Source organism: Bradyrhizobium sp., from assembly GCF_036009065.1.
Taxonomy (GTDB): domain Bacteria; phylum Pseudomonadota; class Alphaproteobacteria; order Rhizobiales; family Xanthobacteraceae; genus Bradyrhizobium.
The window spans coordinates 1-55,686 of the sequence record NZ_DASYMN010000047.1; the positions used below are offsets into that span (position 1 = coordinate 1).

Below are 55,686 nucleotides of genomic sequence, written 5' to 3' on the forward strand. Positions count from 1 at the left end.
TTGCGCCGATACAGCCGGAAGAGATTTGCGAGACCTGGCTGAAGAACGGCGCCAAGGCGGCGATCATCCAGGTCAATGGCAAGGATGCAAGCATCAACCGCTGGCAATAACGCGCGGGCTGCATCCGCAGGCCGAGCCGGGTGAGCGACGCGATACCTCGGCGGGTCCTACCGAAATTCACACATCGCGACATTCGACTCAGCATCGATGGCTTGGAAGCCGTCGTCGTATCAGGACTTGACCGCCTGCGGGGCCCGCGGTCTGTCGGCCGATCCGGGCTACCGGCGCCGTGCGGGAATAACTATCTGTGTCCGGCGCTGGCGCGGCTTCGGCGCGCTAAAATCCGCTGCAAAGATGGCCGGCGCTTCTCTTGCGGCAGCGGGGTTCCTGCGCTACGCCAGCACTCAAAATCGACCCGTTTCGGAGCCCTGGATGACTTACGTCGTCACTGAAGCCTGTATCAAGTGCAAATACACCGATTGCGTCGAAGTCTGCCCCGTGGACTGCTTCTATGAGGGCGACAACATGCTGGTGATCCATCCGGACGAATGCATCGACTGCGGCGTGTGCGAGCCGGAGTGTCCGGCGGACGCGATCAAGCCCGATACCGAGCCCGGGCTTGAGAAGTGGCTGGAGGTGAACACCGAATACGCCAAGAAATGGCCGAATATCACCCAGAAAAAGGAATTCCCGCCCGATGCCAAGGATTTCGAGGGCATGGAAGGCAAGTTCGAGAAATATTTTTCCCCGGCTCCCGGTACCGGTGACTGATCAACGACACTATCTGCTCCTCAGCGGCGTTCCCGGTCGCCCGACTTAACCCTAAACCGGTGTTTTGCCCGTCAGCGGCCGCAAACAGGGCCGAATCGGGCATAAACCATTGATTTTTGCGGGAAATGTGCTATTATGGGCACATTCAATAGATCGGATCCTGTTGCGCCGGCTTGATGGCTCCCTAGGGTTCCCGTGAAACTCGAACAGGGGCGCGGCGGTTCCGCGCGCAGGCTGTGTCACAGAAAACGCGTAAAAACAGTGTTTCCAAGAGTGCGAAGAAGGCATCGGCGGCGAGCCGCGGTGCAACCAAGAGCCGCGCCCGGACTTCTCTCAAGAACACCCGGACAGCCACCAAGGCCTCGGCAGCCAAATCCTCAAAAAACAAAAGAAGCGCAATGCCCAGCAAGACTACAAAAACTTCCGCGAAAGCGGCCGGTTCGAAGACCACTGCTTCGAAGGCTGCTCCCAGGACCGCTCCCAAGGCTTCCATTGGCAAGACCGCAGCAAAGGCCACCAGGCCGGCGGCGAAGCCGGTTGCGGGCAAAGTCCTCGCCAAGCCGGCCGTAAAGCCGGTAGCGATCCAGCCGCGGGTCGAGGAGCCGAAGAAGGTTTTGACGCAGCGCCAGGGTTTCAAGACCAACGAATTCGTTGTCTATCCCGCCCATGGCGTCGGCCAGATACTGGCGATCGAGGACCAGGAGATCGCGGGCGCCAAGCTTGAGCTGTTCGTGATCAATTTCATGAAGGACAAGATGACGCTGCGGGTGCCGACCGCAAAAGTCGCCAATGTCGGCATGCGCAAGCTGTCGGACCCGGCGCTGGTCAAGCGCGCGCTGGAGACCCTGAAGGGCCGCGCCCGCATCAAGCGCACCATGTGGTCGCGCCGCGCCCAGGAATACGAAGCCAAGATCAATTCCGGCGACATCGTCGCCATCGCCGAAGTCGTGCGCGATCTGTATCGCAGCGAATCGCAGCCGGAGCAGTCCTACAGCGAGCGCCAGCTCTATGAAGCCGCGCTCGACCGGCTGTCGCGCGAGATCGCGGTGGTGCAGCACGTCACCGAGACAGAGGCGGTGAAGGAGATCGAGGGCCAGCTCGCCAAGAGCCCGCGGCGTGGGGCGAAGACCGAGGCGGAGGCTGGGGAAGGCGGCGAGGTTGACGCCGACGCCGATGCTGAGGCCGAGGGGGATGATGCGGCGGTGGCGGACGAGGCGGCGTAGGCAAGTCTCGGAGCTTCAAACAAGTCAAAAGCCCGGTCCGAATGGCCGGGCTTTTTGTTTTGATTGACGTCCTTGTGAGAAATGAAGCTTGCGAAGCAATCCATCCTTGCTTTGCAGCTACAGCAAAAGCTATTCGATCGTTTTTGATGAGAGCCGGGTCGCTTGCCCGCAAGATTGATGCTTCAAACGATTTCCAGGCCGTGCTGCACTTCACATCTCATTCTCTTTGAGAAAGCCTGGACGGACATCCCGTCAAGGCGTCGATTTGATTCAACGTTAGATTGGCTGTTGTCAGCCCGACTTCGCCGGCATTGTCTTTCGTCAGGGATAGAATTTCTATGCGCATCGGCTTTTCGGAGGGCTTTTGAAACCGCCGTATTTCCTTTATTCCGACACCCGCGCCGATCAGCGCTTTGGCCAGTCGCTTTAGCGACTCAACAGGAATATCGGGACCGCAGGCCAAAGCGTTGGCAGTGAATCGTTCGGGGAGTTCCGCGCGAGTACTGACAAACGGAATACCGTTACCACTCAAGGCCAGCCGAACTCGCCCCTCATCGGCGACCTTCTCATAGTATAGGACCTCGACACCTTCGAATAGGACGCCGCCGGGTTTGGTTGGTTTTCCGATGCTGCGAAGTGCGCTCTGGCGGGGACCTTCGAGCGCTGGGGGATTTACGGCCGGGCGTTTGTCTGAGGTCAGGGCGACCGGGGAGATGAACAGTTGATCGCCGCCTCGAAAATCGATTTGGGTGTCGGAACCGAATTGAGGAGTTTGCCTACCTTGTGGGATGATCGTGCTTCTAAGGAAATAGCCGAGCTCACTCGCAGAGATTACGCCATCTTTGTTGTAGTCAGCTTGGCCCTCCAGTCCGGCCGCGAATGCTTCGGCAAAGTCGAAACGATCAGGCACTTGCTCGTTTGCATTGCCTGACGTGATGTATTGACGGCCGGGCCGGTCAATATCCTTGAGAAAAAGTTCGTCGACAGGCGCAAGATTGCTTCGGGTCAGGAATATCGACCCAGAAAAGCAGCTATCGAACACAAAGAGGACGTGTTTGGCCTTCGACAAGTAAGACCACGCCTTGATTTCCTCCATGCTGAGAATTTTGGAAAGGAATTCCGGGCTCCTCTCCCCCGGCGCATCTACCGGCACGATAAAGCCGGTCCTCCGTTGGTCCGTCCATCCGTGGCCGGCAAAATAGATCAGCAACCGCGTATCGCGGGTTGCCGGCTGGCTGAGGAAACCCTTGATGGCCTTGGCAAGGTTCTCGCTATTCGGATCCGGCACCACCGTGGTCTTGAACCGGTGCCGCTCCAACACTTCTTTTACGCGTGTAACTTCTTGGGGAACAACTTCCAGCGTAGTCCAATCGATGCGGTTTTCGTATTTCGATGCGCCGACGATCAACGCCCGGCTGTCGCCGTACATCTTGTAGGGAGCGGGTTTCGCCGTGATGTAGATGTCGCTCGTTTGTTCAGGCGCCGCTCGGGCGTTCGAGGGCAAAAGGGCTAATGCCAATGACGCAGCGGTCAACAGTCGTGTAGAGCATTTCTTCATCCGAGCTTCTTTTCAATCTTCGTCATGGCGACATCAGGGTTTTATAGGACGCGACCAGGCTGGTGTAGGGAGGAAGATAGGTAACGACAGACTTCCCGTTTACCTGCACCGTTCCTTTGATGTCGAAGTGCAGGTGGATCGTTGTCGACGTATCTCCAAACCAGTTCGAGACTTTGCCAATACGTGCGCCTTTCTTGACGTGGTCCAACTCATCGACGGCGAGATCGCCGATGTTGAGATGAAGATAGCGGTACAGAACGCCGTTTGCTGTCTGCAGGGTTACGCTGTACGTCCCGATGTTTGCGATGACGCCATCGTCAGCTGCAACGGCCCAATGCGTATCTTTCTTGCAGGTGGCTGGCCTGATGTCCTGACCCTGATGGCCCTTGCCGGCAGGGCAAAGCGCCATCGTCCAAGAACGCTTTTCGCAATAGACATCGCGCCACGGGTAGGAATAGTTGGCTGAAGCGCATTGGTCCCCCGCCGGACCATGCATGCCGCCAGCGCGGTAAACTTGGGAATTAGCGAAGGCGGGCCCGGTTTCCAGCGGGAATCTCATTTGAGGAAAATAAATCGTTGCATCAGCCCGCCCGTTGCCACTGCCCGTCTCCAAATCACCCGGCGGTGAAGCAAAATTGGGCGGCAAGCTTTGGGCCCGCGCGTTACCATTGATCAGCATGGACGCAGAGGCGATGACCAGCGACGCGGCCAGTGTTAGCAATCTCATGGCTTGCTACCTCCAACAGGAACCAGACTGTCAGCGACCGAATTGAGGAAGCTATCCTTTATACAGCGCTCATCATCGAGCTTCGCACAGCTCAATCGAAGGATGTAAGAGGCACCGTATTTGATGAAGCTGAGATCTGCGCCGTCCTCCCCTTGCTCGAAGACACGGCCGTCACTAGAGGCTGCCGCGCTCGCGAACCTTTCCGGCGAAGGCGGAACAAGTGCGCGGGCAGTCCCGAGAACACTGAGCTTCGCGGCGTTAAGCATATACACCGCCGCATAAGAAGCGCCTTGTCCCCGCAACCGAGGGCCGGCTCGCACGGGGCCAATGCCTGGAACAAGCACGGGCACATTGATGGCATCGACGCCGACTGCGTTCGCAGCGCGAAAGCTGTTTAGGGATTCCTTCTGTGCAGGCGCTATATTTTCTGCATCGGCTTTGGCCGCATCCCAATCAATGGTCGAGGTGACTTCAGCGGGCGATTGGCCGTTGGCAGAGACGCCAGCCGATATATAAATTAGCGCCGCAGCCGCAGGTCCACCGAATTTCCTAAGCATTGGTCTCTCTCCTCGCATGCGTGGTCCTCATGGTTCAGCCAGGCATTCGGTCTATTTTGGTCAAGGAAGCTGCTCTGCAACGTCCCCGCTTTATTTCACCACGCCCCGCATATTGGTAGGCGGCATCAACGATCGCGCTGCCTTCAGCCACCGAGACGAGGCTGACCATTTTTCTGGCCCGCAACTGTTCAATTGGTTGGCCGGTGTTTACGTCGAGCAACGGCTCGTCTCTGTTGAGAAATCGGTAGAGCGCAGCTTCGGGCCCGTTTCTTATCGGACCTCCAGGCCCTGCTCGGGTAAAGCTGCCGATTGTCGAGGCGCTTGCATTGACTACGTTAAAATCTGCTTGAATAGAGCCGACCGGTATCTCCAGGGCGTTTTGGAAAAGGTTCCAGCGACCCGAATTATAGAAGCGAGCAGCTCCGGACCAGCCCGTCGAAAATCCGGCAATCCAGTAGTTCTGGACTAAGCGCCGACGGCCGAGTTCGGAGCAAATTGAACCGGGGCCGTACACACCAACGCGATAGAAATTTCCAGCCTGTTGAAAGCTGTCATTGATCTGTTCGAAATATCCCACGATACGTGCGATATCCTGCGGATCTGTGAAGTCATTATCCACGCCAAAGTAAATAGTGCTGCCACGGGGCTGCCCTATCACGTTGCGTCCCTGGTCAAGACATACCTCACAGTCTTGCCTGGCGCGTTCGGGTGAAAAGGTCTCGATGTTTCCGTTCTGGTATTGATACGCGATTAGGAGCTGGAAACCGTTTTCCAAGATCGCGTCTGCTTCAGACTTCGTAATTCGCTTCGTCGGAAGAAAAGGTTGGAGCCGGAGCGCATAATAGCGCACGATAACCTTCACGCCTCTTTCCTTGAGAGGCTGTAAAGCTCCGGAACAGTCCATGGAAGCATCAGCCACGGTGGTCCGTTCGGCTGGGCTAAGGGGCGTTGCGGCCATCGCGGGCGTTGTTAGCGTCAACAATGCTGCTTGGGTAAACTGCCGGCGTGTGAAATTCATTTCAATAACCACCGCACTTGGAACCAAAAAGCCCGGCATACTGCGCGCGAAATCGAAAAATCACTTAAGCGAAATGTTCAGTCGAACTAAGGATAGGCTATGCAAAGTTATCACACATATCAATGCGGTTGTGAATATTTTTTCGACTACTTGGTAGAATTTGCCGCGGTTCCTTACGGCGCTCGATTTTAAGGCGTCGCCCCGCCCCATCGACGTAGTCATCGCGAGCCCTCGATGAAGCGCTTGGATTGCTGGGATGTTCCAGCAACGGTCGCTAGCTACCACAATCTTCATCCGGCTCCGAACTTGCGCATGTCTTCAGCCCGTTTAGCAAGCGAACCGCTCCGCCGGGCCACGCGATGCGACACGATGTCGCCGGAAAACCTTTGATGCAGCGCGTCGGCGACCATTGCTATCCTTGGCAGTGGCGGACTCTATTTCATCGTCCAAGCCTACCTCAATCTCCCCACCTGCAGCGCATGCGCCACACACCCGTTGATATGCTCCGTCAATATCCCCTTCGCCGCATCCGCATCGCGCTTCAGCGCGCAGTCCAGCAGCGCCCGATGCTGCTCCACCGTCGCGCTGCCGCGGTATTGCAATGCGTAGCGGAAATATTTGTCGAACACGACCGCATGCGTCTGCATCAGTTCGTGCGAGCCGCAGCTTGAGATCAAGGCCTGGTGGAATTCGCCGTCGTAGCGTTTGCGGAGTTCAGGGTCGTCGCCGTCGTTGAGGATGGCGCGCTGGGTGGCGCGAACTTGTGGTGGGCGGAGACCACGCGGCCTTCCCATTCCATGTCGCCGGCAGTTCATGCGCCGGTTCTGCGATCTGTGGAGGGTCCCCCAACGCCCTTGGCCGGTTTCACCAGATCATCGACCGACGAACGCTTCCATGATGCGCGCCGCCCGGGCCAACTGTTCGTCGTTCATGCCCGATAGGGTCGCGTTGATGCGTCCTAACAAGCGACCACGTTCGCCCCTCGGCACGGCCTCTTTGCCGATCCCGAAGAGTGCGAGTGGCGGAAGGTTCAGCGCCTCCGCAATTCGTTCCGCCGTTTCGAACGATGGAGCGGCTACCCCGCGTTCGATCTTACCGATTGTCTCCATCGAGAGATCAAGACGTTCCGCGAGAACCTCTTGCGTCATGCCCTTTGCGCGCCGGTGGTGACGGACGCTTGCTCCGAATGCCTGTTTGAGTTCCACCCTTGCCTCCGTTGGCTCATGTTCGGAGGCCGGAGGTCGGATTTTGAGGAATCAGAACCTCTACTTTTGAAAATAGAGATGTTATATATCTCATTTAATGAAATCCGCTGTACAGATACGGATTTGACAGGTGTTCGACGCTGACTTCCTCGTGACCTTTGTCAAAGGGGCTCTCATCGCGCTGGCCGCTTCGCCGATCATCATCGGGGTCGGGTGGGGACTAGTAGAAGATGTGATCCTGCCACGGTTCATTCCCCGAATAGAAATCGATCAGCTTGCCGACAGCATCATGCGACAATATCCCACCAACCCAGAGGAAGCGGCCCGCACCAAAGAACATGCCGCTTGGTACCGCGGTGAGGGGTTTGAGCAGGGCAAATGGCGCCGGGTGCGGAAAGCGATCCGAGCGCGGCTTGATTCCGGCGGCTAATCCCATTAGACCGGCCTCGAAGAGAAGTTGGCGCGTAGAGCGGAATCGCGAGCGTATTCCACCGCAGCGGATCGAGGCCACCGCTTCGCGAGTTTTGCGTTCGCTCTCGGCGTTCGGCTTGACGCTACTTCCTTGATTTCCGAATAGGTCCAAGCGCGGTGACTTTTCCGCGTACGATCTCGGCAATCTTCAGAACTTCGGCCAGCAGTTGCTCATCGACTTCCGAATTGCCCTCATACTCCGCCAGGTTCCTGCTGTTGTGGGCCTTGTCGAGAACGCGCCATTGTCCGGGCGTCAGGTTCAATGTGTGTTGCAGGGCTTGAAATACGATGAATCGCTGACGATCGGGCCGATAGCCGTGCCAACGCATCGCTGCGAGTGATAGGGCATGCGCGGCATTGTAGGCGAGGTCGAATCTGCTCTCTGGGGAATTGTCCTGGTTATGAGCATCCTTCAGCCGATTGGTGCCCAACTTCAGCAGTCCATCGAACTCGGCTTGATCCGGTGGTTCGGCCTTGAGCACTTTGGCTTTGACTAGATTATCCAAGGCTTCTGAGTTCATCTTCGTTTCCAAACACGAACAGCTTGGACTGATTCAGGATTTTTGTGACGAAAGAACTCCTGGCTTTGACCTTCCGCCCCCAGTCGTTGGTCGTCATCAGGTTAGGATTGACAGGACGGGCAAGATGTTTCTCAGCCTTCTGAAGCGCTGAGAAGACTTCGCTATAGGCCAGTCCTTCTCCGATAATCATCAGGTCGATGTCGCTGTTTGCGGTGTCCTTGCCCTTGGCGATCGAGCCATAGACGAACGCGGATGCGATCGACTCGCGGTACGGCGTGAGTGCTTCCCGAAGCGGATCGACCATGCCGATGGTTTTCAGGACCAGTTGATGCAGTTCATTAAAGACCGGTGACTCCCGGTTTGCATGGTAGAGCTTTCGGTTGCCATAGGCGGCGGTGGCCACGATCCCCACTTGGGTAAGCTTTTCAAGCTCGCGCTGAACGGCGCCGCGCCCGGAGCCGGCTTTTGAGATGATTTCAGTGAGTTGAAATTCCTGGTCGGGTTGACCGAAGATAATGCCGAGCACACGCGATTGAACGCGTGAAAACAGCGCACCGGCTAAATTTGAAGAAATCGGATTCGTACCCATTCTGGGGCTATTTGTACCCAAATTGGGTATATCAGACAAGCGCGATCGGTATTTAGTCAGCTCCGAGCGTTCCTGCTTTTCGTACATCCCATCCGCAATTGACAAAGTAGCCACCGGTGGCTACCTTCGCCTCATGCGTAAGGTCGGCATCAAGGCGCTGAAGAACGATCTCAGCAAATATATCCGTGCCGCGGCCGCCGGAGAAACAGTGCTGGTGACGGACCGCGGCCAGGTGGTTGCGGAAATCGCGCCGCCGCAGCTTTCATCGGACGGTGCGTTGACGTCCAATCCCCTGCTGGCGGAAGACATGCGGCGGGGCCGGATCACGCCGGCGCTCAATCCGTCATATACGCCCGGGCCGAAGGTCCACGTCGCGCCGTTCGATGACGTCATGCGGGAACTCCGGACCGATCGGGACAAGCATTGATCTATCTCGACACGTCGGTCGTGCTGGCGCAGGTCTTTGACGAGAGGGTGGCCCCGCCCTCCGCGCTTTGGCGTGAAACTTTGATATCCAGCCGGCTGCTGGCCTACGAATTCTGGAACCGGGTTCACGCGCGCCGCCTGCCGCCCTCGCAAATGGATGAAGCGCGTGCATTGCTCGGCGCTATCAATTTCGTCGAACTCACGCCGGCCGTTCTGGCGCGCGCACTGGAGCCGTTCCCCGTTGCCGTCGCCACACTCGATGGCATGCACCTTGCCACGATTGAATACCTGCGCGGACGCGGCGGAAGTGTCGAACTCGCGAGCTATGACGAGCGCCTGCTTGCCGCAGCACGCGCGCTTCGAATAAAGCCCATCATGATCTGATGGTCAGTCTGTCAACCGACACCCACCGCCCCCTCGGCCATCGAATACACCACGCCCTCGTCCGGCTCCTTCAAGGCGCGCGCGGATCGCCCCTCCAGCCTTCCCCTGCTGCCCCGGTTCGGCCCCCCGCCACCCGCCTCGCAATTGCCACCAGATTCCGCACCGGCGCGGAGCGGTCGTCGCGGCGGTGGGCGAGGCTGATGCGGGAGCGCGGCACCTTTCCCTCGATTTCGAGGTAGACGACACCGTCGAGCCGGATCTGACGCGTCGATTCAGGGACGATGGATACGCCGAGACCGGCCGCGACCATCGGTATCACCGGAAGGATTTGCGGCGCCTGCGGGCCGAGGCGGGGTTCGAAGCCGGCGTCGCGGCAGGCGGCAATCACCCGGTCGTGGTAATCGGGATTGAGCTCTCTCGCATATAGGATGAAGGGCTCGTTGGTGAAGCTTCGCAGCGGCGCCGAGGATTTTGTCCCGAGCGGATGATGCTTCGGCACTACCATCACCATTGGCTCGTCGACAAGCAAATGAAGGGCGAGCCCTTCGCTGTCGTCGACCGAGGGCCGGACAAACGCCGCGTCGATCTGTCCGGCGTGCAGCCGGGCCATCAGCAGCGCCGTGCTGCTTGCCTGCGGGTGGAGAACGACATCGGGATATCGTACGCTGAATTCACGGATGATCGCGGGGATCAGCGGATGAAAATAGGTCGCGCCGCCGGAGCCGAGGATGACGCGGCCGGTCTCGCCCCGCGCCCGGCGCCGCACGCCGGTCTCGGCCTGCTCGACCTGTCGCAGGATGATGCGCGCCTCTTCCAGCAACAGCTTGCCGGCGGGGGTCAGCTCGACGCCTCTCGCCTTGCGGCGGAATAGCTGGGTGCCGAGTTCCTCCTCGAGCTGACGTATCTGCAGGCTGAGCGGAGGCTGGCCAATGCCAAGCCGTTCGGCGGCGCGGGTGAAGTTCAACTCCTCGGCCACTGCAACGAAATAGCGAAGATGCCGTAGTTCCATCGACCAGTCCCTCCCGGCGGTGTCGCAGCGGGGCTCTGGTTCCTGGCCCTCAACGGAACCCGAAGTGGGAGCCAACCATACGCGTCGAATATCGAAGATGCCACAACGCGGTATTGGACACTAGCGATCGGAGCGGCCATCTGTTGCGAACGAGCGTCCGCCGGGGGCGCCTTACAACGCATGTCCAAATCGCTGACCGACAAATCAATGCAATCCGAACGGCTCGCGTGCAAATCGCTCAATTCCGACGAATCGCATGCGGAGGCGCTCCGTATCCTCGAACGGGAAAACCACAGCCTTCGCGCGCTGGTGGTCTCGCTCAGCGAGGTGGTGCGTCGGCAGGTCGCTCAATCTTCCTTGGGTGCAAAAAGCCACCTTGGCGAGCAAAATTTGGACGGCACGTCCGATCACCTGTCTCGCCCGTTAACCGGCCACGAGCTGTTGACGGAACGGGAGCAGATGGTGCTTGCCCACATCGTTCGCGGCGCTTCCAGCCGGGAAGCGGCCCGCTTGATGTCGATCAGCGCACGCACGGTCGAATATCATCGCGCCAACATCATGCTGAAGGTGGGCGCCAGGAATACGGCCGAACTGGTGCGTATTGTCCTGGGCGACTGGCGCGATGCGTCGGGGGCCGAGGCGGAGGCGCTGGCTTGACCTCTCCCCCTGCGGGGAGAGGTGAAGGCGGGCGCCGGGCCGATTCAATGCACAGACGTCACGCTGTGATCGCGCTTTGCCGCCGGCCCTCGTAATGTGTTCGGATCATTTGACAATCTGTTTACCAGAGCTCGCAAAGTAAGCGCAGCACTAGGTAGATTTACTGGTTCGAAACCCCGCCAGCGGGTTCACAACATGCATCTCCTCCGATGTGGGTGAACGAATGCAGTTGGGCCGAGCCAAACGACGTTTGATCGAATTTACTCGCTGGTTGCTGGCAAAGGGCCATTTGACCGCGAGCTCGTCGATCCACCCGGTGCTTTGTCCGCTGTTCATTATCGGCGCAGGCATGGTCGGGGTCGGCCTTTCACTGGCGACCTTCTCGGCGGTCTCGGTTCGCGAGCACGACGCGCTCAGGCAGGATTTCTTTTTTCGGGCCAGCAACGTTTCCTCGATGCTGCAAGGCGGCCTGGATGCCTGGCTGGACAAGATAACGGCGCTGCACGCGCTGATGGAATCGTCCGAGGGACCGGTCACGCGCCAGCAGTTCAGGATCTTCGCCGACGAGCTGATGGAAAATCAAAGGGCGATGTTGAGCGCTTCATGGATACCGCGCGTTGCCCGGCAGCAGCGTGCCGCCCATGAAGAGGCCGCCAGGCGCGACGGCATCGCCGGCTATACCATCCAGTCCGTCACCCCTCAGGGCATGCTGACAGCCGCACCGGAAAGGGACGAGTATTTTCCGGTTTATTATTCAACCGAGCAACAGACGCCGCTGTCGGTCCATGGCCTGAACCTCGCGGACGGCGGCTTGCGCGAGGAGACCCTGGTTCGTGCCCGCGACGGCGACCGCATGGCGGCTTCGAACAGTTTGACGCTGCAATCCGGCACCGGAAACCGCCACGGATTTTTCGTGGTGCTTCCGGTTTACCGATACGGTGCCTCCAGGGACACGGTCGAGAGCCGCCGCCAGAACCTTGCCGGTTTCGTTCAAGGCGTGTTTCAGCTGAATACGATGATCGATGCCATTCTCTACGGTCTGAGCACGCCGGTCGAACTTTCCGTCTACGAGAACGACGCCGACGCATTTCCGGTCCACGTAGTCGCTGCCTCTGGATGGTGGTCGAAGCAGTCCGCCCGCGACGCGCAATCCGATCTTCTCTGGCAAGGCAAATTGATGGTCGCCGACCGCCAGTGGAAGCTTGTCGCAAGAACATCGCCCGGATGGCCGGCGCCGCGCCAGAGAACCGCGTGGACCCTGTTGATTGCCGGCATGCTTGTCACCTTCATCATCGTCGTATCCATGTGCATCTCGCGTTATCATGTGCTTCGTCTGATTGAAGCAAAGCGCGAGGCTTCCCGGCTCGCACAAACAGATCCGCTTACCATGCTTGCCAATCGCCGCGCTCTCTTCAACCGGCTTCACAAACTGTTCGCGGCCGGCCACCAGCCGTTTGCAATCGCTTGTATCGACCTCGACAATTTCAAGAGCGTCAACGACACGCTCGGGCATGGCGTCGGTGACGCCCTGTTGCAACAGGTGTCGCAACGCCTGCGGGCGAATGTCCGGCACAGCGACATCATCGCGCGCACCGGCGGCGATGAATTCACCGTGGTGTTGTCGGACGTCGACCTTGATGGCGCCAGCGCCGCCGCGGCTAAGATTATTGACGCGCTGGCCGAGCCTTATGCGATCGGCAATCATGAGCTGCATGTCACGGCCAGCGTCGGGGTTTCGCTGTGTTCCACGGAATGCCCTGACGCCGACGCGATCATTGTGCAGGCGGACATCGCGCTGTATCGCGCCAAGCAGGACGGCCATAATTGCTTTCGGCTGTACAGCGCCGGGCTCGGTAGCGAACTGCAGCAGCGCGCCGCGCTGGCGGATGAATTGCGCGGTGCGATCTGCCGCGATGAGCTGGAATTGCATTTTCAGCCTCAGGTCGAGATTTCCTCCGGTAGAATCATCGGTCTCGAAGCCCTTGTGCGGTGGAATCATCCGGCGCGCGGCATGATCTCGCCCGCGACGTTCATTCCGATCGCGGAAGAAACCGGAATTATCGTGCCGCTCGGCCGGTGGGTGTTTGACGAGGCATGCCGCTACGCGCGGCTTTGGCAGCAACAAGGAATCGCGCCTCAGGCGGTAGGCGTGAACGTGTCGACCATTCAATGCAACAAGTCGGATATTGCCCGTGACTTCGGGGAAAGTCTCAAAAAGTGGCGCGTGGAGCCCGGGTGCATGGAGATAGAATTGACCGAGTCCGTGCTGATGGAAGTCACTGAGCATCATTGCGGCATCGTCGAACGTCTTCGCGCGCTCGGCTTGAGAATCGCGATCGACGATTTCGGCACCGGATATTCATCGCTGAGCTACCTGACCAACTTCCCGGTCGACCGCTTGAAAATCGCGCAGGAACTGGTGCTGAGCGTGGATACCGACCACCGCCACGCGTCGGTCGTGCGAACCGCCATCCGCCTTGCGAAGGATTTGGGGATCGAGATTATTGCCGAAGGCGTCGAAACAGCGGCTCAGGCGCGCTTCCTGACTTCCGCAGACTGCGCTTACGCCCAGGGCTATCGCTATGGCCGGCCGGTGAACGCCGCGCGAGCAACCGAACTGCTGCGTCAGCGGCGGGTGATCGTTCTCGAAGAGACCAAACCGGACACCACGCTTGCACCACGCTCGCCTGCCCGGCTGAACGACCATGCCGCCTGACGGGATCCCGCGTAACGCGGAAGCGCTGACGCCGTAACCTTCCTCCATCGACTCCAGCTCTAACGCTCCGCCATCCCCACCGCCACGGAATACACCACCCCCTCATCCGGCTCCCTCAACCCCAGGCACTTGTTCAGCGTAGAGTCCTTGAAGCCGCCCATGCAGAGCGTGGCGAGGCCGCGTTCTTGGGCGCCGAGGCAGAGGTTTTGCGCGGAATGGCCGGCCTCCAGCAGGATGTAGCGGTAGCCGCGCGGGCCGTATTTCTTCTGGCAGCGCCCGAACACGGCGACGTGGCAGAAAACGGCATTGGCGCCGCCGAGGAAGGGGGCGGTGTAGAAAGCGCCGAGCGCCTGCTCGACCCGCGCGCGCGGGAACAGCCGGTCCAGCGCATGGCTCCTCGGGTCGAATCCGTAGATGCCGTCCTCGAGCCCTTCGACGTTTCGCAGCAGCAGGAAGATTTCCAACGGATAAAGCGCGCCGGCCGAGGGCACGCTGCGCCGCAGGTAAGCGCCGCCGGTCTCCATCGGCATGATGCCGACCACGCCATGGGCGGCGAACAATAGCTCGGAGAGCGTCGCCAGCGGCATGGTCCAGCTCGCGAAGGCGCGGGTGGATTGCCGGCCTGCGAACATGCTCGCCAGCGCGCCGCCGGCGGGCGCCGGCAGTTCGACGCGCGCGGAGGCGCCGGCGTGATCCATGTACTCGTGCAGGAACGGCGCTTCGCGGTAGGCCTGCTCATTGAGCCACGGCTCGGAGTTGAGATGAAACAGCCGCGACAGCGAAACGGGATCGTCGACCGGGATCATTGAAAAGGCCTTACGCTAGCGGATGGGGACAGTAATTCAGCGTCTCCGGCGTGGAAGGTGCGCCGGCAAAACCCCAGCGCATCGGCGCCTCGAACAGCCTGCGGCCGCCGAGCCGCGCCTGTCCCCAGCCGAAATGGATTGGCTGCAGGCCGGTCGCGATCGCCCGCACCACGCGGTAGCCGGCCTCAGCGACGTCCGGCATCGTGATGTCGGCATAGGCGGCACGTGCGCCGGTCTCTTTGAGCCGCGCCGCGACGGCCGCGAGGTCGGCGTCGCCATCGCCGGTTGCAAAGCCGGTGAGGTCGCCGAGTGAGACGGACTTTGCCCCGGATTTGAGGAAATCGAACTCGTAGAAATTCTCCGGCATCGCATGAAACCCGGGATGGTCGTCGAGGTCCTTGACATCCTCATAGGTTTTCAGCCGGCCCGCCGGCGGTTTTTCCCGGTAGCGGACCGCTTCGCTCGGCCGCGCCTGGCACATTTCGAACGCCGCCTTGTCGCACGCGACCACCGGATTGAGATCGCACCCCATGCCGATCAGCCGCGCGGGCCGCGCCGGATCGCTGTCTTCGGCCACCGCCATGATCACGTGCGGAAGCTGGTCGGTGGCAATCTTCAGCAGCCGGACGGCGACGCCGAAGCGGCGGTAATGGCGGACGATGGTCGCGGCATGGCAGCGGCACGCCATCGCATCGAGTTCGATTGCCGGCAGCCGGTTCATCCAGGTGATCATCAGCGCATCGCGCTCGATCGTCTCGTAGAGGCCGCCCAGGATCGCGCGCGCCAGCGTCGGGCCGGCGGCGAGCCCGTTCGAGGTCACCGCGGTGAAATGGTCCTCGGCCCTCGGCATCGGATAGACGAGATGCACCAGCGCGGCCGGCAGCGGCACGGCCTCGCCGGAATTGAGGTCGGTGCCGCCGATCCACGATATCTCCGCATCTTCAGTCCAGGGCCGGAACGCAAAACCTTCCTGCGCATACTGCGCTTGCGAATACAGCACGCAGTCGGCGGGCGTGATCGCGCCTGATGGCGCCGGGCCGGTCGACAGCCGCGCGGGGTCAAGGTGATAGGCGGCGTAGCGTTCGACCGCTTCGCCGAGCGCCGACAGTTTCGCCTCGTCCTCGGTGCGGCCCTTGCCGGCGTTGAGCCGCTCCTGCCGCGGCGCGGCGCGGAAATCGAAATGGGCGAGCATGGCGGTGCAGAGGTAGGGCGGCACGGGCTCTTCGGGCCCGCGATGCTGCGGCAACAGCTCGGTGACGAGACCGGTGCGCGAACTGACCAGGAGATCCCATGGCGCCGCGGTCATCCTGCGCAGACCGGGCAGCCGGGCTTGCGGAGCACGACATGCTTCTGCATCGCAAGGGTGGTGAGGTTGAAGACGAGCAGGCGCCCGCCGAGCGCGGGCGCGGCCTGGCCGGTCAGCAAATTGAGCGCTTCGGTCCCGATCAGGCTCGCAAGCAGGCCGGCGCCGAACACCAGCCTTTCGCGCTTGTCCCCCGCATCGGCCTTCATCTTGTCGCTGTGGCGTTCCTGCGCAAACCGCGACGGCGGATTGCCGGCGCAGGCGACCATGCGCATGCGATAGCACATGAAGCAGGGGCTGCCGTCGGTGCCGTAGAATGCGGGGCCGGCGATGACTTCGGTTCCGGCAAGCTCGCCCGAGATCCAGCGCACGCACGCCGCGCGGCAGGCCTGGTTCAGCTTGAAGGCAAGATTGATCATGCCGGCGTCGAGGCATGAAATGACCAGGTCGGCGCCATCGATAGCCGCGGCGACCTCCTGATCGGTTATGGGCTGCGCCGTCACCGCGTTGGCGGCGACTTCCGGCGCGGTGTCGGCAATCCGCGCGGCCAGCGCCTCCGCGCGCAGGCGGCCGACATCGGCGAGGCTGAAGGCCGGCGACAGATAGGTGTCGGCGGCCGACACCGTGCAATGGTCGACGCCCGCAACGCGGCCGACACCCGCGGCCGCAAGCGCATGCATGACCGAAGCGCCGGAGCCGCCCAGGCCGAACACGACGACGCGCGCGGCGGCAAGGCGGCGCTGCGCCTCATCGGCGTTTTCGGCGACCTCGTGAAAATAATTCAGTTGCGGCTGCAGCCGCGGCGGCCCGGCGGGGCGGTTGTCGCCCTCGACGACGATGTTCTGCGCCGCGAGCAGCGAAAGCGCGCTTTCCAGATCGGCGCGGTCGAACAGGTCGGCGGTTTGCGCGCACAGTTCCTCGAAACTGCGCCGTCCGTCCAGCAGCGGCATGACGTGGCGATGGAATTCGCGGAAGGACCGGCCCTTGAGGGTCAGCGACCGCTGCGCCGAGACGATCCGTAAGGTCTCCTCGCCCGATGCGTCCGGCGGCTCGCACCAGGCCTCGAAATGGCTAGGCATCAGCGGTTTCGAGAATGGCTGCATGCTGCCCCTGCTTGACTTCCTGCGCTGCCGGCCGCGCGCGGAACACGGCGAGACTGAGGACACTATCGCCCGAGCGCGCCAGAAGCTTGCGCCGTTCGAAATCACCAAGCGTCGCCTCGATCTCTTCGGCGGACCGCCCGTAAGCTAGCGCCAGCGTTGCAACCTTGGCAACCTGGTCGCAGCGCGCATAGAGTTCGGCCGCAAAGCCCTTGAAGGCGTGTTCGGGAGCGGTGGCGCAGGCGCGGCTGTCGGAAATTTCCAGCGTGCGGCCGTCATAGCGCGCATCGAGCCGGGGATAGGTCTCGGGCGGCCCGTAGCGTGACGCGGTCCACTTGCCCACCTGTTCCTGGACCGGACCGAGGTAGTCGTGCGGCGTGCGGCCGTCGCCGTAATCGAAATCGAAGAAATAAGCGAGGCGGCTCAGCTCGCGCCGCCCGAACGGGAAAACGTAGAAATAGGCGCGCGCCGGGCGCATGCGCTTGAAGCCGAATGCATCGGCGCGCGAATGGAACGGGCTGAAGCGGTCGAGCCGCACCATGCCGCACGAGCACGGCGGATCGAGATGGGCAAGTTTTGGGATCAGCCGCGCCGTCTCGGCATAGTCGCCGGGGTTTTCCCCCGGGAAGCCGCCGAGGATGTTCCAGGCCACCTCGATGCCGAGCTCCTTGCTCCAGCGCAGCAATTGAACGTTCTGCAAGCCGGTGCAGCCCTTTTCCATCAGCTTGAGCACGCCATCGGAAAAGCTTTCGATGCCGGGCTGGATCTGCGTGAGGCCGCCCGCGCGCATCTGCTTCAGCTGATCGTAGCGGAGGTTGGCCTTGACCTCGTAGAAAATGTCGAGCTTGAAATCCGCATCCGCCAGTTTGGGGAACAGCGTCGTCACGTATTTCATGTCGAGGATGTTGTCGACGAAGCCGACACGCCTGGTGTTGTGCCGGCGCGCGAGATAGTCGATCTCGTCGAAGGCACGCTGCGGCGTCTTGGAGCGAAACGCCATGGTGTCGCCGTTGAGCCCGCAAAATGTGCAGTGATGCTTGGCGCCCCACCAGCATCCGCGCGACGTCTCGAGCACGAGGTGGCCCTCGAACTGCCCCGCCAGCTTTGAGGCGGCAAGATCGCCGAAAAATCCGTCGAAATCCGGAAACGGCAGCGCGTTCATGTCCATGACCGGCGCGGACCTGACGGCCTTGTCGGCCCGGCCCTGCTCGAGCACGCCGGGGACCGGCAATTTGGGCGCGTTCCTTAGCAAACGGTCCAGCAGTTGCGGGAAGCTGGTGTCGGACTCGCCGGAGCAGAGATAGTCGATCCAGGGGAAACTCTGGATCATCTGAAGGCCCATCTCGCCCTCGCAGTTGGCGCCGCCGAACACGATGACCGGCGGATCCTGCAGCGCCTTGAGCCGGCGCGCGACCGCGAGGCACGCGCAGGTCTGATGGAAGGTCGTGGTGAAGCCGACGATGCGCGGCGCCTGCGCCATGATGGAAGCGACGCAGGACTCCAGATAGGCGGTGCGCGAACGCCGCGCCTCGGTCATGGCGTCGATCAGGTTCTGATCCTGGCCGGCCATCGGGATGAAGATGTCGGTGAGATACGCATCGGCGTCCGGTATTTCCGCGCCAAACAGATCGTCGGCGAAGAACCATTCGCCGATCAGAATATTGGGCGGAAACGTCGTCGCGATGCGCTGATAGGGCTCAAGGCCCATGTCACCGGCAAGCGCCAGGTTGAAGTACATCACCTTCGCGGAATAGCCGGCCGCCTCAGCTTCCGCGGCGAGAAGGCTGACGCCCATCGACGGGCGGCCGGCGTCTGCAAAGGGCATGACCGGGAATACGACATCCACGTTCAGCACTCCCTGGCGAGATGTCAAAGCTGCGGCTTGTGCCTACCCTCCGAGACCGCCGAAGCCGCCGCCGCCGAGACCGCCGCCGCCGAAGCCGCCGCCCCCGATGCATTCATTGATGCATTCCTGAATGCAGCATTGGCGGATCGTGCAGGCGCGGATGGTGCAGGGGCGGATCGTGCATGGTTGGACGATCGTGCACTGGTGGACGATGCATTGCTGGATGCATGGCTGGACGACAGTGCAGGCGCGGATGCATTGATTGATCACGCAGGCGTCCGGCGTCGGGGTGAGGCCCACTGCGCCCCCGGCCGCAGGCGATGGCGCCGCCGCCGACGTCGCGCCGCCCATCATCGAAGCGACCTTGTTGTAGGCCTTCATTTCCTCTTCGGTGACGTGCAGGTTCTTCAGCTTGTCCTCAAGCTCGGCCACCCTCATTTCGAGGGTTTTCTCGGTCTCATTATTGTCAGCCATGGGAGCGTTCCTCTTGTCGCTGGTTACTGCCGTGCAAACAAATGAACGCGCGATGCTCCCCCTGTTTCGAGGGCGAGTCAATCGATTTTGCAACCGAGGGGTTGTGGGGGAGGGTGAAGGGGTCCGAGCACATGCCATTGTGCCGGGCATCCACCTTCAGGTCGTCATGCCCAGGCTTGTCCCGGGCATCCACATCTTATTAAAGGCGCTAAAGCAAGAAAGACGTGGATGGCCGGGACGAAGCCCGGCCATGACGGAAAGTGAGCTAAACGTTCATAAGGAGATCGAGATGCGCGGCGCGGGTTTTCTGGCGATCTGGAGCGACGTCGAACAACAATCGCTCACCGACTACCGGCACTGGCTGACGCGCGAGCACACCACCGAGCGCGTGACCATGAAGGGCTTCCTCGCCGTCCGCGTGTTCCGCGCCGACCGCTCCGACCTCAATCGTTTCTTTATCCTCTACGAACTGCAAGCCCCCGAGGTGCTCGACGGCCCCGCCTATCTGGCGCGCCTCAACGCCCCGACGCCATGGTCGCAACGCATCATGCCGCAGCTCGGCAATTTTGTCCGCGGCGGCGGCGTCATGACAGCGCGAGCCGGCCGCGGCGAGGGCGCTACTATCGCAGCGCTGCGTATCGAGCATGTGCCGGAAGCGCCGCAAGCACTCGCCGACGCCCTGGTGGCGCTGGACGGGATTGCCGCGGTGCAGGTAGGGGTGACCGACCAGGCGCGGACGTCGGTGCCGACGGTGGAAAAGGGCATGCGGCAGCAGGAGGGGTTCTTTGCCGGGCTGCTGATCATCGAGGCGCTGGACGAGGCGGCGTTGCGCGGAGCGCTGCGCAAGGCGGCGGAGATCGCGCCGCAGTCCGTGCCCGGGGGCGAGGCGGAGGTTTATCGGGGGATGTTTGCGCTGGATGCGCGGATTGCGGATTCCGGATAGACTGGGCGCGTCATTCCGGGGCGCGCCTCTTCGGCGCGAACCCGGAATCCAGAGGTCGGGTGCGTGGCTGGATTCCGGGTTCGCTCGCCAACAGGCGAGCGCCCCGGAATGACGGCAGCGCCGCGACTCCTCTTTTTTCCACACCGCGGAGAACCCCGATCCTTGACCCGCACGCGCTTTCTCACCGGATTGATCGGAGCACCGATCGCGCATTCGGCCGCGCCCGCGATGCACGAGGAGGCGGCGCTCGACCTCGGCGTGCGCTGCCACTATCAGCTCATCGAGGTGACGGGCGCCGACAGCGAGGAATTGCGCGTCCTGCTGGAAGGCGTGCGCCGCCTCGGCTTTGCCGGCGTCAACGTCACCTTTCCCTACAAGGAAGCCGTGGTGGCCCTGCTCGACGAACTGTCGCCGGATGCCGCCGCAATGGGAGCGGTCAACACCGTCGTGGTCCGGGATAACAGGCTGATCGGTTACAACACCGACACATCAGGCTTTGCGCGGGCTGCCGCCGGTCTGGTTGCGGACGTAGGGCAGGGGTGCGTGGCGGTGATCGGCGCAGGCGGCGTCGGCAAGGCAATTGCCTTCGCGCTGGCGAAGCTCGGCGTTGTTGAGTTGCGCATATTCGATGCCGACCGTGCGAAGGCCGATCGTCTCGCGCTGCTGCTGCGGCCGCACGGCCGGGCCATCGTCGTCGATAGCGTCGAAGATGCGGTTCGGGGAGCAATCGGTCTCGTCAACGCAACGCCGGTGGGAATGCTTCCCAGCCGGGAGTCTCCGGTTCCGGAGGCGCTTTTGCACCGCGGACTGTGGGTTGCCGATGCCATCTATCATCCGCTGTGGACGCCGCTATTGATGGCTGCGAAGGCGAAAGGGGCGCAGGTGATGACGGGACGGGAGCTTGCGATCTACCAGGCGGCTGATGCGTTTGAGTTGTTCACCGGGCGTGCGGCGTCAACGGCGGTGATGGGGAAAGCGTTTGATGGGGTGATGAGCGAAGCGCGTGCGAAATGAGCGCAATCCCCGCACACGATCCTGACGATCTTGGAGAATGATTGCTAGACGCCTGTGAATCAAATAGAACATAATAAGAACAGGGCATTCAATGGCAACACAACCGGGATATGATGGGCGGGCGATAGCGAACTTCGTCCTCGACTATTGCGATCGAAAAGGCCGCAGCGTCACAAATCTAGCCCTGCAGAAGATCATCTATTTCTGCCACGTCTGGTCTTTGATTGAACTCGGACGCCCGCTGGTCCGGCATAAGTTCGAAGCTTGGGAATTTGGGCCGGTGCTTCCCTATCTCTACCGCGAATTTAAGGACCATGACCGGTCGCCTATCACGGAACGCGCAACGCAACTCGATCCGACGGATGGCAAACAGCGCGTGGTCGCGTATGATTTCGATGAACAGACAGATTCGCTGCTCCACAGGATCGCAGGTTTTTACAGTCAAATGCGTGCCGGCGACCTTGTAGCACTAAGTCACGTCCCGGGAGGGCCTTGGCATACCGTGTGGAATCACGGCGGCAGGATCAACCCAGGCATGAAAATCGAAGATGTAAAAATAGCAGAATTTTACTCGAAAGCGTCGCGGCCCTTCTCAATCCAATAATGGTCCAGACCATGCCAGAATTGCGAGTCCCGTCGATCCAACATCTAGCCCGCAACTGGCGTAGCGATCCAGCACGCATTGCCCGCATCCTTGTTCGTCTTGTGATGAACCCTCCTCGCTTCAACTACAATCCGCTGTATGGCGCTGTGCGGGACATGCTCGTGCTAGGCGTTCCGTACGATCAAGTTGTTGAAGGTATTCGTCGCATCCAACGGGAAAGCGTTCGGAAAAATCTCTTAGAGGTTCTGCCTCTGATCCGAGATCACTTTGCCGGCGTCGCTCCGGATTTCTATCAGACCATCGACAAGCGTTTTTATCCGGTCGGTCGCGGGCTGATGGTCCCGTTCGAGCCCCCCATGATATACGGCATGGGCGGTCAGTTATATTTTCCATGGTTCAGCTTTTGGCGTCAGAATCCGCTCGCAAACGATCGTCTTTCGCTGTTCGTGACGTTGGTGGATGAAGTTCTGATGCAGGACCCCGATCTCGAAGCTGCGCGTTTCGAGATTCTGGACTTCAGTTGCGCAGCGCCTAAGCAGCCTCGCACGCTTAGGATTATCGATGCGGGCGAGATCCCGCGTATTGATGCCGCTCGAAAGGCCGAGATGCTGGATGCTTTTGCAGAAGGATATTTGCGTGCGGTTGCGGCTCTGAAGCGAAATTCTGCTGCGACGGATAATGCGGACAAGGAGGCACCTGAGGCTGATCCGGACCAACCCGGGTTCTTTGATTAGAGCAATTGTCGGTCAGAGGCTTGTAGGCTGCGGATAACGGAACGCTCTGTCCTGGATTGCGCTTCGCCCATCCGAGTCACAGGCTGTTCCGGTTTCTGCCGGGGCTTAATCATCCGTCACCGCCAACCGTAGGGTTGCCGCGATGCCATCAAACCGATGCCCAGCAATAGCGGTGGCTAACGCGCATTGAACGAACTATGCCCATGTTGCTCAAAAGAACCAGTTTCAGGGGTGGGAAATGGCGCGTATTTACGGAAATTACGCCATCCTGATGGATGGTCGATGGACACTTGATGACCTTTACAAACTTCCTCGCACCTTTGAGCAAGCGTACTTCGCGCTGGACGCGCTTATTCCCTCGGATAACGATGCGGATGCCGATCGCGTAGCTCGTGCCTTCCGGGCCTATCCTTGGCAAGGGGGTTATAGTGCGGTGAATTTCTATAACCAGCTCAGGTAGGCCACGCCTATCAATGCGAGGCCGAAGGTTGCCTCCATCCGCTACGCGTCGCCCGGCTGGATCGAGCTATCCTTGATATTAGAACAAGCCCAGCTTCTCGCTGAGATCGTAGCCGTGGTCGCTGGCTCGATTGCCGGCTGCAACGCACTCTACAACAAGATTATGAACGACCTGCAACGAAGGAAGTTACTTCGCATCGAAGTCGAGAGAGAAAAGATCGCACTTACCCGAGAGGAGATGATACTTATCGGGGAGTATAACAAATTGATGGCAGACATGCTGCAATTGGGTACGCCCGCGTCAATTGACGCTCGCACAGAAAAGCCGCTTGTCTCTCTCAAAATTTTGCTTTCCGTCTACCGGCGAATCAGAATACTCGCTGACTATCGAATAAAGCGAAAGGCTCTGCTGCCTACTAAACGCGAGCAGACATCGCAACCGCCTCGGCTGCCCGATCTCAGGTGAGAATGCGCCGTCTACAGACAGACTCTGTTGGCCTTTTGCGACAGCCTCGGTTAAAATCAAAACGGGATATCGTCGTCAACATCAGGTTTCGGCCGGTCCTTCGATGGCGCGGGAATTCTTCGGGGGGTCGACTTGGGGAGTTTTGGTGTGCTGTCTTCGATTTCTTTGGTGCGTCCGAGAAGACGGGCGATGGAATCGATTAATTCTCGAACCGGTCTTAGTTCAGTAGCTGCCTGACCTCCAAGATGGGCGAGGCCAATAACTAAATCGGCAAAGCGATCCCAAGGCGCCCGGTCACGGTCGACCTCGGCGAGAAATGCATTAATGAGGTTGTAGAGCCGGTCTTTTTTCCAGCCATCGAGTGGCGCATTGTCTACTATTGTTTTTATTTCGTCGACGTAGCGGCGAAGCTTTTCTTTGTCATCATGGCTAAGTCCTACAGAGTAGCGGAGGACGCCCCGTGCATTTGCGACTTGAATCTGAACCTTGAAATTGTCGATAGCGACCAATAGGTCGCGGTAGTGGTCCCATAACTGTTGACGCTTGCCGGAGGGAAGTGTCCATGGGTCGAGAAAATCGAGGTCAAGTGCTTTTGCTGTGGCAAGGCAATGATTGATGTATTCGAGGGCGCAGGCATCAAAAAAGCCTGACTCGTCGTTATCTTTGAGATCATCGTTCATCTTTTGGCGAAACTTCGCCTCAAGTTTCACGAACGCCATCTCTGGCGTATTGCCCCGGATTGCTTCTATGTAATCGTCGTCGGAAAGCATCAACTCACGGTATCACGAGGGGAATCGGGCACGAATATATCACAAGTCTCGCTGTAACGCTCCCCTGAGGCATTTATGGATTGATGCTTCTGGAGATGCTTCCGCCACGCTCCCGCGGTGATGCGAGAGAGCGCTGCAGACCCTCAATCCACTACAATTTTCGCCCGGTCCGTTGCCTTCACGTGGGTGTGCGCGTCGAGCCCGGTGGCAGCAAAATACGCTTCGCAGAATCGCCCGAACATAGCGAAGATTTGGGGTCCCAGGGCCACCTCACACCGGCGTCGACGCTAGCCCGCGTACGATCGCAGCTCTCGATCGAAAGGCGCAACGAAGGCGCCTTCCAAGCTGCGAAGCGCGGCTGGACCGTCACGGGCATGAACCAGTACCGAAGGTTGATTCCCCCTCCACGTCGGCCAAAATCTTTCCGCCGCGTGGCAAATCTGCGGAAAATTTATGGCGGTCGCGTTTTTCACGGAACCGCGTGCCGCCACACCGCCGTCACCGCTTTGCCGCAACGAAAACCTCCGCAAGCTGTTTGCCTCATGCTTGCCGCAAGACTTGTCGGCGGAGTTAATGTTCGAATCGGGTGGTTTCGACTGAGGCGGCTTAAACCGTTCCCTTCGCTTGAAATTTTACATCGACCGGTGCGGCGCTCACGCGGCGCGTCGTCTCGGATGCCGCACAAGTGCCTGTCAGGTCGCAGGATTTCGCGCGGCTCAGGGGCCGGCTGCCCGTCACACGGCTCAAGCACTTCAAGTCGTACGCTTTTTCGCGTCGTCCGCGCGCAGCGTGCACGCGAACTGCCTTCGGTTCGCCGCAACGCGCCTGAAGTTTGCCGCATGACTCGTCGATTTCACGCTAAGTGCGCCGCCACATTTCGGACCACCCACGTCAAGCCCTTGCACTGACGCCCGGTTTCGCGCGCTCCACGACCCCACCCGAATCGGAAATTCTCCCCTCAGTCCACCACGATCTTCACCCGGTCCCGCACCTTCACCTGCGCATGCGCCTCCAGCCCATTGAGCACGCGAAACCGCTCCGCCGGGCGGTCGACGCCCATCATGCGGTGCGACAGCGATTCCACGGTGTCGCCGGGCTGCACGGTGATCACTTTGATGCGCAGCGGGCGGGCGGCCTGGATCTCTTCCAGCGTCAGGCGGCGGAAGGAGGCCACGGTTTCGCGGGCGTTGCGTTCGCTCTCAAGGGTCTTCTGCTTGGCGGCGAAGATGAAGCGATAGACGTCGCTGCCGAAGCGCAGCGTGGTGATGCGGAATTGCCACGCGTCGCCGTGGGCGATCGCGGTCGCCGCCGGAAAGCCGTTGACGGTGATGTCCTCGGTGGTGGCCTTGTCGACGTTCTCCATCCAGCCTGAATTGAGATACTCAGCCAACGTCTGCTCGGCCGGCACCCGCACCACGTCGAAGCGCATCGCCTGGCTGCCGCCGTCGCGCACGCCGATCACCGCCTGCGCGGTGTTATCAAGCGTAAAGGCCTCCGGCGCCTGGAAGGTGAAGCCGAGTTTTGGATGCAGGAAGCGGCGGCCGCGAACGAATCCTTCGCTGGGGTCCTCGCCGTAGACGATATTGTCGATGGTGGCGAGGTAGGTCTCGCGGTCGCGGTCGCCGCCTTGCGGCGAGGTGTACTGCCGCGCATTGGCCTGCGCGTTCTGCACCCGCTCGGGTGTCGCCGGATGCGAGGACAGGAAATCCTGCGAGCGCGGATCGAGCGAGGTCTTGCCGGCTTTCATCGCGGCATTGCGTTCCATCGCGGTCAAAAAGCGCGAGGCGCCGTAGGGGTCGAAATGGGCGCGGGCGGAAATGCCCACCCCGATGCCGTCGGCCTCGAATTCCTGCGCCCGCGAAAAGCTCGCCATGGTCAGCTTCGACTTTGCCAGCGCCAGCGCGGTGAGATCGGGATCGTTGCCCATATCCGTCACGACACGCGTGACGATGGCGGCCTGCCGCGCCTGGTCCTCACGGATCGAGGCGTGTTTTGCCAGCACATGCGCCATCTCGTGGCTCAGCACCGAGGATAATTCCGAGGTGTCGCTGGCCAGCGCGATCAGGCCGCGCGTGACGTAGAGCTGTCCGGTCGGAAGCGCGAACGCGTTCACCGCGCCGGAATTGAGGATGGTCACCCGGTAGGCAAGATCGGGACGGTCGGAGGCCGCGACCAGCCGGTCGACGGTTCCGGTGATCAGGGCCTCCAGTCTCGGGTCGTCATAGGCGCCGCCATAGGAGGACAGGATGCGCTCGTGCTCGCGCTCGGCGGCGGGCGTCTGCGCCACGGTCCGGGCCGGTTTTGAGGCAGGGGTCCCGGCAGGGGACGCGGTCTGGAAACGGTTGATATCGCCGCAGCCGCCAAGCGCAAGCGCCGCGCACAGCAGGACCGACGCCGCCACAACGCGGCGGCTTTCATAAGTCCCGCGCCCTCGCAAACGCCGTCTTAAGGTCGTCATCTGCCTCTGCCCAGCCGGCCTAATTCTCGCCGGCCATCTCAATCTGCCCCGCTTGGGCTGCCTCGATCCGCGGCCCGCCGCGCGCCTCGACCCAGCCGCGGACCCGAATTCGTTTGTTTTCGAGGGACTTAAGAGAGATTCCCGCAGCCTCGAAAGCGGGCATTGCGCGCCTTGAAATAGTCACCGCAAAGTCGCGTGTCCAGCGCCGGCCGAAATTGATGTAGGATGTTGCCCCGGCCTGCCGCACCGACAGAACCTTCCCCTCGACCACGGTGAACTGCCCGATCCTGGCCAGGATGTCGCCCCGACTTTCCGCGTTTTTTATGGCCGCCCGGTCGGTCCAAATCCCGCGGCGGGCCTGCCGGGCCGCCGCCTCGGCAGCTAGCAGTTCCGCGGCGCAGGCCTTGTCGGCGACGGTGCCTGAGGCCAGCGCGTCGCCCTGTGCGAGCAATTGGTTCTGCACCGGTGTGGCCGCCTGTTGGACAAACACGAAGGCCGGCTGCCGGCCGTAGCGGTCCGGCGCATCGGTCTGTCCGCGCAAGGTGACATTGCGGCCGGCAACAAGAGCACTGAGCGCCGAGGCGTGGGCGGCACTCGTTTCAATGCCCGCAAGCCGCACCTCGCGGCCATCCTCCATGCGAAAGCTGCGCGCGTCGATGATCGCAACGACGCGGCCCTCGCCTTGCAGCTCGAAGCTGCAACCCGCGGCGAGCGCGGGGGGGTTCGCGATGGCCGCGGCGATCACGATCGCACAACGCAATACTGCCACGAGAAACCAGTCATGAAGCGCTGTCGTCTTGGTCATCGTTTTCCCGGCACCGAGCCACACATTCATCCGTCATCCTGAGGAGCCGCGCGCTTGCGCGGCGTCTCGAAGGATGGCCGCGGGGCGCCTGTGGTCCATCCTTCGAGGCTCGCCGCCAACTGCGGCGAGCCTCAGGATGACGGCGGTATTGGTCTGACCGTCAGCAAAACTGGTGGCAGATGTATCAATCTAGTAGAGCATGACGCCCGCGTCCCCGCAGCAATCATTCCGTTTTGCGGAAATAACCGTCGGCTTGCCGCTGCGGGTGGGTTGCGGCATGATCGCCGCCAACAACGAAAACGCCGCACAACAACAATGCGGCATGGCCCTGGGAGGTTGCGATGAAGAGAGTTGCACTTGGATTGCTGGCGTCAACGATGGTGATTGCCGCGACCGCGGCGATGGCACAGTCAAAACCTCCGCTGAAACTCGGCGCCATCCTCGATATGTCAGGGCTTTACGCGGATATTACGGGGTCCGGCAGCGAGACCGCTGCAAAGATGGCGGCGGAGGATTTCGGCGGCGAAGTGCTGGGCCGCAAGATCGAGATCATCGCGGCCGATCATCTCAACAAGGCCGATCTTTCCGCGAATATCGCCCGCGACATGCTGGACAATCAGGGCGTCGAAGCCATCATCGATGTCGCGGCCTCCGCAACCGCGCTCGCGGCGCTCGAGATCGCCAAGGCCCGCAACAAGATCATCATCTTCAACGGCCCGGGATCGATCCGCCTCACCAACGAGGCCTGTACTCCCTATAGCGTGCATTATGTGTTCGACACTTTCGGGCAGGCCAACACCACCGGTTACGCCGCCGTCAAGCAGGGCCTCGACACCTGGTTCTTCCTCACCGCCGACTACGCGTTCGGACAGGATCTGGAAAAGGACACCACCAATGTGGTGCTGAAGTCCGGCGGCAAGGTGCTGGGCGGCGTCAAGCATCCGCTGAACACCTCCGACTTCTCGTCGTATCTGCTGCAGGCGCAAAGCTCCAAGGCAAAGGTGATCGGGCTTGCCAATGCCGGCGGTGACACTATCAACGCCATCAAGCAGGCGGCCGAATTCGGGTTGACCAAAAGCGGCCAGAAACTCTCGCCGCTATTGGCGTTCGTGACCGATATCGACAGCGTCGGCCTTGAAACCGCGCAGGGGCTGTTGCTGGCAGAGGCGTTTTACTGGGACCTCAATGACGACACCCGCGCCTTCTCCAAGCGCTTCATGGAGCGGGTCAAGCGGGTGCCGACATCGGCGCAGGCCGGCGTCTATTCGTCGGTCACGCATTATCTCAAAGCGGTGAAGGCCGCGGGCACCACCGAGCCGGCTGCCGTGATGAAGATCATGAAGGACACCCCGATCAACGACTTTTTCGCCAAGAATGGCCGCATCCGCGAGGACGGCCGCATGGTTCACGACATGTATCTGTTCGAGGTCAAGAAGCCGTCGGAATCCAAGGCGCGCTGGGACGACTACAAGCTGCTGGCGACGGTGCCCGGCAACGAAGCGTTCCAGTCGCTGGAACTGTCGCGCTGCCCGCTGGTGAAGAAATAACGACGTCATTCCGGGGCCACCTCTTCGGCGCGAACCCGGAATCCAGAGGTTATCGCGCGAGATTCCGGGTTCGTCCCGCGCAAGGGCGCGGGCACCCCGGAATGACTGAGCCTATAACAAAGGGACAACAACAATGAACGACATGGTCCTGCAATCGCTCGACAACGGCCTGCTCACCATCACCATGAACCGGCCGGACCGGCGCAACGCGCTCAACGCCGACATGACGCGCGGGCTGGTCGAGGCGGCGCGGCGCGCGGCAGAGGATCATGAGGTGCGCGCGGTTCTCTTGAAGGGCGCGGGCGGCACCTTCTGCGTCGGCGGCGACGTCAAGTCGATGGCGGAGGGCCGCGCGCCGCTGCCGTTCGAGGCCAAGAAAGCGAACCTGCGCCGCGGCATGGAGGTATCGCGCATCCTCCATGAGATGCCCAAGCCCGTGGTAGCGCAAATCGATGGCGCCGCAGCCGGCGCGGGTCTTTCGATTGCGCTGTCCTGCGACCTGCGTGTCGCCGGCGCTTCTGCAAAGATCACCACGGCATTCGCCAAGGTCGGCCTGTCCGGCGATTACGGCGGCACGTATTTCCTGACGCAGATGCTCGGCAGCGCCAAGGCGCGCGAGTTGTATCTGATGTCGCCGGTGCTTACGGCGCAGGAAGCGCTGACGCTGGGCATGGTGACAAAAGTCGTCCCCGATGCGGAGGTCGAAGCCGCGGCGCGTGAGCTTGCGATGTCGCTGGCGCAGGGGCCGACGGTGACGCTGGGCTATATCAAGACCAACATCAACAACGCCGAGCGTCTGTCGCTGGAAGCCTGCTTCGACGCCGAGGCGATGCATCACTCGCGGTGCGGCGACACCGCCGACCACAAGGAGGCCGCAACGGCCTTTGTCGAGAAGCGCAAGCCCGCCTTCGTGGGTCATTGAAATGGCGCCCTACATGCGGCTGCGGCAAATCTGTCTGGTCGCGCCGCATCTCGAACCGGTGATCTCCGACATCGGCTCGATCATGGGCCTCGAGGTCTGCTACCGCGACGGCAACGTGGCAAAATACGGGCTGGAGAACGCGCTGCTGCCGGTCGACACCATCCTGCTGGAAGTGGTGGCGCCGTTTCAGCCCGGCACCGCGGCGGGACGTTTCATCGCCAAGACCAACGGCCGCGGCGGCTACATGGCGATTTTCTGCTGCGACGACCCGGATGGGCGCGGGCGCGCCGCCAACGCGATGGGCGTCCGCACCGCCAATGTGATCGACCATCCGCCCTATCACGGCGTGCAGCTGCATCCGCGCGATTGCCGCGCGGCGTTTATCGAGTTCAATCACACCGACGGCAGCGACGATAGTCTCGGCCCCTATCCGCCGGCGGGGCCGGACTGGCAAAAATCGATCCGCAAGGATGTGACGCAGGCGCTGGTCGGCGTGGACATGGAAAGCCCGGAACCGGAGGATCTTGCCAGGCATTGGGGGCAAATCATCGGTATTCCCGCAGGCAAAAGCAAAAGCGGCGAAGCTCAGATAGGACTGCCCAATTGCACCTTCCGCTTTGTCAAAGGTGCCAGCGAACGCATGAGCGGCCTGACGTTTCGCGTCGGCGATGTCGCCAAGGTGTGCGATGCCGCCAAGGCCAAAGGCCATCCTGTCGCCGGCGACACCTTCTTCCTCGGCGGTGTGACTTTCCAGCTTGTGGCGTGAATGTTGACATCGCGTCGCGCGGACGTTCAAAACAATAAGAAACCAGGACAGCTCTGAATGCCCGCCGCGACCAAGCCCGCCCCGCATCCGCTCGATACGTTCTTCTCGCCATCAAGCATCGCTTTGATCGGCGCCTCGCGCGACCTCGACAAGATTCCGGGCCGGCTGCTGTCGATGCTACGCAAGAATCATTATCCGGGCAGGATTTATCCGATCAACCCGAACTACGGCGAACTCGACGGGCTGAAATGCTATCCCTCGATATCGGATGTCGGCCAGCCGATCGACCTTGCCATCGTCATCATCCCGGCCCGCGCCGTGCTCGGCGCGCTCGAGCAATGCGCCGCCGCAGGCGTCAGGAATGCGGTGATCATCTCGTCGGGATTCGCCGAGGAGGGCGGCGACAGCACCGCGATGCAGGACGCCATCGTGGCGCTGGCCAAGAAAAGCGGCATGCGCATTTCCGGCCCCAATGCGGAAGGCTTCTATAGCGAAGCCCAGCACGTCGCGGCGACCTTCAGCCCCACGGTCGACGTCAAGCCGGGCGCGGTGGACCTCGTTGCGACCAGGCGCCGGGCCGCCATCGTCGCGCAGAGCGGCGGCATCGGCTTTGCTATAAAACATCGCGCCAAGGCGCTGGGCGTTGCGATCAGCTACTGCGTCAGCGCCGGCAACGAAGCCGATCTCGGCGCCGGCGAATTCCTCGATTACATGGTGCAGGATTCCTCCACCGACGTGGTCCTGCTGTTCATCGAGGGAATCCGCGACGTCGAAAAATTCCTGGTTGCCGCCCGGCGCGCCGCCGAGATCGGCAAGCCCGTGATCGTCACCAAGGTCGGCCGCTCCGGCGCCGGCGAGCGCGCCGCTGCCTCGCATACCGCCAGCATGGCCGGCTGGTCCGCGGCTTACGACGCGGTGTTCGCCAAATACGGTTTTATCGTTTCCAACGACCTCGACGAGGCCGTGACCATCGCGGCGGTGCTGACCACGTCGCCGCTGCCGAAGGGCGACCGGGTCGGCGTCGTCACCGTCTCCGGCGGGGCCGGCATCTGGGGCGCGGACACGGTGTCGATGCAGGGTTTGCAGGTGCCGGAACTGCCGGCGCCGATGCAGGCGGAAATCAGAAAATTGCTGCCGTCCTATGGCGCGGCGCGCAACCCGATCGACGTCACCGCGCAAGGCGTGCACAGCGGCGGCCTGCAGAAGAGCATCGAGCTGCTCGACCAGTCCAGCGACATCGACGCCATCCTGGTGGTGCTGTCGCTGTCGAGCGATACGCGGATGCCGTTCAAGCGCGACGAGTTGAAGCCGGTGATCGACGCGCAGCACAAGCCGATCGTGTTCTATTCGTACACGCTGCCATCGAATTTCGCGCGCAGCGCGCTGGCGGAGTCCGGTGTCATCGTGCTGTCGGGCCTGACCCATGTCGGCGTTGCGATGCGCAGGATCACCGACTATGCGAAGTTCAAGCTGGCGCCGCTGGTGAGCGAGACGGCATCCCCGCCGTTCGACCTTGCGGCACAGCTGACGTCGGCAACGCTATCGGAGCACGACAGCAAGTCGCTGCTGCGAAAAGCAGGCATCGCGCTGCCCGATGAAACGCTGGTGACGGAGAAAAGCGCGCTGGACGAGGCGATCGCGCGCGCGAACTTTCCGCTGGTGATGAAAATCCAGTCGCGCGACATTGCGCACAAGAGCGACGTCGGCGGCGTCCGTATCAACATCGCCAGCAAGGGCGAGGCGTGGGCCGCCTATGCCGCCCTGCTGGACAGCGCACGGCAGCATCGGCCGGACGCCGCCATTCAGGGCGTACTGGTCAGCCCGATGGCGAAGAAGGGCGTCGAAATCATCGTCGGCACCATGCTGGACGCCACCTTCGGTCCGATGATCATGGTCGGCCTCGGCGGCATTACAACGGAATTGTTCAAGGACGTGATCTATCGTCCTGCGCCGGTCAGCGCCGCGGAAGCCTCGGCGATGCTTGGTGAACTCAAGGCCGCGCCGCTGCTCAATGGATTCCGGGGTGCCGCGAAAGCGGATATCCCGGCATTGTCGCGATTGATCTCGCAAATCTCGCAGCTTGCTGCGCGCTTCAAGGCCGAGATTTCCGAGATCGAGATCAATCCGGTGCTGGTGCATCCGGAAGGCAAGGGCGTCACCATCGTCGATGCGCTGGTGGTGCCGAAGGGTAAATAACCTCTCGTCATTCCGGGGCGCGCTCTTCGCGCGAGCCCGGAATCCATAACCCCAGCATTCGCGCCATCCACACGCCAGCACAGGGAGTATGGATTCCGGGCCTGCGCCAAGAGGCGCATCCCGGAATGACGGTGATTGAGTCAGCCCGCTCACCGCCCCTTGAAATTCGCAACGCGCCGCTCCTCGGTCGCCTTGACGCCTTCCTTGAAATCCTCCGTGGCGCGCAGGCGGGTCTGTTCGGCGAGTTCGTGGTTGGTCGCGGCCATCACGCGGTCGGCCAACCCTGCGCGCATGGTGGCGCGGGTCGAGAGCAGGCCGAGCGGCGAGCATTCGGCGATCTCGGACGCGAGTTTTAGCGCCTCGGCGCGGACCTGATCCTGCGGCACGCAGAGGTTGGCGAGGCCCATTCGGGTGGCCTCTTCACCGCCGACGCGGCGGCTGGTGTAGAAAATCAGCTCGGCGTTGTTTTTTCCCACCAGTTCGGGAAGCGTCGCAGTCAGCCCGAAACCGGGATGAAATCCGAGTTTTGTAAAATTGGCGGCGAAGCGCGCCTCGGGACAGGTGACGCGGAAATCCGCCGAGACGGCAAGGCCGAGACCGCCGCCGATCGCGGCGCCGTGCACGGCGGCGACGATCGGTTTCTTGTTGCGGAAGATGCGCACCGCCTGGATGTAGAGATGGTTGATCTGGCCGAGGCTGGATGCCGGATCGGAGTTTTCGCGCGCCTCGGCTTCCTGCCGCGCCGGGTCGCTGAAATTGGCGCCGGCGCAGAACGCCTTGCCCTGCGCCGCGAGCACCGAGGCGCGGGCTTCCGGATCGTTGTCGATGTCGGTCAACGCATCCGCGATCTGGTTGATCAGGGAAATATCGAAGAAGTTCAGCGGCGGTCGCTGAATTTCGATCGTGGTGACGTGGCCGGTCTTCTCGACGCCGATGTCTTTGAACTTGCTCATGACGTTCTCCGATAAAAGTTCGTTGCGATACGTGTCCGAATCTCTCCCCCGTCATGCCCGGGCTTGTCCCGGGCATCCACGTCTTTTCGGAATCCAAGACGTGGATGGCCGGGACAAGCCCGGCCATGACGCAACGAAACGTCGAACGTCTCGCCGTCAAAAATCAGCGCAGTCCAAGTCCGCGCGCGATAATGCCGCGCAGCACTTCGGTGGTGCCGCCTTGGATCGTCAGCTTGGGCGCGGTCTTGATGGCGAATGCCAATTGATCCTCCAGCGTCGCATGATTGGAGGCGTCGGCATCGACGAAGGCCGCCAGTTCACGCACCCGGTGCGGCAACTGCTGCTCCCAGATGGTGCCGATGTCCTTGACGATGGAGGCTTCCACCACCGGCTCCTTGCCGGCCTGCAGCATGCCCGCGACCGAGACCGACATCCGCCGCATGGTATGCAACTGCGCCACCAGCTTGCCGATGCCTTCCGCGCTTCGCGCATCCGGCTTCGGTCCCACCGCGCGGACCAACTCGGTCAGCACATAATAGGTTTCCAGGAAGCGTTCCGGTCCGCTGCGTTCATAGGCCAATTCAGAGGTGGCCTGCTTCCAGGCGCCGTCGATTTCGCCCAGCACGTGATCGTCGGGCATGAAGGCGTCGGTGAACACCACCTCGTTGAATTCGAACTGGCCGGTGATCTGGCCGATCGGATTGACGTTGATGCCCGGCGTTTTCATGTCGGCCAGGAACTGGGTCAGGCCGTGGCGGCGGTTTTCCTTGGTCGAGGGCGAAGTGCGGAAGATCGCGATCATGTAGTCCGCGATATGCGCCGATGAGGTCCATATCTTGGTGCCGTTGATCAGCCAGCCGCCGTCGGTCTTGGTGGCCTTGGTCTTGGCCGCGAACAGGTCGGAGCCGGAATTCGGCTCGCTCATGCCGATCGAGAAGCAGACCTCGCCGCGGCAGATGCGCGGCAGGATATCCATCTTGATATGCTCGGGCGCGTATTTCAGCAGCACCGGCCCGCTCTGCCGGTCGGCGACGAAGAAGCGGCGCGTCGGCGCGTTGGCGACGCGCATTTCCTCGGTCACCACATAGCGCTCCAGGAAGCTTCGCTCATGGCCGCCATATTTCTTCGGCCAGGTCATGCCGAGCCAGCCGCGTTCGCCAACCCGGCGGGAAAATTCCGGCGCGTCGGCGTCTTCGCGGTTGGGCTTGTGCGGATCGAAGGTGCCGGCGGCGATTTCGTCGGCGAGGAAGGCGCGCACCTCTTTGCGCAGCACCTCGCATTCGGGCGGCAGGCGGATCGGATCGAAACGAAGGGCTGCGGTCATGTTGGATCTCGTCTCATGCAAGCCTGTTGAATGTCAGCGCGACGCTACCAGCGGCCACAGCTCGTCCGCGCCGCGCGCGGCGACCATCTTGCCGAGTTCCACGGCCCAGTAGCTTTCGTGACCGAAATCGTCGCGCCACGCCAGCGCGCGCAAGGTATAGCGATGCAGGGTGTGCTCGATGGTGAAACCGATCGCGCCATGCACCTGATGCGCGATCGCGGCGCCCTTTTCGGCAGCCTCCGAGCAACGGATTTTTGCCGACGCCGCCTCGAGATACACGGCGTCATCGAATGACGTGCCGTTGGCGATTGTATCGGCGGCCGAGCTTGCAGCCGCGAGCGCTGCCGCGGCCTCGCCGGCGAGTTTTGCCAGATTGTGCTGCACCGCCTGGAATTTCGAAATCTTTTTCTCGAACGCGACACGTTCATTGGAATAGCGCACGCTGATGTCGAGCATGGATTCCAGCGCGCCCGCGATTTGCAGGCTTCGCGCCACCGCGCCCATCAGCATCAGCGAGGTCTGGTCAAAATCCTTCGAGGCCGGCTTGACGGCGATGGGCCGCACATTGTTGAACGTCACGATGTCGCTGGCGTCGCTGGCAAGATTGAGCCCGTGCTCGATCCGGCAGGAAGCCGCATCGACCAGCGCGATCGAAAGGCCGCTCGTGCGCGACGCGAGCACGGCGATATGCCCGGCGGCCTTGGCAAAGGGAATGCCGCGCGCGCGTCCCGACAGCGTGCCATCGGCATTGAGCGAGATGCGATCCTTCGGGCTTGCGGGCGCCACGGTCATCGCGCCGTCGGGCGAGGCAATCTTGGCCTGCGCCAGCAGCCATCCCGCCAGCATGGTTTCGGCCAGCGGCACCGCCACCGCGAAACGCCCGGCCGAGCTCAACACGCTAAAACCTTCCGCGAGGCTCGCACCCGAGCCGCCGCAATCTTCCGGCACCCATGACAGCGGCAAGCCGGTTTCGGTCAGCGCCTGCCACAGCGGCGCTTTCCAGCGGCCTTCCTTGTCATTGTTGATGGTCTGGGCGTCGGCGAGATCGGCGAAAATTCGCTCCGCGGTCTCGGCGACAATATTCTCACTCTCCACAGCATTCCCCGTTTTGCGTCAAGCACACATCTCATTCGGCTGAAAAGCCGGGCATGGGGTGCTGCCTTTTCTTGGCATCCATGATGGGGAAAAGCGTCGTCGATGACAAGCGCCGATGTCCGCCGGGCGGCATGCAACGGCGTCATGATCGGGTTTCCGGAGCAGTTATTCCGCACAACGGAGAAACCCAACTTGTTCCCAATTCGCCAGCCGCTATGCTAGATCGCCATCACGGCAGCGCCGGGCGCACAATCAAGAAATAGGGAATGCAGATGTCTGAAGACGGTATGTGTGTGGTGATCACCGGCTCGGCGTCCGGCCTCGGCGCGGCGACGGCTGCCAGTCTTGCAAAGGGCGGGGCGCGTATCGTCATCAATTATGCGTCGAGCCAGAAGGAAGCCGAGCAGACCGCCGACCTCTGCCGCACGGCAGGCGCCGAGGTCGTCGTGGTCCAGGGCGACGTATCCCGCGACGAGGACTGCAAGAAGATCGTCGCGGCTGCGGCGCCGTGGGGACGGCTCGATGCCTTGATCAACAATGCCGGCACCACAAAACACATGGCGCACGGCAATCTCGACGGATTGTCGGCGGAAGATTTTCAGCGCTTGTTCGGGGTGAATACCATCGGCCCGTTCCAGATGATCCGGGCGGCGCGCTCGCTGCTGGAGGCGGGCGCCAATGCCTCGGGCCGTCCGTCGGCGGTGGTCAACGTCTCCTCGGTTGCCGGCATCAGCGGGGTCGGCTCGTCGGTCGCCTACGCCGCGAGCAAGGGGGCGCTGAACACCATCACGTTCTCGCTGGCGCGTGCGCTGGCGCCGCTGATCCGCGTCAACACCGTATGTCCCGGCTATATCGATACGCCGTGGTTCACCAAGGGCCGCGGCGAGGCCGGCGCCAAGCAGGTGCGCGACATGGTGGTCGGAAAAGTGCCGCTCAAGGTGGCGTCGACCGCGGAAGACGTCGCGGCAGTCGTTTGCTTTCTCGCCACATCCGCCTCGAGCAACATGACCGGCGAGCTGGTCCGCATCGATGCCGGCTTGCATCTGGTGAATTAGCGCGGGTGGTGTGTCTTCACCTCTCCCCTGCGGGGAGAGGTGTAGGGTCGCAAACGGGAGATGCCAGCATGATCGCGACAAAGCCCATCGGCGTGGCCGGCGCCGGCAGCATCGGCTGTTTTGTCGGAGGTGTTCTTGGCGATGCCGGCCGCCGCGTGTTGCTGCTCGCGCGCCCCCGCGTGATCGAAGAAATCGATAGCAACGGCTTGAGGGTAACGAGCTTCGAGGGTTTTGATCGAAAGGTCACATCGAGCCAGTTGTCGCTCTCGGATGATCCCTCGATTTTCAACGATGTAGGCGTTGTGCTGGTGACCGTGAAAAGCACCGACACGGCCGGTATCGCCGACCTGATTGCGCGGCACGCGCCGCCTGACGCGGTGATTGTCAGCTTGCAAAATGGCGTCGGCAACGTTTCCGTGCTGCGCGAGCGATTGCCGGGGCGCCGCGTGCTGGCCGGCATGGTCCCCTTCAATGTGATCGCCTTGGGCGAGGGGCGATTTCATCGCGCGACTTCCGGCGATATCGTCATCGAGCAGGACCAGGCCGGCACCGCTGTGCAGCTCTCGGTCCCCGGCCTCATTATACGCGCTTCCGACAACATCGTCGGCGTGCAATGGGGCAAGCTGCTGCTCAATCTCAACAACGCGCTGAACGCGTTGTCGGACCTGCCGCTGCGCGAGCAGCTTGCGCAGCGGTCGTGGCGCGCGTTGTTCGCGGACCAGATGGCGGAAGGGCTGGCGGCGATGAAAGCCGAAGGGATCAAGCCGGTCGCCTCGACGCCGATCCCGCCGGCCTTGACGCCGCATCTGCTGCGGCTGCCGGATGCCGTGTTTCGATTGCTGCTGGGCCGAACGATGAAGATCGATCCCGAGGCGCGCTCCTCGATGTGGGAGGACCTGCGGCGCGGCAGGCGTACCGAGATCGACTATTTGCAGGGCGTCATCACGCGAATCGCCGAACGGCGCGGGCTGACAGTCCCGCTTTCCGAGCGCATCGCGGCATTGATCAAGCGTGCCGAGGCCGACGGCAAGGGCTCGCCGCGGCTGCGGCCGGATCAAATTCGCGTCAGGTAGGCATCGGCTTGCCTTGAAATGGCGATGATCGCCAACGAATAAAACGAGCGTACCAGCAGCGGCGAATGCACGCCGCCTGAAAGGATGCGATATGAAACAATTTTACGGAGCAGTCGCTCTGGGTGCCGCGCTGATCGGCGGCGCCGCGGCCGGGCCGGCGATCGCCGCACCGCCAACCGTGGTCCCTTCGCCCGGTTACGACGCGCGGTTGCAGGAGCAAAGAGCGGCGCAGGCGGCTCAATCGCCGAGGCCGGCTTATGATCCGGCGCCGCGCCGGAAGCCGAGACCGCATCGCAGCGTGCCACGGTGATGCTGTGGCGTCGGTCGGCCGCATGAAAATCTGGATCGCGGCCGTCGGCCTTGTTCTCGGCATTTCGGTGCCCGCGCTCGCCAGCGATTACGCCGGCCAGATCAGCGCCTATCGCCGGGGGCACGGACTGTCCGCCGTGCGGGCCGATGGCCAGCTCGCCGCGGCCGCGCTGCGGCAGGCGCAGGCGATGGCCAGCAGCGGGACCATTAGCCACTCCGCCGCCGGCAGTTTTTCCTCGCGCGTCGCGGGGCTGCGCAAGTCCCGCGCCGCCGAAAATATCGCGGCCGGATTTCTGACCTTTGCCGAGACGCTCAAGCAATGGCAGGACAGCGCCGGGCATCGCACAAACCTGCTGATGCCGGGCGCCAGAAAGGTCGGGGTGGCTTCGGTCGCCAACGCGCGATCGCCCTATCGGAAGTTCTGGGCGATGGTGATCACTGATTAGACGTCGCAAATTCGCTCGAGGGCCGGCTGCGTTTGGCCTTGTCCGGCGATGAACCGAACAGCTTCTTGAAGTCCTTGATGCCCTCGGCAAGCCTCGGCCAGTTGCAGGAAAAGGAATCGCTGGCGCAGCTTGTATTCCTCGGCCGCGAGCTCGCACTGCCCACCGTGGCGGCACGCGGCTTGCTGGCCGGCAGGGGAACTGCGGACTTCTTTTCGGCTTCCGGCGCAGCGCGCTGCAATTGCTGCTGCTTTTGCGAGAATGCGGCGGCAATCGCGCTTTGCCGTTCCCGGGCGAGATAGTCGGCATATTGCTGGTCGATGTGTCGCTGTTCTTCCGGTGTCGGGTTCGGACCCGCGATGTCGAAATGCCGGTTCTGCATGAAGTCGAAATAGCTGTAGCCGCCGCCCGCCTTGCGCCGCCCGGCAAACTTCACACCGCAGTCGGACAGTTGCGCCGCCTTGGCCTCCTTCGAGGCCGCCTTCTCCGCACGTTCGGCGCATTCCTCATAGTCGGCCGGCGCGCGGGCGCCCCACCACTGCGCGTGCGAGCGCGCCGGGACCAGCACGGCGCAAGCGACGATCGCGGCAACCAGCAGCGTGGATTTGCGTGACTCGTTCACAGGCAATTTTCTCAATGCACGGGGCCGGCAATTTACCGCCTTTAGGGCGCCGATGTTAGCCCGGAACTATGGCGGCCTGCCGTTTTCGAGAGAGGTTCCAGGGTGGCGATTCCGCTAATGCTCTGATATGCAGCTTTGCAAGGCCCGCGCTTTGTCGAAGGTCTTCGGTCCCGTAGCTCAGCCGGATAGAGCGGCGGTTTCCTAAACCGTAGGTCGGATGTTCGAGTCATCCCGGGATCGCCAATCTTTCAGCCTGTGTTGCTGCCATTGGGGAGGGACGTGTGCGTATCGCCGTGATCGGCGGAGGCCCCGGCGGTCTCTATTTCGCCTATCTGTGGAAGAAGCGTCACCCGGACGCGCCGATCGATCTGTTCGAGCAGAATGCCGCCGGCGCCACCTGGGGGTTTGGCGTGGTGTTCTCCGAGCAGGCGCTGGAATTTTTGCGCGCCGACGATCCCGAGACGGTCGACGCCATCGCGCCGCGGATGCAGAGCTGGAGCAACATCACGCTACATCTGCGCGGCGAGCGCGTCGAGATCGATGGCGTCGGATTTTCATCGATCGGCCGGCTCGATCTGCTCGGCGTCCTGCAGCAGCGGCTTCGCGGCGTCGGCGTCACGCCGCAATACGATACGCTGATCGCGTCGATGGACCAACTCGCCGGCTACGACCTGATCGTCGCGGCGGATGGCCTCAACTCGTTTGTGCGGCGCTCGTTCGAGGGCGATTTCGGCAGCTCGGTGTCGTACGCCGCCAACAAATTCGCATGGTATGGCACCAGCAAGCGATTCGAGACGCTGTCGCAGACCTTTGTCGAGACCGATCTCGGCGCCTTCAATGCGCATCACTACAGATACGCGCCCGACATGAGCACCTTCCTGGTCGAATGCGACCGCGCCACATGGCGCCGCTATGGTTTCGCGGACAAAACGGCCGAGCAATCCAGGGCCATTTGCGAACAGGTATTTGCCGGCACGCTCGACGGACATCCGCTGGTTTCCAACAAATCGGTGTGGCGCAATTTTCCGTGGATCTGGAACGAGCACTGGTCGTTCCAGAACATGGCGCTGATCGGGGACGCACTGCATTCGGCGCATTTCTCGATCGGGTCGGGCACGCGGCTGGCGATCGAAGACGCCATCGCGCTGGTCAAGGCGCTGGAAGCCGAGCGCGATCTTGCCCCAGCGCTGGCGCGCTACGAGGCAATGCGCAAGCCGGTCGTGAAGAAACTGGTCACGGCGGCGCGCACCAGCGCCGACTGGTACGAAAGATTTCCCGAGCACATGAAGCTCGGCCTGATGGATTTTGCCTACAGCTACATCACCCGTTCAGGACGGATCGATGATGCGCGGCTGCGCGCGATGTCGCCGCTGTTCATGGCCCGGTACGAAGCATCGCGCGGGGAGCGTGCATTGCAGAGCAGCGGCAACAAGGTATGAGCGCGCAGAACAAGACGCGCGAGATCGCAGACAGGGTGCCGTCCGACAGCCCCGGCACTTTGGAAATCGGTTTCGCTATTCCGCAAGCTTACAACGCCAGCCGCATCCTGTTCGACAATCTTGCCGGTGGCAGGGGTGACAGGCTTGCGATCGTCGGGCCGGCTGGAACGCGAACGTACGCCGAGCTTTGCGCCGACGCATCGCGATGGGGACACGGTTTTCAATCGCTCGGATTGCAGCGCGGCGATCGCATCCTGATGTTTTGTGACGATACGCCGGCCTATCCGGCCGCGTTCTTCGGCGCGGTCCGCGCCGGCTTCGTGCCGCTGCTGATCAATACGCTGACGCCGCCCGATCTGCTGCAGTTTTACCTGTCGGATTCGAACGCCTCGGTCGCCGTCACCGACGCGGAATTTTGCGGAAGGTTCGATGCCGTGGCTTTGCAAGGATACGCCGTTGCGCATGCTGATCGTCGTCAACGGCGTTGCGGCAGATCATGCGGTTCCGGATGCCATGGCAGCGGAGCAGTGGCTGCCGGACTTTCCCGACGATCTTCCGGAAGCCGACACCCATCGCAACGAGATGGCGTTCTGGATGTATTCGTCGGGCTCGACCGGCCGGCCCAAAGGCATCGTTCATCTGCAGCACGACATGGCCTACAGCGAGGCCGCGTTCGCGCGCAACGTGCTGACGCTCGAGCCGGACGATATCTGTTTTTCGGTGCCGAAGATTTTCTTCGCCTATGGTTTTGGCAACTCCATCACCTTTCCGTTTTCGGCAGGTGCTGCGACGCTGCTGCTGCCGGGCCAGCCGAAGCCGGCGGCGATTTTCGAGGCGATCGAACGCTTTCGCCCGACCGTGTTCTTCGGATTGCCGACGCTCTATACGTCGCTGACCAAAGCCGAAGGCGCGTCCGCGACGGATTTCTCGTCGCTGCGGATGGCTCTGTCGGCTGCGGAAGTGCTGTCGGCCGACGTGTTCAACGGCTGGAAGAAACTCACCGGGGTTGAGATCGTGGAAGGACTGGGTTCGACCGAGGTGCTGCACATCTACCTCTGCAATCGCCCCGACAACAAAAGGCTAGGCGTCGCGGGCCTGCGCGTTCCCGGTTACGAGGTGGTGCTGAAGGACAAGGACGGCCGCGAGGTCGGCGACAACGAAGAAGGAATCCTGTGGGTGCGCGGCGATTCCAGCACGCCGCTGTACTGGAACAGACCGGACAAGACCGCGGAGACCGTCCGCGAGGAGGGGTGGATCTACACCGGCGATCGGTTCGTGCGAGATGCCGACGGCTTTCATTTTTTCCGCGGCCGGGCCGACGATCTCATCAAGATTTCCGGGCAATGGGTATATCCGCTCGAAGTCGAGCTTTGTCTCGCCGAGCATCCCGATGTGCGGGAATGCGCGGTGTTTGCGCTGGAACTGCCGGATCGGCGCATGACCCTGAAGGCCGTGGTGGTGATGAACAAGAGCGGATTCGACACTGCCGACGCCACCCGGATACTGCAGGACTACGTCAAGGCAAAACTACTGCCCTACAAATATCCGCGCGAGATAAAATTTCTCGACGAACTGCCGAAAACCGGAACCGGCAAGATCGATCGCCAGACGCTGCAAAAAGCGTAAGCAGCATTGGCAACGAGGTTGGTTGGCTTGCTCAGCTGGCTCTGGCCAATCTCCATCGCGCCAAGACCCCCATCGCCGCCCCAAAAATAATGAACAACGCCAACGTCCACAGCAGCAGCGAAACACCGTCCCGCAAGCCGAACAGGCCACGGCCCACCAGGGGGAAGCCGACCAGCATGACGGCAAGCCAGAAAACCATGAGGCAGGCGATGCCGGTCAGGGGCGTAAAGCGCGGTGTCAGCCGGCCGTAGATCAGCCCGATCGCCGATCCTGCCGCGATGTGGTTTACGGCGCCGATCGCCAGCGCCGCTCCGGGATATTTCAATGGATCGACGATGAAAGCCATGCCGCGAAGGTCCATCCCATCGGGAAGCAGAGACCCGGCGGCCAGCAGAAAGGCGGTCGTTCCGGCCGCGGTGACAAAGCCGGCCCACAGTCCGGCACGCATTCGAGGATTCATTTCAAAAACTCCATGATCCGCACAACGGCAAAATCAATGGCCGCCGCCGGCAGCAAGACGTGGCCGGCCTGCGGCACCGCGACCACTTGCGCATCCCGGCCGGCCAGCAGCTTTTTCAATTCTGCAATTTCGCGCGCCGCGTTCGGCACGAAGCGATCCTGCTCGCCCATCAGGACCAGCATCGGCTGCGTCACGCCGGAAATATCGGGACGGAAATCGCGGCCGATCTCCCAGGCCGTGCGTCTGACCAGGCTTGCCGGATCGCTGTCGGCGGACCATTTGAAGAACGGATGATCGTGCCCGCCGCCCACCGGCCCGCAACTCCATGCCAGCACGGGCCGGGACATCAGCCGGTAAAGCCAGCGCGGCCCCACCGATGCCAGAAAATTGTTGAGCTTCAGTTTGAAGTCGCTCAGCCTGAGAAAGGTCGAGATCAGCGCCACGCGCCGCACGGCGAGATTGTGCGCGGCCAATTGGGCGGCAATGATGGTGCCGATGGATTGGCCAAGCAGGTCGAATCCGCCGGTCATCCGGCTGCGCAGCAGATCGGCGATCCCAGCCGACAGCGCTTCCAAAGTTGGCTCTGATTCATCGGTATAATCGACGAGCACGATCTCGCGGGTCCGGGCCAATTGCTCGATCAGCGGCTGCACGCTGCCAATCGAGCCATCAATCCCCGGCACTACCACCAGCGATGGCTGCGCCGAAGCGGCGCCGAATGATTTGAGGCGTATCATGGGGTTCGAAACAAGGCGGGGTCGTCGAGACGGCGATGTCGCCGGTAGACGCCTTCCAGCCGTTGCGCACCGGCCAGCGACTCGCGATTGACGAATTCGAAGTGAGCGGTCCAGAAGCGCTGCATCATTCGGAATCCCGGCCCCATCGCCTTTTCCCATGAGCCGAAGCGGGTGCGGCCCGAGCCCAGATCTTCAAGGAAATAGGTGTGGCGGGCGTACATTCCCGGCGATGCCGTTACTTCCCAGGTGACTTTTTGCTGCGGTACGAGCTCGACGATCCTGGCCCAGGCCGGCATCCGATAGAGGTACCACCATTGGATCGGCTGGAACGCCCAGATCAGTTGCTGATCCTGCACCAGGTCGGGATTTTTCACCCAGAAAAAACACTCATTCCATTTCGGCCACCAATGCGCATGGCGAAAACACTCCCAGAGAACATCGATCGGGATGGCTACGTCCACGGTGCCGACCACCGGCACGGCATCGGTCGATTGGTCGAGAATGCGAACCCGCTCGGCTTGGGAGCTGTCAGGTGGAACGACCATGTCACGCCACCGCCGTTTGCTCGAGATGCTTCAGGATCGCCGGGAAGACGTCGCGCGCGGCATTCTTGCCGAAGATGCAATCGATATGACCGGTTTCTGCGATTTCCCGCCGCTCATAGAGGCGCGGATCGTTGACGCGCGACAACGTGGCGATGGTTTCGCGGGTACCGGCGGGAGCAAAGCAGTGATTGAGCGCGCCGTGCACGAACAGGGTCGGGATCGCGAAGTTGCGCAGGTTGGCATCCCGCAGATAGTCGTCGGTGCCGTCGGCGCGTATCACGTGGCCGGCACGGGCAATCGCCGAGAGATGGCGGAATGCCGCGATATTGGCCTTGCCGAACATCTCCGGCATGGCGTCGATGGTGGCCTGGTTGAGCTGATTGAGTTCGTAGAGTTGCCCGTACAGCGCGGTGATGCGCCGGCTGGTCAGGCTGCGGCTGCGATCCTCGGCGCGGAACGGATAAACCAGGCCGATCACTGCGTCGATGGCGCGCTGCGTCGCGGAGCGGTCCACCGTCGCGCGCGCATCGAGGGTCGACAGGCCGACGGCCTTCATCATGTCCGGCGCGCGCAGGAAAGCCAGCAGCCGCTGCGGCCACCACGGCACCATGGCGTGGGTCGAGATTTGCGAAATCGCCGCCGCGCGCACGTGCTTGAGGCCGATCAACATCGCCATCGTGAAGGTCATGGCGCCGTAGCAATGCGCCACCATCTGCACGGTATCGCTGCCGGTTTTCTGCCGCACATATTCCACCGCGGCGCGGTAGTCGTATTTGGCGACAACGTCCGCGTCGTGTTGTTCTTCGGCATAAGGAAGCTCGATGCTGGCCCGGTAGTCGAGCAGCCAGCAATCGTAGCCGGCGGCGTAGAGATATTCGAGCAGGTTGGTCTCGATGGTATCGATGGAGAAAATCAGGCTCGACACGCCAAGGCCGTGCGACAGGATGACCGGACCCTTGGTGCCTCCCTTGTAGTGCGTCAGCCGTAATTTCTTCTTGTCCTCGGTCTCAAAGAAATGCACCTCCGGTTGACCGGCACGCAGCGCCCGCTTCGGCCGGATCAGGCTCGGATCGAAGGCGGACGTCCGCGCGAACGCGCCGCCAAAACTCTGGAACAACTGGCCTGCAAAAAAGCGGCCAAACCTGCCGGTCATGGCAAGACGCGTCGCAAGATCGGGCGCGTCCGTCACCGTAAGGGTTCGCATCTGCTTGACGAAATCGGCTGCCTTGATGTGGAGCGTTCCCTCGTAAAGCTTGGGTCCGGATTCGTCGGGCCCCTGATGAATGGCAACCGCGAGCGTGGTGGCGTCCTGCCAGAGGTCGAAACCCTTGTCGTCGTGGAACTGCTTGATGCCTCGGAGAAACAAATGCCGCCCGTCGCTGGCCGTCAGCGGCATGGCGTAGTTCATCTGCTTGGTTTCGACCCGGGTGGGGTCGCTGTTGAACAGATTGAACTTGCCGCCGGATACCGTGAGCGGATCCGGTGACAGCGCCTTGGCATCGACCGTGCCGATCAGCTCGGCCTCGTGATCGCGCTCGTCCATGAACCCGGCCGCATCCGGCGCGCTGACCGTAACGACGAACGATGCGTCCGATTGCGGTCCTCCGCCAACCGGCCGGATGGTGCCGGCCATCCGCTCGGTGAAGCGGACACCGATGGTTGTGGCGGTTTCCTTCACGGCGGCCGGAGGCCGGGCCGCGGTGTCGATGGTCCGGTTCTCGCGCCGCGCCAGATGGATCATGGCGCGCTCGGCCACCGCCGAAATTGTCAGCAATGGATTGACGCCGAGCGAACGCGGCATGGCCGCGCCGTCGCACACATAGAGGCCGGCGTGAACCTCCAAGCCGGAGCTACCAGAAAACACCCGGCACTCGCCGTCGACGACGCCGGAAGCTGCATCGGAGCCCATGCCGCAGCCGCCCAGCGGATGAACCGTGATCAATCGATGCTTTAGAATGTCGGTCCAGATCGGATTCGGCACATAGGTGCCACCGGTCGCCGCGGCGGCGTCGCGGATGCGGCTTGCGATTTGTTGATAGATGGGCCTGTCGCCGACCCCCGGCCAGTCGATGCGGAGCCGGTCCTCTGCCAGCCGCATCTGACCGTCGGCGCCGTCATGCGCCATGATCAGAAAAGTCTGGGTGTGGTTGACCGCCCCGCGATACGGCCCGAGCGTCAGGCTTTCGAGTTCGCGGCCGATTTCCGCCAGCAGGTCGCCCTTGTCGGTGTCGCGGCCGAACGCCTTGGCGCCGGCGGCCATCATTGCCGGCAGGAAAGGCCCGAGCCCCCCCGGGGCTGCGCCTTCCTCGATCACCATGCCATCATCCAGGCGATCCGAGTTGCGCAGGTCGATCAGGCCGGTGATGGTCGGTCCGACCGGACGTTTGCTGGATTTCTTCGGATCATAGCTCGCCGATTCGACGCCAAGACCGATGCCGTCGATCGGAATGTCGTTGTTGTAAGCGAACGCCAGCGCATCGCCATTACCGGTAAAGCCGGCGCCGAGCCGGGGCGACAGCGGCAGGCCGTGATCGCGCGAACGCAAGAGGATTTCGGTCGAGCCCAGCGCACCTGCCCCGAGCACCACGATGCGCGCCGACACCCGGCCCTCGCTCGCGTTGAACGCGTCCCATTGGACCCCCTGCGGAACGTAGGTGACGGTCCACCCGTCGGCCTGGCGCTCGAGATGGCGAACGCGGACGCCGCAAAAGATCTGCGCGCCGCCGGCCTCGGCATCGGGCAAATAGTTCATCAGCGTGGTGTTCTTCGCACCGACATTGCAGCCCGAGCAGCAATCGCCGCACAGCGTGCATCCGCGCTGGAACACGCCGGCCGAATTGGTCCGGTCGGCGAAGGTGACATTGATCGGCGGGCGGACGGCCGGGGTGCCGAGCGCCTGTCCGGCTATTTCGAGGGCCTTCAGCTTGTTCAGATCAGGGCTGTCTTTTGGATACGGCAGCGGCGAGAGCATCGCCATGGCGCGGTCATAGCCTTCCTGCAGGTCCGCGTCGTTGATGCCGGCCGGCCAGCACGGATCGTCGAACACCCGCTTGTCGGCCTTGAGCGCCACATTGGCGTTGATCAGCGAGGTGCCGCCAAGACCGCATCCAAGCAGCACGTTCATGTCGGGATTGACCCGGAGATCGAACATGCCGAGCGCATTTCCGAGATGGCCGACATGTTCTTCGTCGATCTGAAAACTGTTGGCCGCCTTGGCCGGGGTATCCGGATATTCGCCGGGATGTCGCTCCAGGCCGCGCTCCAGGATCGCGACGCGATAGCCCATCCGGGTCAGACGCGAGGCAGCCACGCCGCCGCCATATCCCGAGCCGATCACGATCGCATCATAGGTCGGCTGCATGTCCGACAACGGCCGCGACAATCGTCTCATTGAAAAATCTCCAGGCAAAATCTGCAGGCAAGCAAGAAAATATGCGATGCGTTACGTGGAAGCCCCTGCGGATCGAACCCTAGATGCCGCCCCTGCCAATTCCTAGAGGAAATCCACGCGGCATTTAGATTTTAGTCATGAGGCCGCTTTGAAGAGGACCGGGCCGTCGTTATCCTGCAGAGCACGCTCTTACGGGTGTCCCGAAGGACGGCCGCGAACGTTCGTGGCCCATCCCTGCTGGCTCTCTAGTCATGCGCCCGGCCGGACCATTGCCGCCGAAATTATCTCGACACTTGCCGCGAAAAGCGCAGAATGGCGTCTGGGCACCAAAGGTTGTCCGGGTTCGAATTAGAAAACGGAGGCGTCATGAGAGGTTCTGTTGCTGCGATCGTTCTGGCATTGACGACGGTCATGTTGAGCGCACCGGCGCACGCGTTGAGCGGTCCGATGCCAGGCCCGCAACTGCAGAATCTTGTTCCCACCAATGTCGAGCAGGTGGTCGTCGTCCGGCGTGGCGGTGCTGTAGCGCGCGGTCCGCGCGGTGGTGTGGCTGCGGTCGGACGCACCACCGTGGTTCGTCCTCCGGGATACCGCCCAGGTGTCCGACCCGGTTATGGTCCCCGCTACGTACGTCCCGGATACCGCTGGGGCCCTGGCGGTGCGATCGCGGCCGGAGCGGCGCTTGGCTTCGTCGCCGCCGGAACCGCGGCGGCGTGGGCGGGTGCTGCGCCTGCTCCGGGCTACTGCTGGTACTACACCGATCCCAGCCGAACCCAGGGCTTCTGGGACGTCTGCCCGTAACCGAGGCTGAACGGCCTTCCTGCCAGCGTTGCGATTGAATAGCGATGACCTCATGAAGCAAAGGCGCTTTGCGAGGCGTGGTTTCTTTGCGTGAAACGTTAAGCTACGTCGCAGCACCGCGGTTCCGCCCCCGCTAAAGTCTGATGTGAAATAGATGGGCAGCCGCAGGGTTATAAATTAACCTGCTTGGAACAGAACAAAAATACGGGAGACGATGATGAGATTGGGAATGTGGCCGACTGTGGTTACGGCATGCAGCCTGTTACTGGCCGTGCCGGCGTCGGCGCAGGGCGTCAAGATCGGTATTCTGAACGATCAGTCCGGAGTCTATGCCGATTACGGCGGCAAATGGTCGTTCGAAGCGGCCAAGATGGCGGTCGAGGATTTCGGCGGCAGCGTGCTCGGCCAGAAGATCGAGATCATCTCCGCCGACCACCAGAACAAGCCGGACCTCGGCGTCAGCATCGCGCGGCGCTGGTATGAGGTCGAAAACGTCGACATGATCACCGAGCTGACGACTTCGTCGGTGGCGCTGGCGATTCACGAGCTGTCGAAGCAGATGAAGAAGATCGACATCGTGGTGGGGGCGGCGACGTCGCGCCTGACCGGCGACGCCTGCCAGCCCTACGGCTTTCACTGGGCCTACGACACCCATGCGCTCGCGGTCGGCACCGGCGGCTCGCTGGTCAAGACGGGCGGCGATTCATGGTTTTTCATGACCGCGGATTATGCCTTCGGCTACGCGCTGGAAAAAGATACCGGCGACTTCGTCAAGGCCAATGGCGGCAAGGTGCTCGGCGCGGTCCGCATTCCCTTGAATTCCTCGGACTTCTCCTCCTTCCTGCTGCAGGCGCAAAGCTCGAAGGCGAAAATCATCGGGCTCGCCAATGCCGGCCTCGACACCACCAACTCGATCAAGCAGGCGGCCGAATTCGGCATCGTCAAGGGCGGCCAGAAACTCGCCGGCCTGCTGCTGACGCTGGCCGAGGTGAACGGCCTTGGTCTTGAAGCAGCCCAGGGACTGGTGCTGACCGAGGCTTACTACTGGGATCGCGATGACAAATCGCGTGATTTGGCCGAGCGCTTTTTCAAGCGCACCGGCCGCATGCCGAACATGATCCAGGCCGGAACCTATTCGGCGACGCTGCAATATCTCAAGGCGGTCAAGGCCGCCGGCACCAAGGACACCGAAGCCGTCGCGGCCAAGCTGAAGGAATTGCCGGTCGACGATCTGTTTGGGAAGGGCAAGGTGCTGGCCAACGGACGCTATGTGCACGACCTCTATCTGTTCGAGGTCAAGAAGCCGTCGGAGTCCAAGAAGCCGTGGGATTATTACAAGCAGCTCGCCGTGGTGCCCGGCGACAAGGCATTCCCGACGGCGGCCGAGAGCGGCTGCCCGCTGACGAAGTAATCGTGTCCCGGACGCGGTGCAGCGTTCTCGACCTCGCCCCGCGAAAGAGCGGGGCGAGGTTTAAGAGGTGCCTCGCTTCGAGTTTTGATATGACGATTCAAACAGCCAAGCTTCCGCGTTCTCGCGGCGCAGTGCGTCCGAGGTTTGCCAGTCCCTCGCGAACCCAAGCGAGGGGATGGAGCGGCGGGAGGCGCCAGGGCACCAACGGGCACCCTTAGAGGCGGGATTAACGTACCCACCTCGCGCGGCAAGGTTACCGCGCGCGCCCAGTGACGTAGGGCGCAGCGCCTCCCGGCGCTCCACCTTGACCACCGGCCTGTCGACCGCTCCGGGGCGCCCCGGTCCGGCCAGCTCTCGCTCTGTCCGCTGAAGGATCGCTTCTAGAAAGCGCCCCCTCGTCGGACAGGACGCGAGCAGGATAAGGCAGGTTCTGGGGACGGGGATAGGTATCCATTCACAATTGCGTGAACGCCGGCGCACGGAGCCAGTAGGGCGCAATAAGCGTAGCGCATTGCGCCATTCGCCCTTAGACGGCGCAATGCGCTACGCTTATTGCGCCCTACGCTCGCTTCGCTCCATCCGGGCTACGAGCTATAGGCAATGACGATTCTGTCAGTACCCCGTCATCTCCAGATACCCGACGCCGCCATGGCTGCCGCGAAACCTGATCGGTCCCTCCCAATAGGAAAAGCTCGTCCCCATCCAGCTGTTCGCATTCAGCGGCGTGGTGTCGATCTTCAAGCCGCGCGTGGGAATGACGACGCTCCATTGCGTCGGTAGCTTGCGGCCTGCAACCTCGGTCGATGCCGTCGGCGTCATGTTGATCTCGGCGGATGCGATCTGCGTGGATTTGCTATCGGTGTTGATCCAGTTGCCGGAAAAATAGTTTTGCCCATCCTTCTGCCGCAGCCGAAACAGCATGAGCTTTTCGCCTGACTCCAGATGCAGCGAGAACCAGTCCCATCCGGTCTGGTCCGAAGCGAGCGGCTGGCTGCTCCACTCCCGGTCCATCCATGCCGGTCCAGTGACTTGCACCGGCCTGTCGTCGATCGTGATAATTCCGCTCGCCTTGAAAAAGGGCTGGCTGAAATAATACGACGCCTGTCCGCGCTCCGACTTCCTGCTGTAGCCGGCGTCGCCTTGCAGCACCAGCGGCTTGTCGGCGTCGAGGCGCAGCGCATAGCTGAAACCGGCGCCTGATGCCCAGAGATCGAGCGGTGCGATGGCGGTGTCCGACATGCCGTCGCGGCCGCGCATTTCCCAGGAATCGATCCAGGCGCGAAACGGTTTTGTCTCGACGCCGGCTTGGCCGACGCCGCCGCGCGCAAATGTTTCAGCATAGCGATGCGTATCGGCGTTGGTCACGGCGGCATGGCCCATCCAGACCTGCTGGTTGGCCCAGCCTTCCTGTTCGGCACCCGGCGCCATCGCCTGCCGGAACAGCGTCCACTGCGCGCCATAGGAGGCGCCGCCCGGATCCATCAAATTGGCGGTGACGTACCACCACTCGATGCGATATTCCGGATGCGCGCGGTGATCGGCCGGAAAGGTCAGCATCCTGCCGGGAACGACCGCTGCGAATCCGCTCGTCTCGCTGCCAAGTCCTGCAAACCCCTGCGCGCGCGCCGCCGTGCGGCTGCAAGCCAGCAACGCAAGTCCGCCCATGAAACCGCGGCGCGAGATTTGGAAATCAGCGTTCATTGGCAAAAACCTTTACCAAGGCCACCGGCTGCATCCGCACCAGCTTGAGAACGGGAAGCAGCGCCGCAAGCAGCGCCGCAAACATGGCCACGGCCAACAGTTCGATCAAGTGCAGCGGGAAGACATGAAACGGCAGCCGCCAGCCGAAAGCTTTCACGTTGACGATGGCGATCAGGCACCACGCCACCAGAAGGCCGAGCGGCAGCGCCAGCAGGGCGGTGATCAGCGCCATAGACATTGTCTTCAAAAGTTCGATGGCCGCGAGGCGACGCCGCGTGATTCCGATAGCCCACAGCGGCGCGAGCTGCGGCAGGCGGGAATTGCCGAGCGTGAGCAGGCTGGTCAGCAGCGCAACACCGGCGACGCCGAGCGTGAAGGCATTCAAGGCGGCGGTGACGGCGAAGGTGCGATTGAAGATGCGCTGCGATTCCGCCTTCAGCGTCGCCTGGTCCGAAAGATTGCGCCCGTCGAGGCCGAACCTGCCTTGAATTTCCGCAATCAGCGACGGCACCGCCGCGGGCGCTACGCGCAGGCCCATCCTGGTTTGAGGTATTTCGGGAAAACGTCGCAGCATCGCATCGATATTGACGCCGATCTGGCCTTTCGGGTTGCCGTAGTCGGCATAAATCCCGACAATCCGCAGCGGCCAGTTTCCCGCCGGAGCCGGCGCTTGAATGCGATCGCCGAGACCAAGTCTGCTGCGCCGTGAAAGTTGCTCGCTGATCAGCGCAGCCTCGCCGCCGCGCACGCGGTCCCAGACGTCAGCGCTGGATTGCAAGAGCGGCCAGCGATCCCGGTAGGTCGCGTGATCGGCAAAGCCGAGAATTTCCACCGGCCAGCCGTCAAGCTGCACATCGGCCCGCCCAGCCGGCAGAATCGCATCCACTTCGGGCCGCAGGCGCAGCCAGGTCTTGATCTCCGCCGCCTGCGCATCGCTGGAGGCGTTGAGATAAATATCCGCCGCCAGTCGTCCGTCGAGCCAGCCGGTGAACGTCCTGCTGAAACTCTCGACCATGGTGCTGACGCCGACATTCACCGCCAGCGCCAGCAATAGCGCCATCAAGGCCAGCGACAATCCCGACAATTGCTGCCGGCTGTCGGCCCAGAACCATGCCGCAAGCGCATCGTGCGTGCTGCGTTGGCCGAGATAAAGCGCAAAACCCAGCACCACGGGCAGACCGAGCGCCGCGCCGAGCAGCAACGCCGCCAGAACCGCGAAACCCGAGATCAGCGAATCGCCGAACCATAGAAAGGCAGCGGCGGTAGCAAATACCATGATCGCCAGCGCGCCTTGCAACAACAGCCATCGCTGCTGCGCCTGTTGCCAGGCGTAAGGCTGCGCCGCCGCGAGCACCGGAAGACGAGTCGCCTTGGTGAGGCTTGTCGCGGCCGCCGCCAGGGCGCCGAGCACGCTGATGGCGAGGCCTGCGGCCCACCATTCAGGCTTGAGTGTCAGTTGCCCGGGAATCTGCGCGCCATAGAGTCCGCGCAGGCTTGCCGCGACATCGGGCAACAAGGACGCTGCGATCAGGTAGCCGCAGACCAATCCGGCCAGCCCCGCGACCAGCGCCAGCGATACCAGTTCGATCAGCAGCACCATGTTCAGCATGCGTGAGGAAACCCCGCAGGCGCGCAAGGTCCGCAGCATCGGCAGGCGCTGTTCGTAGGCAAGGCCGATCGCGGAGTTGACGATGAAGAGCCCGACCAGGAACGACAGCAAGCCGAACGCAGTCAGATTGAGGTGAAAACTGTCGGTGAGCCGTTCGAGATCGCTTTCCGCGTCCGGTTCGACCAGACGAAGTTTGTCGCCCACCACCGCTTCGAGCGGCGCGCGGTCGCCTTTGGCCTTCCCGATCAATAGATGGGAAACCTGATCCGGAATTTTCAACAGATGCTGGGCGATGCCGATATCGACCACCAGGACGCCCGGCACGAGTTGCGGCGCGATCTTGAGCGGCGGCAGCGCGGCCACGCCGGCCATCGGCGCAGCACCTTCGCTTTGCTTGAGGTCGGACAGCGTCTCCGGCGCTACCAGGGTTTGTCCCGGCGGCATGACGAATGCTTGCAGGTCAGCCCGTCCAATCGTCGGCGTATTGCCAACCTCGGCGGGCAACGTCACGGGCTCGATGCCCAATAGCCGGAGCGATCGTCCGCCGATCTGGATGCGGCCTTCCAGAACAGGAGATACCGGCCAGCCGGCGCGGCGCAGGTCGACAAAAAGTTGCTGCGGGAATGCCGAACCGTCGCGGCCGACCAGCATCGCCGTTCTCGCGCCGCCGAAGGTCGCCGCCGCGCGATCGTAGCTCAGGCGCGCCTGCTGGTTCAGCGCCTGCACCCCGCTCCACAGCGCGGTCGCCGAGATCAGCCCGACCAGCAAGGTCGCAAGCTGCATCGGATGCCGCCGCCAATGGCTCAGCAACGCCGCAAGAATCCAGACCGCGCGGTTCATGTGATCAACCCCGCGTGGAGGTTCACCTGCCGGTCCAGCGTGGCGGCGAGACGCACGCTGTGGGTGACCATCAAAAAACCGCATCCCGTTCGCGTCACCAGATCGCGCGCGAGGCCGAGAACCTCATCCGCCGTGGCCTCGTCGAGGTTTCCGGTGGGCTCGTCGGCCAGCACCAGAAGCGGTTTGATCGCCAATGCGCGGCCGATGGCGACGCGTTGCTGCTGGCCGCCGGACAGTTGCTCGGGATAGCGTCTCAATAGAGCGCCAAGCCCAAGGCGTTTCACAAGCTCCGCCTGCCAGGCCTGGTCGTAACGCCCGGCGATGCGCGACTGAAACGCGAGATTATCCGCAACATTGAGGCTCGGGATCAGATTGAACTGCTGAAACACCAGCCCAAGCCGGTCGCGCCGCAACGCCGCGCGGCCGGCGTCGGATAGTCCCGAGACCAGCGTTTCGCCGAGCCGGATCTCGCCGCTGTCGGCCTGATCGAGGCCGGCGATCAGATGCAGCAGCGTGCTCTTGCCGCTGCCGGATTCGCCGGTCAGCGCGACGCTCTCGCCGGCCGCAATATCAAGATGCACGCCGCGCAGCACCGCGAGCTGTTCTCCGGCCGAGCGGTACGTCTTGGTCAGATTGCGGACGCTCAGCATTTCCATGTTGCGGTCCAACATAGCAATGCTTGCGCGAAAGATCACGGGCCGCCGTCAAAATGCCCGATTGCATTTCCGTCGATGCAGCGGGTAGCATCGCATCCAGGCCCGGTCACAGGGCCGCACAACAGAAAAAGCGACTTTAAGGGTTCGATCATGACCGCGCAGCCGACGCCAAAAGGCGCATGGAAAATCACCTTCCTGCTTTTTCTGTTCATGCTGGTGAATTTCGCGGACAAGATCGTGGTTGGCCTCGCCGGCGTGCCGATCATGACCGAACTGAAACTCGAGCCCGAGCAGTTCGGCCTGCTCGGCTCCTCGTTCTTCTTCCTGTTTTCCATCTCGGCCATCGTGGTCGGCTTCATCGTCAATCGCGTCGATACGCGATGGGTGCTTCTCGCGCTTGCTGTCGTTTGGGCGCTGACGCAATTTCCCATGGTCGGCGAGGTCAGTTTCACCACGCTGTTGATTTGCCGCGTGATTCTCGGCGCCGGCGAGGGGCCTGCCTTTGCGGTCGCGGCGCATGCGATCTACAAATGGTTTCCCGACGAGAAGCG

54 protein-coding genes, 1 tRNA gene and 1 pseudogene (1 of these 56 only partly in view) are annotated in these 55,686 nt (G+C 62.2%); 27 read left to right on the forward strand and 29 right to left on the reverse strand.

From position 1 onward, the window contains the following. Window positions 1-432: 432 nt before the first annotated feature. Window positions 433-771 carry a ferredoxin FdxA gene (fdxA, locus tag VGP39_RS03185; protein WP_327566656.1) on the forward strand — a complete coding sequence of 113 codons (339 nt, stop codon included), beginning with the start codon at window positions 433-435 and terminating at the stop codon, window positions 769-771. Window positions 772-955: 184 nt separating this feature from the next. Here fdxA and VGP39_RS28095 read toward each other — a convergent pair whose 3' ends face one another. Continuing rightward, on the reverse strand, window positions 956-1,408 hold the full coding sequence (locus VGP39_RS28095) for a hypothetical protein (protein ID WP_414644548.1): 453 nt from the start codon (window positions 1,406-1,408) through the stop codon (window positions 956-958). On the opposite strand from VGP39_RS28095, the gene VGP39_RS28100 reads away from it, so the two are divergent. Continuing rightward, window positions 1,386-1,994 carry a CarD family transcriptional regulator gene (locus VGP39_RS28100; RefSeq protein WP_414644549.1) on the forward strand — a complete coding sequence of 203 codons (609 nt, stop codon included), beginning with the start codon at window positions 1,386-1,388 and terminating at the stop codon, window positions 1,992-1,994. The two genes, VGP39_RS28095 and VGP39_RS28100, sit on opposite strands and share 23 nt — an antisense overlap. Window positions 1,995-2,211: 217 nt before the next feature. On the opposite strand, the gene VGP39_RS03195 is transcribed toward VGP39_RS28100, so the two are convergent. The 6 genes from VGP39_RS03195 to VGP39_RS03220 form a co-directional block, all read right to left on the reverse strand. After that, window positions 2,212-3,552: a caspase family protein gene (locus VGP39_RS03195; protein ID WP_327566658.1), complete on the reverse strand. Its 1,341-nt coding sequence runs from the start codon at window positions 3,550-3,552 to the stop codon at window positions 2,212-2,214. Window positions 3,553-3,574: 22 nt separating this feature from the next. Then, on the reverse strand, window positions 3,575-4,279 hold the full coding sequence (locus tag VGP39_RS03200) for a M23 family metallopeptidase (protein ID WP_327566659.1): 705 nt from the start codon (window positions 4,277-4,279) through the stop codon (window positions 3,575-3,577). Beyond that, window positions 4,276-4,836, reverse strand: coding sequence for a hypothetical protein (locus VGP39_RS03205; protein WP_327566660.1), 561 nt, complete (start codon window positions 4,834-4,836; stop codon window positions 4,276-4,278). The genes VGP39_RS03200 and VGP39_RS03205 overlap by 4 nt, the downstream gene beginning before the upstream one ends. A 34-nt stretch (window positions 4,837-4,870) precedes the next feature. Next, entirely contained in the window at window positions 4,871-5,893 is a 1,023-nt protein-coding gene (locus VGP39_RS03210) for a DUF1906 domain-containing protein (RefSeq protein WP_327566661.1), read from the reverse strand. Window positions 5,894-6,306: 413 nt separating this feature from the next. Further along, complete coding sequence (locus tag VGP39_RS03215) at window positions 6,307-6,648, reverse strand: FCD domain-containing protein (protein WP_327566662.1); 342 nt, start codon at window positions 6,646-6,648, stop codon at window positions 6,307-6,309. 78 nt (window positions 6,649-6,726) lie between these two features. Continuing rightward, window positions 6,727-7,059 (reverse strand): helix-turn-helix transcriptional regulator, encoded by a 333-nt coding sequence (locus VGP39_RS03220; RefSeq protein ID WP_327566663.1) that lies wholly within the window; start codon window positions 7,057-7,059, stop codon window positions 6,727-6,729. 130 nt (window positions 7,060-7,189) lie between these two features. Here VGP39_RS03220 and VGP39_RS03225 point away from each other — a divergent pair, with 130 nt between their 5' ends. Next, entirely contained in the window at window positions 7,190-7,489 is a 300-nt protein-coding gene (locus VGP39_RS03225) for a hypothetical protein (protein ID WP_327566664.1), read from the forward strand. Between the two features lie 124 nt (window positions 7,490-7,613). On the opposite strand, the gene VGP39_RS03230 is transcribed toward VGP39_RS03225, so the two are convergent. Together VGP39_RS03230 and VGP39_RS03235 are read right to left on the reverse strand one after the other, a co-directional pair. Further along, on the reverse strand, window positions 7,614-8,051 hold the full coding sequence (locus VGP39_RS03230) for a hypothetical protein (RefSeq protein ID WP_327566665.1): 438 nt from the start codon (window positions 8,049-8,051) through the stop codon (window positions 7,614-7,616). Further along, window positions 8,029-8,727 carry a nucleotidyltransferase domain-containing protein gene (locus VGP39_RS03235; RefSeq protein WP_327566666.1) on the reverse strand — a complete coding sequence of 233 codons (699 nt, stop codon included), beginning with the start codon at window positions 8,725-8,727 and terminating at the stop codon, window positions 8,029-8,031. Before VGP39_RS03235 ends, VGP39_RS03230 begins: the two co-directional genes overlap by 23 nt. A gap of 46 nt (window positions 8,728-8,773) precedes the next feature. Between VGP39_RS03235 and VGP39_RS03240 the strand changes: the two genes are divergently transcribed. Continuing rightward, on the forward strand, window positions 8,774-9,067 hold the full coding sequence (locus VGP39_RS03240; protein WP_327566667.1) for a type II toxin-antitoxin system prevent-host-death family antitoxin: 294 nt from the start codon (window positions 8,774-8,776) through the stop codon (window positions 9,065-9,067). Next, window positions 9,064-9,450: a PIN domain-containing protein gene (locus VGP39_RS03245; protein ID WP_327566668.1), complete on the forward strand. Its 387-nt coding sequence runs from the start codon at window positions 9,064-9,066 to the stop codon at window positions 9,448-9,450. The genes VGP39_RS03240 and VGP39_RS03245 overlap by 4 nt, the downstream gene beginning before the upstream one ends. A 70-nt stretch (window positions 9,451-9,520) precedes the next feature. On the opposite strand, the gene VGP39_RS03250 is transcribed toward VGP39_RS03245, so the two are convergent. Further along, window positions 9,521-10,459 (reverse strand): LysR family transcriptional regulator, encoded by a 939-nt coding sequence (locus VGP39_RS03250; protein WP_327566669.1) that lies wholly within the window; start codon window positions 10,457-10,459, stop codon window positions 9,521-9,523. A gap of 180 nt (window positions 10,460-10,639) precedes the next feature. Here VGP39_RS03250 and VGP39_RS03255 point away from each other — a divergent pair, with 180 nt between their 5' ends. After that, window positions 10,640-11,116: a LuxR C-terminal-related transcriptional regulator gene (locus tag VGP39_RS03255; RefSeq protein ID WP_327566670.1), complete on the forward strand. Its 477-nt coding sequence runs from the start codon at window positions 10,640-10,642 to the stop codon at window positions 11,114-11,116. Window positions 11,117-11,366: 250 nt separating this feature from the next. Next, window positions 11,367-13,832, forward strand: a complete 2,466-nt coding sequence (locus tag VGP39_RS03260) for a putative bifunctional diguanylate cyclase/phosphodiesterase (protein WP_327566671.1) — start codon at window positions 11,367-11,369, stop codon at window positions 13,830-13,832. Between the two features lie 59 nt (window positions 13,833-13,891). Here the strand turns inward: VGP39_RS03260 and VGP39_RS03265 are convergent, their stop codons facing one another. Genes VGP39_RS03265 through VGP39_RS03285 form a run of 5 tightly spaced genes read right to left on the reverse strand, consistent with a single transcriptional unit; the run spans window position 13,892 to window position 19,361 of the window. Continuing rightward, window positions 13,892-14,638, reverse strand: a complete 747-nt coding sequence (locus VGP39_RS03265; RefSeq protein ID WP_327566672.1) for a SagB/ThcOx family dehydrogenase — start codon at window positions 14,636-14,638, stop codon at window positions 13,892-13,894. 10 nt (window positions 14,639-14,648) lie between these two features. Then, window positions 14,649-15,944, reverse strand: coding sequence for a YcaO-like family protein (locus VGP39_RS03270; RefSeq protein ID WP_327566673.1), 1,296 nt, complete (start codon window positions 15,942-15,944; stop codon window positions 14,649-14,651). Beyond that, window positions 15,941-17,020 carry a TOMM precursor leader peptide-binding protein gene (locus VGP39_RS03275; protein WP_327566674.1) on the reverse strand — a complete coding sequence of 360 codons (1,080 nt, stop codon included), beginning with the start codon at window positions 17,018-17,020 and terminating at the stop codon, window positions 15,941-15,943. Before VGP39_RS03275 ends, VGP39_RS03270 begins: the two co-directional genes overlap by 4 nt. Continuing rightward, window positions 17,013-18,887, reverse strand: coding sequence for a RiPP maturation radical SAM C-methyltransferase (locus tag VGP39_RS03280; protein ID WP_327566675.1), 1,875 nt, complete (start codon window positions 18,885-18,887; stop codon window positions 17,013-17,015). The genes VGP39_RS03275 and VGP39_RS03280 overlap by 8 nt, the downstream gene beginning before the upstream one ends. Before the next feature lie 42 nt (window positions 18,888-18,929). Then, the gene (locus VGP39_RS03285) at window positions 18,930-19,361 is read right to left on the reverse strand and encodes a hypothetical protein (protein ID WP_327566676.1); all 432 of its coding nucleotides are present in this window, start codon (window positions 19,359-19,361) and stop codon (window positions 18,930-18,932) included. 250 nt (window positions 19,362-19,611) lie between these two features. On the opposite strand from VGP39_RS03285, the gene VGP39_RS03290 reads away from it, so the two are divergent. From VGP39_RS03290 to VGP39_RS03315, 6 genes are all read left to right on the forward strand, one after another. After that, entirely contained in the window at window positions 19,612-20,304 is a 693-nt protein-coding gene (locus tag VGP39_RS03290; RefSeq protein ID WP_327566677.1) for a hypothetical protein, read from the forward strand. A 162-nt stretch (window positions 20,305-20,466) separates the two neighbouring features. Further along, window positions 20,467-21,318, forward strand: coding sequence for a shikimate dehydrogenase (locus tag VGP39_RS03295; protein WP_327566678.1), 852 nt, complete (start codon window positions 20,467-20,469; stop codon window positions 21,316-21,318). Between the two features lie 91 nt (window positions 21,319-21,409). Further along, window positions 21,410-21,922: a Panacea domain-containing protein gene (locus tag VGP39_RS03300; protein WP_327566679.1), complete on the forward strand. Its 513-nt coding sequence runs from the start codon at window positions 21,410-21,412 to the stop codon at window positions 21,920-21,922. Then, on the forward strand, window positions 21,922-22,656 hold the full coding sequence (locus VGP39_RS03305; protein ID WP_327566680.1) for a hypothetical protein: 735 nt from the start codon (window positions 21,922-21,924) through the stop codon (window positions 22,654-22,656). The genes VGP39_RS03300 and VGP39_RS03305 overlap by 1 nt, the downstream gene beginning before the upstream one ends. Window positions 22,657-22,894: 238 nt before the next feature. Next, a complete protein-coding gene (locus VGP39_RS03310) occupies window positions 22,895-23,116 on the forward strand; it encodes a hypothetical protein (protein ID WP_327566681.1) in 222 nt (73 codons plus the stop codon). Between the two features lie 72 nt (window positions 23,117-23,188). Next, window positions 23,189-23,581, forward strand: coding sequence for a hypothetical protein (locus VGP39_RS03315; RefSeq protein ID WP_327566682.1), 393 nt, complete (start codon window positions 23,189-23,191; stop codon window positions 23,579-23,581). 56 nt (window positions 23,582-23,637) lie between these two features. Here VGP39_RS03315 and VGP39_RS03320 read toward each other — a convergent pair whose 3' ends face one another. The 3 genes from VGP39_RS03320 to VGP39_RS03330 all read right to left on the reverse strand — a co-directional run bounded on the left by VGP39_RS03320 (window position 23,638) and on the right by VGP39_RS03330 (window position 27,644). Beyond that, on the reverse strand, window positions 23,638-24,351 hold the full coding sequence (locus tag VGP39_RS03320; protein WP_327566683.1) for a hypothetical protein: 714 nt from the start codon (window positions 24,349-24,351) through the stop codon (window positions 23,638-23,640). Window positions 24,352-25,309: 958 nt separating this feature from the next. After that, a complete protein-coding gene (locus tag VGP39_RS03325; RefSeq protein ID WP_327566684.1) occupies window positions 25,310-26,809 on the reverse strand; it encodes a M48 family metalloprotease in 1,500 nt (499 codons plus the stop codon). 19 nt (window positions 26,810-26,828) lie between these two features. Continuing rightward, window positions 26,829-27,644, reverse strand: a complete 816-nt coding sequence (locus tag VGP39_RS03330) for a thermonuclease family protein (protein ID WP_327566685.1) — start codon at window positions 27,642-27,644, stop codon at window positions 26,829-26,831. A gap of 311 nt (window positions 27,645-27,955) precedes the next feature. On the opposite strand from VGP39_RS03330, the gene VGP39_RS03335 reads away from it, so the two are divergent. The 4 genes from VGP39_RS03335 (at window position 27,956) to VGP39_RS03350 (ending at window position 33,045) form a co-directional block, all read left to right on the forward strand. Next, a complete protein-coding gene (locus VGP39_RS03335) occupies window positions 27,956-29,161 on the forward strand; it encodes an ABC transporter substrate-binding protein (protein ID WP_327566686.1) in 1,206 nt (401 codons plus the stop codon). A gap of 133 nt (window positions 29,162-29,294) precedes the next feature. Then, window positions 29,295-30,083: an enoyl-CoA hydratase gene (locus VGP39_RS03340; protein WP_327566687.1), complete on the forward strand. Its 789-nt coding sequence runs from the start codon at window positions 29,295-29,297 to the stop codon at window positions 30,081-30,083. 1 nt (window position 30,084) lies between these two features. Continuing rightward, window positions 30,085-30,849, forward strand: coding sequence for a hypothetical protein (locus VGP39_RS03345; protein ID WP_327566688.1), 765 nt, complete (start codon window positions 30,085-30,087; stop codon window positions 30,847-30,849). 57 nt (window positions 30,850-30,906) lie between these two features. Further along, complete coding sequence (locus VGP39_RS03350; protein ID WP_327566689.1) at window positions 30,907-33,045, forward strand: acetate--CoA ligase family protein; 2,139 nt, start codon at window positions 30,907-30,909, stop codon at window positions 33,043-33,045. A 149-nt stretch (window positions 33,046-33,194) separates the two neighbouring features. Here the strand turns inward: VGP39_RS03350 and VGP39_RS03355 are convergent, their stop codons facing one another. The 3 genes from VGP39_RS03355 to VGP39_RS03365 form a co-directional block, all read right to left on the reverse strand. Beyond that, window positions 33,195-33,998: an enoyl-CoA hydratase/isomerase family protein gene (locus tag VGP39_RS03355; protein ID WP_327566690.1), complete on the reverse strand. Its 804-nt coding sequence runs from the start codon at window positions 33,996-33,998 to the stop codon at window positions 33,195-33,197. 163 nt (window positions 33,999-34,161) lie between these two features. Further along, window positions 34,162-35,322 (reverse strand): acyl-CoA dehydrogenase family protein, encoded by a 1,161-nt coding sequence (locus VGP39_RS03360; protein ID WP_327566691.1) that lies wholly within the window; start codon window positions 35,320-35,322, stop codon window positions 34,162-34,164. Window positions 35,323-35,355: 33 nt separating this feature from the next. Then, the gene (locus VGP39_RS03365; RefSeq protein WP_327566692.1) at window positions 35,356-36,417 is read right to left on the reverse strand and encodes an acyl-CoA dehydrogenase family protein; all 1,062 of its coding nucleotides are present in this window, start codon (window positions 36,415-36,417) and stop codon (window positions 35,356-35,358) included. Between the two features lie 272 nt (window positions 36,418-36,689). Between VGP39_RS03365 and VGP39_RS03370 the strand changes: the two genes are divergently transcribed. From VGP39_RS03370 to VGP39_RS03385, 4 genes are all read left to right on the forward strand, one after another. After that, complete coding sequence (locus tag VGP39_RS03370; protein WP_327566693.1) at window positions 36,690-37,472, forward strand: SDR family oxidoreductase; 783 nt, start codon at window positions 36,690-36,692, stop codon at window positions 37,470-37,472. A gap of 68 nt (window positions 37,473-37,540) precedes the next feature. Further along, window positions 37,541-38,545, forward strand: a complete 1,005-nt coding sequence (locus VGP39_RS03375; RefSeq protein WP_327566694.1) for a 2-dehydropantoate 2-reductase — start codon at window positions 37,541-37,543, stop codon at window positions 38,543-38,545. A 91-nt stretch (window positions 38,546-38,636) separates the two neighbouring features. Then, window positions 38,637-38,855 carry a hypothetical protein gene (locus tag VGP39_RS03380; protein ID WP_327566695.1) on the forward strand — a complete coding sequence of 73 codons (219 nt, stop codon included), beginning with the start codon at window positions 38,637-38,639 and terminating at the stop codon, window positions 38,853-38,855. Between the two features lie 4 nt (window positions 38,856-38,859). Then, entirely contained in the window at window positions 38,860-39,300 is a 441-nt protein-coding gene (locus VGP39_RS03385; RefSeq protein ID WP_327566696.1) for a CAP domain-containing protein, read from the forward strand. On the opposite strand, the gene VGP39_RS03390 is transcribed toward VGP39_RS03385, so the two are convergent. After that, window positions 39,290-39,919 carry a hypothetical protein gene (locus VGP39_RS03390; protein ID WP_327566697.1) on the reverse strand — a complete coding sequence of 210 codons (630 nt, stop codon included), beginning with the start codon at window positions 39,917-39,919 and terminating at the stop codon, window positions 39,290-39,292. The two genes, VGP39_RS03385 and VGP39_RS03390, sit on opposite strands and share 11 nt — an antisense overlap. A gap of 166 nt (window positions 39,920-40,085) precedes the next feature. Between VGP39_RS03390 and VGP39_RS03395 the strand changes: the two genes are divergently transcribed. From VGP39_RS03395 to VGP39_RS03405, 3 genes and pseudogenes are all read left to right on the forward strand, one after another. Continuing rightward, window positions 40,086-40,162 (forward strand) — tRNA-Arg (locus tag VGP39_RS03395). 38 nt (window positions 40,163-40,200) lie between these two features. After that, entirely contained in the window at window positions 40,201-41,358 is a 1,158-nt protein-coding gene (locus VGP39_RS03400) for an FAD-dependent monooxygenase (protein WP_327566698.1), read from the forward strand. Further along, window positions 41,355-42,984: pseudogene (locus VGP39_RS03405) on the forward strand (benzoate-CoA ligase family protein). Before VGP39_RS03400 ends, VGP39_RS03405 begins: the two are co-directional and overlap by 4 nt. Window positions 42,985-43,015: 31 nt before the next feature. Here the strand turns inward: VGP39_RS03405 and VGP39_RS03410 are convergent. Genes VGP39_RS03410 through VGP39_RS03425 form a run of 4 tightly spaced genes read right to left on the reverse strand, consistent with a single transcriptional unit; the run spans window position 43,016 to window position 48,117 of the window. Beyond that, window positions 43,016-43,444: a hypothetical protein gene (locus VGP39_RS03410; RefSeq protein WP_327566699.1), complete on the reverse strand. Its 429-nt coding sequence runs from the start codon at window positions 43,442-43,444 to the stop codon at window positions 43,016-43,018. Further along, complete coding sequence (locus VGP39_RS03415; RefSeq protein WP_327566700.1) at window positions 43,441-44,181, reverse strand: hypothetical protein; 741 nt, start codon at window positions 44,179-44,181, stop codon at window positions 43,441-43,443. The genes VGP39_RS03410 and VGP39_RS03415 overlap by 4 nt, the downstream gene beginning before the upstream one ends. Then, window positions 44,178-44,726: a hypothetical protein gene (locus tag VGP39_RS03420; RefSeq protein ID WP_327566701.1), complete on the reverse strand. Its 549-nt coding sequence runs from the start codon at window positions 44,724-44,726 to the stop codon at window positions 44,178-44,180. The genes VGP39_RS03415 and VGP39_RS03420 overlap by 4 nt, the downstream gene beginning before the upstream one ends. A 1-nt stretch (window position 44,727) precedes the next feature. Further along, window positions 44,728-48,117, reverse strand: coding sequence for an alpha/beta fold hydrolase (locus VGP39_RS03425; protein ID WP_327566702.1), 3,390 nt, complete (start codon window positions 48,115-48,117; stop codon window positions 44,728-44,730). Window positions 48,118-48,483: 366 nt separating this feature from the next. Here VGP39_RS03425 and VGP39_RS03430 point away from each other — a divergent pair, with 366 nt between their 5' ends. Together VGP39_RS03430 and VGP39_RS03435 are read left to right on the forward strand one after the other, a co-directional pair. After that, window positions 48,484-48,918, forward strand: coding sequence for a hypothetical protein (locus VGP39_RS03430; protein ID WP_327566703.1), 435 nt, complete (start codon window positions 48,484-48,486; stop codon window positions 48,916-48,918). 217 nt (window positions 48,919-49,135) lie between these two features. Further along, window positions 49,136-50,329 (forward strand): ABC transporter substrate-binding protein, encoded by a 1,194-nt coding sequence (locus VGP39_RS03435; RefSeq protein ID WP_327566704.1) that lies wholly within the window; start codon window positions 49,136-49,138, stop codon window positions 50,327-50,329. Between the two features lie 612 nt (window positions 50,330-50,941). Here the strand turns inward: VGP39_RS03435 and VGP39_RS03440 are convergent. From VGP39_RS03440 to VGP39_RS03450, 3 genes are read right to left on the reverse strand one after another with little or no spacing between them, the layout of a single operon-like run. After that, window positions 50,942-52,030, reverse strand: coding sequence for a lipocalin-like domain-containing protein (locus VGP39_RS03440; RefSeq protein ID WP_327566705.1), 1,089 nt, complete (start codon window positions 52,028-52,030; stop codon window positions 50,942-50,944). After that, window positions 52,020-54,479 carry an FtsX-like permease family protein gene (locus tag VGP39_RS03445; RefSeq protein WP_327566706.1) on the reverse strand — a complete coding sequence of 820 codons (2,460 nt, stop codon included), beginning with the start codon at window positions 54,477-54,479 and terminating at the stop codon, window positions 52,020-52,022. The genes VGP39_RS03440 and VGP39_RS03445 overlap by 11 nt, the downstream gene beginning before the upstream one ends. Beyond that, window positions 54,476-55,129, reverse strand: a complete 654-nt coding sequence (locus VGP39_RS03450) for an ABC transporter ATP-binding protein (RefSeq protein ID WP_327566709.1) — start codon at window positions 55,127-55,129, stop codon at window positions 54,476-54,478. Before VGP39_RS03450 ends, VGP39_RS03445 begins: the two co-directional genes overlap by 4 nt. A gap of 156 nt (window positions 55,130-55,285) precedes the next feature. On the opposite strand from VGP39_RS03450, the gene VGP39_RS03455 reads away from it, so the two are divergent. After that, window positions 55,286-55,686, forward strand: partial view of an MFS transporter gene (locus tag VGP39_RS03455; protein ID WP_327566707.1) — the 5' end (the start) only. It continues 871 nt past the right edge of the window; 401 of the gene's 1,272 nt are visible here — the first part of the coding sequence; its start codon is at window positions 55,286-55,288; its stop codon lies beyond the right edge, outside the window.

What these genes read in the sequence shown, in the direction of transcription:
- VGP39_RS03440 (WP_327566705.1), bottom strand. Translation starts at nt 52,030, where the DNA reads ATGAACGCTGATTTCCAAATCTCGCGCCGCGGTTTCATGGGCGGACTT.
- VGP39_RS03195 (WP_327566658.1), bottom strand. Translation starts at nt 3,552, where the DNA reads ATGAAGAAATGCTCTACACGACTGTTGACCGCTGCGTCATTGGCATTA.
- VGP39_RS03320 (WP_327566683.1), bottom strand. Translation starts at nt 24,351, where the DNA reads ATGCTTTCCGACGACGATTACATAGAAGCAATCCGGGGCAATACGCCA.
- VGP39_RS03335 (WP_327566686.1), top strand. Translation starts at nt 27,956, where the DNA reads ATGAAGAGAGTTGCACTTGGATTGCTGGCGTCAACGATGGTGATTGCC.
- VGP39_RS03360 (WP_327566691.1), bottom strand. Translation starts at nt 35,322, where the DNA reads ATGACCGCAGCCCTTCGTTTCGATCCGATCCGCCTGCCGCCCGAATGC.
- VGP39_RS03265 (WP_327566672.1), bottom strand. Translation starts at nt 14,638, where the DNA reads ATGATCCCGGTCGACGATCCCGTTTCGCTGTCGCGGCTGTTTCATCTC.
- VGP39_RS03370 (WP_327566693.1), top strand. Translation starts at nt 36,690, where the DNA reads ATGTCTGAAGACGGTATGTGTGTGGTGATCACCGGCTCGGCGTCCGGC.
- VGP39_RS03205 (WP_327566660.1), bottom strand. Translation starts at nt 4,836, where the DNA reads ATGCTTAGGAAATTCGGTGGACCTGCGGCTGCGGCGCTAATTTATATA.
- VGP39_RS03270 (WP_327566673.1), bottom strand. Translation starts at nt 15,944, where the DNA reads ATGACCGCGGCGCCATGGGATCTCCTGGTCAGTTCGCGCACCGGTCTC.
- VGP39_RS03445 (WP_327566706.1), bottom strand. Translation starts at nt 54,479, where the DNA reads ATGAACCGCGCGGTCTGGATTCTTGCGGCGTTGCTGAGCCATTGGCGG.
- VGP39_RS03300 (WP_327566679.1), top strand. Translation starts at nt 21,410, where the DNA reads ATGGCAACACAACCGGGATATGATGGGCGGGCGATAGCGAACTTCGTC.
- VGP39_RS03200 (WP_327566659.1), bottom strand. Translation starts at nt 4,279, where the DNA reads ATGAGATTGCTAACACTGGCCGCGTCGCTGGTCATCGCCTCTGCGTCC.
- VGP39_RS03380 (WP_327566695.1), top strand. Translation starts at nt 38,637, where the DNA reads ATGAAACAATTTTACGGAGCAGTCGCTCTGGGTGCCGCGCTGATCGGC.
- VGP39_RS03420 (WP_327566701.1), bottom strand. Translation starts at nt 44,726, where the DNA reads ATGGTCGTTCCACCTGACAGCTCCCAAGCCGAGCGGGTTCGCATTCTC.
- VGP39_RS03330 (WP_327566685.1), bottom strand. Translation starts at nt 27,644, where the DNA reads ATGAATGTGTGGCTCGGTGCCGGGAAAACGATGACCAAGACGACAGCG.
- VGP39_RS03355 (WP_327566690.1), bottom strand. Translation starts at nt 33,998, where the DNA reads ATGAGCAAGTTCAAAGACATCGGCGTCGAGAAGACCGGCCACGTCACC.
- VGP39_RS03425 (WP_327566702.1), bottom strand. Translation starts at nt 48,117, where the DNA reads ATGAGACGATTGTCGCGGCCGTTGTCGGACATGCAGCCGACCTATGAT.
- VGP39_RS03410 (WP_327566699.1), bottom strand. Translation starts at nt 43,444, where the DNA reads ATGAATCCTCGAATGCGTGCCGGACTGTGGGCCGGCTTTGTCACCGCG.
- VGP39_RS03250 (WP_327566669.1), bottom strand. Translation starts at nt 10,459, where the DNA reads ATGGAACTACGGCATCTTCGCTATTTCGTTGCAGTGGCCGAGGAGTTG.
- VGP39_RS03240 (WP_327566667.1), top strand. Translation starts at nt 8,774, where the DNA reads ATGCGTAAGGTCGGCATCAAGGCGCTGAAGAACGATCTCAGCAAATAT.
- VGP39_RS03235 (WP_327566666.1), bottom strand. Translation starts at nt 8,727, where the DNA reads ATGTACGAAAAGCAGGAACGCTCGGAGCTGACTAAATACCGATCGCGC.
- VGP39_RS03430 (WP_327566703.1), top strand. Translation starts at nt 48,484, where the DNA reads ATGAGAGGTTCTGTTGCTGCGATCGTTCTGGCATTGACGACGGTCATG.
- VGP39_RS03450 (WP_327566709.1), bottom strand. Translation starts at nt 55,129, where the DNA reads ATGCTGAGCGTCCGCAATCTGACCAAGACGTACCGCTCGGCCGGAGAA.
- VGP39_RS03415 (WP_327566700.1), bottom strand. Translation starts at nt 44,181, where the DNA reads ATGATACGCCTCAAATCATTCGGCGCCGCTTCGGCGCAGCCATCGCTG.
- VGP39_RS03375 (WP_327566694.1), top strand. Translation starts at nt 37,541, where the DNA reads ATGATCGCGACAAAGCCCATCGGCGTGGCCGGCGCCGGCAGCATCGGC.
- VGP39_RS03285 (WP_327566676.1), bottom strand. Translation starts at nt 19,361, where the DNA reads ATGGCTGACAATAATGAGACCGAGAAAACCCTCGAAATGAGGGTGGCC.
- VGP39_RS03215 (WP_327566662.1), bottom strand. Translation starts at nt 6,648, where the DNA reads ATGGGAAGGCCGCGTGGTCTCCGCCCACCACAAGTTCGCGCCACCCAG.
- VGP39_RS03275 (WP_327566674.1), bottom strand. Translation starts at nt 17,020, where the DNA reads ATGCCTAGCCATTTCGAGGCCTGGTGCGAGCCGCCGGACGCATCGGGC.
- VGP39_RS03345 (WP_327566688.1), top strand. Translation starts at nt 30,085, where the DNA reads ATGGCGCCCTACATGCGGCTGCGGCAAATCTGTCTGGTCGCGCCGCAT.
- VGP39_RS03435 (WP_327566704.1), top strand. Translation starts at nt 49,136, where the DNA reads ATGAGATTGGGAATGTGGCCGACTGTGGTTACGGCATGCAGCCTGTTA.
- VGP39_RS03290 (WP_327566677.1), top strand. Translation starts at nt 19,612, where the DNA reads ATGACGGAAAGTGAGCTAAACGTTCATAAGGAGATCGAGATGCGCGGC.
- VGP39_RS03230 (WP_327566665.1), bottom strand. Translation starts at nt 8,051, where the DNA reads ATGAACTCAGAAGCCTTGGATAATCTAGTCAAAGCCAAAGTGCTCAAG.
- VGP39_RS03340 (WP_327566687.1), top strand. Translation starts at nt 29,295, where the DNA reads ATGAACGACATGGTCCTGCAATCGCTCGACAACGGCCTGCTCACCATC.
- VGP39_RS03350 (WP_327566689.1), top strand. Translation starts at nt 30,907, where the DNA reads ATGCCCGCCGCGACCAAGCCCGCCCCGCATCCGCTCGATACGTTCTTC.
- fdxA (WP_327566656.1), top strand. Translation starts at nt 433, where the DNA reads ATGACTTACGTCGTCACTGAAGCCTGTATCAAGTGCAAATACACCGAT.
- VGP39_RS03325 (WP_327566684.1), bottom strand. Translation starts at nt 26,809, where the DNA reads ATGACGACCTTAAGACGGCGTTTGCGAGGGCGCGGGACTTATGAAAGC.
- VGP39_RS03310 (WP_327566681.1), top strand. Translation starts at nt 22,895, where the DNA reads ATGGCGCGTATTTACGGAAATTACGCCATCCTGATGGATGGTCGATGG.
- VGP39_RS03210 (WP_327566661.1), bottom strand. Translation starts at nt 5,893, where the DNA reads ATGCCGGGCTTTTTGGTTCCAAGTGCGGTGGTTATTGAAATGAATTTC.
- VGP39_RS03255 (WP_327566670.1), top strand. Translation starts at nt 10,640, where the DNA reads ATGTCCAAATCGCTGACCGACAAATCAATGCAATCCGAACGGCTCGCG.
- VGP39_RS03305 (WP_327566680.1), top strand. Translation starts at nt 21,922, where the DNA reads ATGGTCCAGACCATGCCAGAATTGCGAGTCCCGTCGATCCAACATCTA.